This is a genomic window from Metabacillus fastidiosus NBRC 101226, assembly GCF_001591625.1.
In the GTDB taxonomy this organism is placed as follows: Bacteria; Bacillota; Bacilli; order Bacillales; family Bacillaceae; genus Metabacillus; species Metabacillus fastidiosus.
Genome location: NZ_BCVG01000002.1, coordinates 57,176 through 114,846, shown reverse-complemented (window position 1 = coordinate 114,846; position 57,671 = coordinate 57,176). Strand labels below are relative to the sequence as shown.

Genomic DNA, 57,671 nt, shown 5'->3' with positions numbered 1-57,671 from the left:
TTGTGCAGCAATAAGGAAGTTTTCCACCTATAATTTGGATTAATATAAAAATTAATTTGAATTTTCAAAGATTAAATTATATAGATATTGCTTAATTTCTGATATAAAATCATGAAAATAGATTAGTGATTTGAATATTAATTTGTATCTATATGGTTTATTAAATAAAAAATAAGAGGCATATAGCCTCTTATTTTTTTATTGTCTGTTCCAGCTGTCTAATTTTTTCTTCAATTTCATCTAATTCATTCTGTAAATTTTCTTTGTGCGGCTCAATTTCATGCTGCCATTGTTTAATTGATTTTTGTAAGTCTAAAGACACTTCTTTAATAACATCAGCACTATCCTTCGCTGTTCTTATCATTTGATCTTTTAGGGAAATGCTTTCTGATTTTAATTGTACAAGTGTATCTTCAAGTTTTTCACGATTAACTTTTATTTGTTCACGTAACTCTCTTCCAGATGTTGGAGCTGTTAGTAAAGTTGTTACCCCGCCGATCAGTCCACCGACAAGGAGACCAAGATAAAGAGACTTTTGATTCGACATATTCATCACTCCAATAAAATGATAGTTATATTAATATTTTTCGACAAAAAACAATGAAATCCTTTTTTCTTATATTAAAAAATTACCTACATAGCGAAACAGAAGAAAGCATAAATATGAACAAAGGAGGGATCGGCTTGTCAGGTGTTATATTTATCTTTTTTATTATAGCCCTATTATTTTTTATTGGTGCATTCCATTACTTAAAACTAGTTCAGCAATCAGCTTCATATCCACCAAAGAAACAATTAAAACAAAAGGTAGCGGTGCTTGCAAGTGCTGGTTTCATAGCATTGGTAATAGGGATTATTCTTCTTTCATTCAGTTAGGACTATTCTAAAAGCGTGCAAAAACCCGATCTGAAAAAGATCGGGTTATCCGTTTTTAAAAAGAAACTCAGCTATTTGCTTTTCTAAATTCATCCATAAATGAAGCAAGTGCAGTACAAGATTCTAAAGGTACAGAATTATAAGCAGATGCACGACAGCCACCAACTGAACGGTGTCCGCCAAGTCCAACGAATCCTTTTTCTTTTGCTTCTGCTAAAAATTTCTTTGTAATCTCTTCATCACGTAACGTGAATGTAATATTCATAAGTGAACGGCTGTCTTCCTGTGCATGTCCTTTATAGAAGCCGTTACTGTTATCAATCGCATCATAAATAAAATCAGCTTTTTTACGATTAGTTTCTTCAATTGCTTTTACGCCGCCTTGCTCTTTTACCCATTCTAATACTAGAGACAGCATATAAATAGCAAATGTTGGCGGTGTATTGTAAAGAGAATTATTTTTTGCATGGATATTGTATTTTAACATTGTTGGGATATTATCTGGAGTTTGTTCTAATAAATCTTTTTTGATGATAACTACAGTAATTCCAGATGGCCCTAAGTTTTTCTGTGCTCCAGCATAAATAAGAGAGAATTTCTCTACATCAATTTCTTTGCACATAATATCACTAGACATATCAGCGAATAATGGAATCGGACTATTTGGATAATCTTGCCACTGTGTGCCAAAGATCGTATTATTCGTCGTAATATGAAGATAAGCACCATCTTCAGCAGTATGATCTAATGAGTAATCTTTCGGAATATGGTTATGGTTTTGTTCTTTACTTGATGCAATTACATTTGTTTTTCCGAATAATTTTGCTTCTTTGATCGCTTTTTCTGACCATGCACCTGTTTCGATATAGTAAGCAGTTTTATCAGATTGTAAGAAGTTCATCGGTACCATTGAGAACTGAAGGCTTGCTCCGCCTTGTATAAATAAAACTTCATAAGAGTCAGGAATATTCATTAACTCTTTTAATAAATCTTTTGCACGATTATGTACATCTTCATAATCTTTACTGCGATGACTTAATTCCATAACAGACATACCAGTATTATTGAAATTCGTTAATTCTTTTTGAGCTCTTTCTAATACTGCTAATGGAAGAGCAGTTGGACCAGCATTAAAGTTATAAGCGCGTTTCATAAAAAAATCCTCCTCATTATTTCCGTATTAATAAAAAGATAATCATATCCTATCATAAAAAGGCTTAAGAAATATAGACTGATTTATAAAAATATTAAGGCAGATGTAAAAGCTATTAAAAATGAAACTTTTTATACGGTCAATCGTATTAGTAAGCAGTAATTATTTACTTTAAATAGGAGGTAAGTGATTGGAACTTTATACGAAATTAACTGTTATAGTTTTTCCTATTCTTATTGTTTCATTACTTCTTATCGGTTTATATAAACATGTAATAAAAAAGAAAAATATAACAGTCCACTATACCCCATTTGACGAAATTACAGGACATTCACCAGTTAGATTTCATGAAGAACAGGAAATAATTGTTGAAGATGAAAAATGTTGTAATGATAAGGACAAGAAAATAGCAAAAAGGAATCAAAAATAGCTCCTTTTTGCTTTTATATCTTGCCCGTTAAAATTAAATTCCCTCTTGGATTGCAGCAGCAATTTCCTGAAGCTTCTCAGGTGTATATTCACTTTCATGTGTTTTCCAAACAGCGCCGAATCCATCGCCAGTACCGTAGCGCGGAATAATATGCATATGATAATGGAAGACAGATTGTCCAGCCTGCTCGCCATTATTATTTAATAAATTCAAACCGATTGGATTAAATTGTTTTTTTATTGCATTTGTAATTTCAGGCATGACTTCAAATAGATTTTTTGCAATTTCTGGAGTCAGTTCATAAACATTTTCCTTATGTACTTTCGGAATGACGAGTGTATGGCCTTTCGTCACTTGACTAATGTCTAAAAATGCAAGAACATGCTCGTTTTCAAATACTTTTGCACAAGGGATTTCTCCATTTATAATTTTGCAGAAAATACAATTACTCATAACGGTACATCCTTTCTATATATACATAATTTTAAGGACTAGCTTACCCGCATTTTACCATAGTAATCGAGATTTTAGAAAATTAAAAGAACAGGGCAGATCCGTTTTGATCACCCTGTTCATTGAAGAAGGGACTTTGCAATTACTTGAAAGGGAAAATATCTGCGACAAACACCTCATTTATAGAAGTAATTTATCTAAGATTCATTACCATTATTCAAACGAATCATCCCCTCGTTAAGGAAATATTAGCAGATTGCAATATATACACTTAACTTACTGTGAGAAAATGTCTTTGATGAACACCTCATTTACAAAATGGTTGGATGATGAGCAATACTTATAAATAGTATCCGCCCGTAGACACCTCATTTCGTAAAATTACTTGTTCTAATAAGCAATGGTTTAACCCTTCAGGAAGTTGTCTTTAACGAACACCTCATTTGAAAGTGTTTTTATATGACATTTGCTCCCCCTCTTCAAATATTATAATGTCCATGAAAACAGAGGCTTATACATAAAAATTTATTAAATTGTCTGGAGGAAATTAATGTTGATTTCTGATAAAATTAGAAGAAGAAAATAAAGAAATGAAAGGAATATCAAATGACATTATTACAAATAGAAAACGTAACTGGTGGATACAGCAGAAACCCTGTTTTAAAAAATATATCTTTTGAAGTGAAAGAATCTGAAATTGTTGGGCTTATTGGCTTAAATGGAGCAGGAAAAAGTACGACAATTAAGCATATTATTGGACTTATGGAGGCACAGAAAGGGTCTATCTCCATTGATGGAAATACTTTTGCCCAAGATCCTGATTCTTATCGTTCTAAATTTTCTTTTATACCGGAAACGCCGATTTTATATGATGAATTAACACTATATGAGCATCTTGAGCTGACGGCTATGGCGTACGGGATCGATTCCGATACATTCAAAGCGAGACTAGACCCGCTTTTAAAGGAATTCCGGATGGAAAAAAGGCTTAAGTGGTTTCCTGCCCATTTTTCAAAAGGAATGAAACAAAAGGTTATGATTATGTGTGCATTTTTAATTGAGCCTAAGCTTTATATTATTGATGAACCTTTCGTTGGATTAGATCCGCTTGCGATTAATGCACTGCTTGATTTAATGAACAATGCAAAGAAAAAAGGTGCAGGAATATTAATGTCTACACATATTTTAGCGACAGCAGAAAGATACTGTGATTCATTTATTATTTTACATAACGGAGAAATTCGTGCAAAAGGTACTTTAGCGGAATTAAGAGAGCAATTCGGTGTAAGGACTGGGACTTTAGATGATTTATATATCCAGCTGACAAAGGAAGAGCAAGATGAATAGTATTGATAATATTTGGAGTAAAAGATTGCAGGCTCATATTCAGGAGCTGCGGACATATTCAAAATATATGCTTAATGATCATCTGCTGTTCGTACTTTTATTTTTAACAGCAGGAGGGGCGGTAGCATACCAAAATTGGCTGAATAAAATGCCGGAAAATTTCCCTGCGGTATTTATTATGACAGCGGCTTTCACTTTCCTTATTCAAAACTCATCTGTACGAACACTTCTAAAAGAAGCGGATCTTGTTTTTTTACTACCGTTAGAAAAACAGATGGAGCATTATTTTAATAAAGCTTTTCTTTACAGTGCTGTGACACAAATGCTTCCAATTATCATTTTTATTATTGCGTTCACTCCTTTATATAGGAAGGCAGAAGCAGTCTCAGGAGGAGCTATTCTTCTCTCCCTGCTTTTATTAGCAGTAGTGAAAGTTTGGAATGTGAAAATGAACTGGATTATACATTTTCTTCCTGATGAAAATGCGAAAATGTATGATTTTATCGTGAGATTAGTTGTAAATATACTAAGTATTTATTTTGTTTTTATGAATGAGTATGTATTCCTTACGATAGTCGCAGTCATTATGATTGCCTATTATGTTTATTTTGCAAAGGCGGCGGGGAAGAGAGGAGTAAAATGGGAAGTTCTTATTAAAAAAGAGGAGCAAAAAAAGCAAAACTTTTACCAGCTTGCAAATCTCTTTACAGATGTACCGAAGTTGAAGAAATCAGCGAAGAGAAGAAAATATTTAGATCCGCTTCTAGGTTTCATAAAGTACAACCAGAAAAATACATATCTTTATATGTATGTAAGGGCATTTCTTCGTTCAGGGGATTATGTTGGAATTCATTTAAGACTTACGATTATTGGCAGCGTTATATTAGTATATTTAGCCGGTAATATGTACAGCGGATTAGCTATTAGTATTTTGTTCTTATTTTTAACTGGAATTCAGTTGATGAGCTTATATAAACACTATGATTTACTGGAGATCTCTAATCTTTACCCGACAGCAGACAATTATAAATTAAAACATTTTACTTCACTCATGCGTATGGTGCTTATTATTCAGCTTCTTGTTTTTTCAATTGTCATCTTTTTAACAGCGGGAGGCGTTCTAGCAACACCGGTTTTATTAATTTCACTTGCATTTACTTTCTTGTTTGTTTATGTATACATGCCGAAGCGTTTAAAAAAACTGTGAAGGAAGAGTGATGAATGAATTACGAAAACGAAGTAATGGAAGAAGTAGTGAAGTGGAAGAAGCAGCTTCTTAGACGGTCATCTTTTTTCGAGCGGACAGCGAAAAAGGCACAAGTAAAAATAAACGGATATATACCGGAAAAGGTTCACGGTATTGTAACGGAAAGTATTAAGAAAATGGTGGAGGCGACACTTGTAGGTTCCAATCTTATCATTTTCAATAAAGATGTTGCCAATCTTACTTTCAAGGAACGAGAGCAGCTTGTAAAAGAATCCATGAAACATTTTCAGAAGATAGCTGCGGTAGAAGGAGCGGGGACAGGTGCAGGTGGAATCTTTCTTGGCATGGCAGACTTCCCGCTATTATTAAGTATCAAAATGAAATTTTTATTTGAGACAGCAAGTATTTACGGATTTGATACGAAGGAATATGAGGAAAGGCTTTTCCTGCTCCATGTATTTCAGCTAGCATTTTCAAGTGAGGGATACCGTGAAGAACTGTTGGAAACGATTGAAAACTGGGATGAGTGTAAGGATGAGCTAAAAGAGGTTGATTGGCGGGCTTTTCAGCAGGAGTACCGGGATCATATTGATCTTGTGAAAATGCTGCAGCTCATGCCTGGTATTGGAGCGGTTGTTGGTGGTGTTGCTAATTTTAAATTATTACAGCATTTAGGTGAATATGCGATGAATAGTTACCGGTTAAGAATGCTGCAAAAGGTCTGACTTCTTATGAAAGAGAAGTCAGACCTTTTTTTGATTGGAAGGAAGTAATATAATGATGTAGGAAATTTATCGTTCGGAGGTACAGTTTTGAAAAAAGTATATATTACTTTCTTTTTGCTTAGTATTTTATTTACACTTATTTTTACGGTACACACGGAAACTATTGCAGCGATGGATGAAACAGCAGGCAATATATTCGAAGCCGTGAATCAAGAAACAATCTTAACTGTTTTAAGTTTTATCGGCTTACTTGGTTCAACGAAAGGAATTATTATTTCTCTTGTTTTATCCATCATCATTTTTGCTTTTCTTTATAAAAGTTTTTGGCAGCCACTTACAATTTTCATCGCTGTCTTTTTAGCAAATGTCTCTAATAAGTTTTTGAAAGGGATAATTGAAAGAGAAAGACCGGTTATTCCGGGACATGAGGTAGATGGATTCAGTTTTCCGAGCGGTCATGCGATGATTGGGATTGTATTATACGGATTTATTGCTTATTTTATAGCTAATAAAATTCAGTCTAAAACAGGAAGAAACATTGTTTTTATTATTGCTCTTATCATTTTATTATTAATTGGAGTAAGTCGTTTAACTGAAGGGGAACATTATTTTACAGATATTATCGGTGGATTTGCAGCCGGTGGCATATTGCTTATTATTTTGCAAAGCTGTTATGATTTTATAGTGAATAAGAGAACTGGAAAATACAATTAATGAAAAGATAAGCTGTCGTATTAGTCATTTAACATAAGACTGGTACGACAGCTCCTTTTGTAACTGTATAATCAATCAGCTTTATATATTAACATTAACAATTCCTTTTCTCACTGCTTCAGCAAGTGCTTCTGAACGGGAATTGACTTTTAACTTTTTAAATAGTTTAGTTAAATTATATTCAACTGCTCTGACACTCATAAACAGCTCTTCAGCAATATCTTTGTTACTTTTTCCTTTTGAAATACCTTCTAATATTTCCAACTCTTTTTGTGAGATTGAAATATTCAGCTGTTTTTTAGAAAAAAGATTTGGGTTACTTGTCTGAACAGTCATTTCTGAGAGCCGTAACTGGCGTAATAAAGAAATGGGAATAAGGGTATATCCATTCAATACTGCTTTTATAGACATGATTAATTCTTGCTGGGAAGCAGATTTACTAATAATCCCGCTAATACCTGAATCGATTAACAAATTGAATTGGGAACTGTATTCAAATCCGGTATAAAGGATAATTTTTGCTTCTGGCTGGAAAGTTAAAATCAGCTGGGATAATTCCAGTCCAGAGCAGTTTGGCATATTCATGTCTAATAAATAAATATCAAATGGAGAAGCTTTACTTAATAAAAGTGCTTCTTCAGCATCAATCAAATATGTAACATTAAAATCAATTTCCTGTTCAATAATATTCTTCGTTCCCTCTCCAACAATTTGATGATCATCAACAATTAAAATTTTTATCAATTGTTTCACCTCGGCAATGTAATATGTACTTGCAAACCTTGCCCTTCTGCAGAAATAAATTCTACTTTTCCATGAAGACTGAGAATTCTTTCTTTTAGACCGGACAAGCCCATATGTATATGGTTGGTTTGTTTATTGAAAATCTCCAAATTAAAACCTTTTCCATTGTCACGGTAGTCAATGTGTAACCGTTGATTATCTTCCCACATATGTATTGCTACATTTGTTGCATCAGAATGTTTATCTGCATTATTAAGCAATTCCTGGAGGATACGGTAAATAGAAATAGGTGTATTAAAGTTATCAAATGTATCTTGGATTTGATCGAATTCATAATCAAGTGTATATTTCACTCTTAATTGGATATTAGAAAATAGTTCTTGGAGTGATTGGGTTAGACCGGCTTCTAATAAAAGATTTGGCCTTAATTCATTACAAGTATGGCGTATTTGATTAATGACATCTACCATTCCATTTTTAATTTTACTTAGTTCAGTCTCTGTTTCTTTGGAAAGATCTTTATTTTCTGTTATTAAGTTTTCAAGCTTTCGATACCAGATAATCTGGTCCTGCAAAGCAGAATCATGGAGATCAGAGGCGAGTTTTCTTCTCTCTTTTTCTGATAGTTGGAAAAGCAGTCTAGATAAAGAAGCTGAACTTGATTGTTCTTGGACTTGCTGTTTCTCTAAAGATTGAATAAGGCTGTTGACGGCAAATAAATTTTCATAGACTAATCGAACGTATTTAGCAGTCGTAATCATCCACGTTTTTTCGTTAATATTAAATCTAGTGTTATTTTTCTTCTGTCCAATCCAAATATATGTTTTTTGCTGTCCAATTTTATAAAGTTGTATGCCGATTAATCCTTTATACTCTAAAAGAGTTCCAGCAGAATCATTTTGAAGTATCCATTTTATTTGTTTGTATATTTTAAAATTATTACCGTATACCTCTTTTGTTCTAAGTATGGTGTTTTCTAAGTTATAATCTATTAAAATAATATTCTCAGCTTGTAAAGCTTTTATAATTTCATGAACAAAAAACGATTCCAGCTCGTCTTGCTTCATAATAGAAGACAGCTTTTGAGTGAATTGATCAATGCTTTGTGTCAAATTTGTTTTATCTTGAAAAAGTTGGTTTCGAAAGGAGAAATCAACTTTTTCTTTTAAGAAAAGAAATAAAATATTGAAAATGAGAATGAGTATAAAATTTAGTAAGAAACGGCTGAAAGAATTATTATCTTGATTAGCTATTCCAGTTACTAAAAGAGAGATTAAAAAGGTCGGTACAAGTGATAAAAAAGCATAGTAACGTCCTTTGCTGATAATGAAATCAATATCTAAAAGCTGTTTAGTCATTAATAAATAGCAATAGCCTAAAGGGATTACGAATAAAAACAGGCCTGCAATATCATCCACTAAATAGGGCCATCCTAAAATATAGGGAATCGCATGAAAAAAGATAAATGGACTAAAGGCAATCACTTTAATAACGATCATCCATTTAAGGAAAGGCTCATGAACAGAGTCTTTTTTCTTTATGTATGTATAAATTAAAAAACAGATAGAGTAAATAATAATTATAATAAAAGATACAAGAGTAACTGAGCTGACCTGATGGACAGCAGTAAAAAATAAACTGTACAGATTAATCATAATTGTTACAAAAGTAAGAAGTGTAGTTACTTTTAAGAAAGCCGGGAATCTTTCCTTAATAATTTGTTTATCGAAAAAGACAGAGTATAAAAAATATACGAAAAGCAGTACTCCAGGCTGAATTAAAAGAACTAATATAAGTTTAGCTCCGAAATCACCGCGTCCTGATGCAGCGGAAGAAGAATAACTTAGTGAAGTCGCCAGTAAAAACCCTATTAAATAGTTAGCAGTCAGACTATGTTTTTGATAAATAAAAATAGATAGTAGTAAAACTAAAATGGAAAAAATAACTGGTATATATATTTCATATAATGAACTTTTCAATTTTATGCCGGAAGCTTTGTAATAAGAGAGGAATCCGTTCTTTTCAATTGCCAGCTCTTTTGCAAATGAAAATGCTTCCCTTGTGGGAGAAGAGTCTGAATTCAGTTTTTCTCCATTCATTTCTTTTAGAGTATCCCCTGTCTGTATCCCAGTATATGAAACCCATCCAACCTTTGATATTTTTGTAATAACATAATTTCCCTTGCTATCTAAAGAGGCACTAATCCCGCTATAAGGCTTTTCCAATATCATCAATATATATCCATGCAGAAAAATAAAGCTTATTAATACTAAGCTGAAAATAATCGTTGATTTTTTGATATTCATATTTATCCCCTGTTAGTTAAATGAAAAATTTATCAATATAAGTAAATATTAACCTATTTTCCTTGTTTGAAAAAGTCTATCAAAATATAAAAGGTTTTTGTTGAGTTTACTAAATAAGGTGAAAAAAGATTGCGGTATGCCACATATGAATTACGGCTAATACTCAACTACTGCGATATATGATAAAGATGAGCTAATGAATGAGAGGAGAGAAAGAAATGAAATTTAAAAATATTGTTCTAACTATTGCTGTTGCACTAGTAACAGTTGCTATTGTTTATGTTGTAAAAAACTAAAGGGGATGGATGAAATGAGTTTTGAAATTAAGCAATTAAACAAATCATTTGGTCAGTATCAAGCTGTAAGAAACTTGAATATTAAATTAGAGGAAGGAAATATTTTAGGTTTGCTTGGAAGAAATGGTGCAGGGAAGACAACTACAATTAGAATGATTTTAGATATTATTAAGCCGGATAGCGGTTCCATTCATTGGCAGGGACAGCCTCTTTCTAAAAAGGAATTGTCAATCGGCTATCTTCCTGAAGAAAGAGGGCTTTATCCAAAAATGAATGTACTTGAACAGTTAATTTTTTTAGGGAAATTAGAGGGGCTTCCTGCAAAATTCGCGAAGAAGCATGCATTAGACTGGTTAGAAAAACTTGAAATGACAACTTTTATGAAGAAAAGAACAGAGGAGCTATCGAAAGGAAATCAGCAAAAAATTCAGCTGATTAGTACGTTGATCCATGACCCTGATTTCATTATTTTAGATGAGCCGTTCAGCGGATTAGATCCAGTTAATGCTGAGATGTTAAAAAAAGTTGTTAAAGAGTTAATTAAAAAACAAAAAACAATTATTTTTTGCAGTCATCAAATGGATAGTGTTGAGACATTTTGTGATCAGGTTTGCATTATGAAGAACGGGAAAATAGTTTTATCTGGTTTACTATCAGAAATAAAACAAAGCTATGGATACCGTTATTTAAATATTCAGGCCGAGAAAGATATTAAGGCTGTTTTAAATGAAAAGAAGCTGTCGTATGAAGAAATAAATCAAATATATACAATTAAATTACATAAAAATGAGGAGCCATTAAAATTATTGCAGGAAATTGAGCAATTTTATGGTCTTCGCAATATTTCTTTAAATGAACCTAGTTTACATCAAATATTTATTGAGAAGACGGGGGCATAAGTAATGAGAAGTTTTCTAATTATTCTTCAGCAAACGTATCTTCAATCGGTACGGACTAAATCATTTGGATGGATAACGATTTTATTAATTTTACTGGGAGCTTGTATTTTAGCTTTTCCAAGTTTGATAGAGAAATTTTCAAGTGATGAAAAGGAAGGAAACTATGTTTTCATTTCTACTATCCCTCATTTTCAAATTAAGCAGGAACAGTTACAGCAATTTAATACAGATAATATTTTTCGGCTTGGACAGCCTGCAAATATAGAAGAATATAAAGAGAAGATTTTACAAAAGAAACTGGATGGCTTATTTATTTTGAAAATGGGGGACAATTCCTCGACGATTCAATTGGATTATTACATCAATAATAATGAACCTTTACTTATTCAACAGACTAAATTTTTTATAGAAGATATTTATTTTCAGCAAGTGATAAAAGAAGAAAATATAGACTTAGATATTGCGAGTTCACTTGCAGTTCAGGTTGAACCTAATATGCAGCATCTTCGTAATACAGACTCCAATTCTTTTTTTATTATTTATCTGCTAATAGGCATTATGTATTTGGCAATAACGACATATGGAAATTCAGTGGCTACAGCAATTGCAGCAGAAAAGTCATCGAGGGTCATGGAAGTGATGATTACGAAAATATCACCGGTTCCGATGATGTGTGGAAAAGTACTCGGTATTGGATTGGCCAGCTTAACTCAATTATTTATTTTTTTCAGCAGTATCGGTCTATTTACTAAATTGGAAATTTTTAATATCCCGTCAGGTTCTATTGCTGAAACATTGATTGAGATGCTCAACATTTCTTATACAATTTACTTTTTGATTTTCTTCATCCTTGGCTATTTTATTTATGCATCATTATTTGCTGTTATTGGTTCCATGGTAAGCAGACCTGAAGAATTATCAAGCACTTCGATCCCTATTACAATTATTTTAATGGCTAGCTTGGCTGTGGAGATGGTTTTAGTGATTGATCATCCAGACAGCGTAGCGGCCGAGATTACATCTTATATTCCGTTTACTGCTCCAATCAGTCTAATGGTAAGAATTATAAATGATACTGCTGTACCGTTTGAAATAATGTTATCAATAGGAATGATGTTAGCTAGCATTGTATTATTTGCTTTATTAGCAGCAAAAATCTATCCAAAAGGTATTCTTAAAAACGATCAGAAGTTAACATTTACCGAACTGTTTGCAAAAAAGTAAAGTGAAATTTCCAACAGTGAGGGTTTTTCTCATCTTCTATTGATGGTTAGTTGAACCAATCGGACCTTTACGGAAAGTTAATCTCCCGCTTAGCTTCTCGAATTTTTAGAAATCTGAAGTAGGAGTCATACTGCGCGTTAAGGCTGAGATAAAATATTTATTTATAAGAAAGCTATGTTTATCAAAAATAGATAAATATAGCTTTTATTCATTTTACACATATTGGACCACTGTCTGTTTCATAATATGATCAGACTCATATATGAAATGATGTGATTATAAGTGAAAAAAATTTTACATATTTATCAAACAGATTGGCGGAATATTTTTAAAGTTCCAATGGCATTATTTTTAATTATTGGTTTAATGTTCTTACCTTCTCTTTATGCATGGGTTAATATAATCGGGGGATGGGACCCTTACGGCAATACGTCAAGAATTCCCATTGCAGTTACGAATGAAGATGCTGGAGCATTAATCGAACTTAGAGATATAAAGAAAGAGATTAATATTGGAACTGAAATTGTAGATAGTTTAAAGAAAAGCAATAAGCTTGGGTGGGAATTTGTAAGCAAGGAAGAAGCAGAACATGGAGTAGCACATGGTGATTATTATGCAAGCATTTTAATTCCAAACAATTTTTCAAACAAGGTTACGACTATTTTAAGTGATAGCCCGGAGAAGCCTGAAATTATTTACAGTGTAAATGAGAAAATCAATGCAATTGCTCCAAAGATAACAGCGAGTGGTGCGACAGGAATTGTAGCACAGGTGAGTAAAAATATTGTAAAAACAACTTCTGAGGCAATTTTTACAGTATTCAATAAAGTTGGAATCGAGCTAGAAAAAGAACTTCCGACTATTCGTAAAATAGAGCATAGAATATTGGAGCTTGAAAAACATTTGCCAGAGCTGGAAAATGTGGCGGATAAAGCTTTGCAATTTGAGGAAAAGCTGCCGGAAATTCATAAGAAAGCCGAGAAAATAGTGGAGTTAGAGAAGCGTTTGCCTGAAGTGGAAGCGGCGGGAGATAAAATGATTATACTTGAACAAAATCTTCCGAAGCTTAAAGCAGCTGGTGATAATATAATTGCTATTCAAGAAAGACTTCCGGAAATTCAAAAGGCAGCAAATCGAATTATTGAGATAGATAAAAATTTTTATACAATAGAAGAAACGATTAAGAAAGCATTAGAAAATGCTGAAAATGCTGGGGAAATTATTAGTGATGCACAGCAGGCATTACCCGAAATAGAGAAATTAACGAATGAAGGTGCAAGTGATACATCTGCCATATATGAATTTTTAAAACAAAATGAAAAAGCTTTTCAGAAAACAGCACCTGTTATAAAACAAAATTTACTCCTTCTTGAACAGATGGCATATGCGGAAGGAAGTAACAGAACTGCAACTGATATTATTAATAATATAATAAGTTTATTTACTGCATTGAACAGTTACTCACAGAATGGAGTAATGACAAATGATATTCAAGCTTTAAATAAAGTAAAAGCAGTCTTTAGTGGGCAGGGAGATAAAACAGAAGCTGCTGAAAAATTGAATCAGTTTCTATCTCACTATGATTCAGAAACTGTTCTAAATATAAATAAAGCTCTTAATCAAATGCAAATAGAGGCGGAAAACACAAGTGATATTCTCAATAAGGCAAGAGAGACGCTTCCGAATATAAAAACTGTTTTAAGCGATACGGGACAAGCCGCCGAATACAGTGAAGAGCAATTGACTAAATTAAGAAAAGATTTTCCGCATCTAAGTGAAAAGGTCCACAGTACGGTTCAGAAAATGGAAGGGCAGATGGATCAGCTTGTAAATGGGGTAAACAAAGCTGCCGATTTTATGCAGCACGACTTTCCAAAATTAGAGCCGAAAATTCATAAGGCAGCTGATTTTGTCCGTCATGATTTACAGGGAGTAGAAGAAGATATTCGCAAGCTTTCTACTTTCATACAAACAAAATTGCCTGAGGTTGAAAATGCTGTACATAAAATAGCTAATTTAATTCGTGAAGATCTGCCCGAATTTGAAGATTCTTTAGCAAATGCAGCAGATAAAATCCGGCAATTCAAAGCAAAGGAAGATATAGGACAATTAATTGAGCTGCTGAAAAATGATATACAGGCAGAAAGTGATTTTCTCTCTCATCCGGTTCTTTTGAAAGAAAAGAATTTATATCCGATTCCAAACTATGGCTCTGCGATGTCACCTTTCTATTCTACGCTTTCTTTATGGGTTGGAGCGCTTATTCTTGCATCATTACTTCGTTTTGATGTAGAAGATACAGATAGATATAAAAGTGTCCATATTTATTTCGGCAGACTTCTTACTTTTATAACGATAGGTATTTTTCAAGCAGTTATTGTAACGGTTGGAGATATGTATATACTTGGCACATATGTTGCTGATAAACTGCTATTCGTTCTTTTTGCGATTTTAATAAGTATCGTATTTATGACAATTATTTATACTTTTGTTTCAGTTTTTGGAAATATTGGTAAAGCTTTAGCAATAGTGCTGTTAGTATTGCAGTTATCCGGATCTGGTGCAACTTTTCCGATTCAGGTCGCACCATCGTTTTTTCAATTAATTAATCCGTTTCTGCCATTCACCTATGCGATCAGTTTATTAAGGGAAGCAGTTGGAGGAGTATTGTTGAATATCGCTATTCGAGATATTCTGTACTTGCTTATATTTCTCTTTCTAGCATTTGTTCTCGGTGTTTTACTAAAAAAGCCATTAAGTAAATTTGTACAGCGAACAGCTGAAACGGCAAAGAAAAGCAAAATCATACATTAAAGAAGAACGCTGTCATTTCCGAGGAAATATTGTCAGAAAAGAAGGAGCTGTCCAATAAGTCTCTGATAAGTTTGAAAAGCCGAAAGGCCCTGTCACCAAATCCTTGATTTTACTGAATTTTCATCACAGGGCCTTACAGCAGGGTGTCCGAAAAGAGTTGATTTTTACCCTTTTGGGACACCCTCATTAAATATTATTCGTTTCCTACAGCATAGAAAGTTGTCACATAAGAAGGCTGTGAGAAAATTGCCTGCTGTTTTACACTATCTTCAGAATCACGTTTCTTATGCGCATTTTCATATGCTTTTGACTGTTGCCAGTTTTTGAATGAAGCTTCATTGTCCCAAAGAGTTAAGATGACATAGGTATCGCTGTTAAGCGGACGTAAAACCCGGATTGCAGAGAAGCCCGGTTCATGTTCAATTTGGCGGGCACGCTGTTTGAAACGATGTTCAAAAAGCGGACGGCCTTCCGGTGTAACAGGAATATTATTCAGCACGGCGAAGCCCCCAGCTAAATTTTCCCCAGCCGAATCAATTACTTCATATTTTTTAGGCTCTTTAAAAATAGTACTTCCCTCTGTTTCATGAAAAAGGACTGCATTGTCTGTACTTGACATAAGAAGCAGTTTTTCGTTAGGATGTTCTCCAGCAATTTTGTTTAAATAATCTACAGTTCCAAAAGTAATAAAGAAATTCATGCAAGCCACCTCTTTGTTTTAAATTTTAAATAAAGCGTTGCTTAATTATACCAATTTAATATGATACTTTTCCAATTTTTAAACGAATGACACATATACATGCCTATTTTTAACAATACTAAGAAAAAAGAGGTGAAAATAATGAAGAAAAAAGTTCTTTTAACAGCTGTTCTTATTTTTATGCCTGTTCTTCTCGCATTTATTGCTTATTTATTTATTATTTTCCTCGGGGATTATGTTATTGATGAAAAAAAACTAGTGATGAATTCTACATCAAGATTAGTTGATGAACGTGGAAATGAAATCACGAAGCTTTATATTGAAAATCGTGACTTAATTAGTCTAAAAGATATTCCTGAACATGTTCAACAAGCTTTTGTAGCAGTGGAAGACAGAAGGTTTTATGAACATCATGGTTTAGATGTAAAGTCAATTAGCAGAGCTCTATTTAAGGACCTCCTGGCAGGTGAGAGTATCGAAGGCGGGAGCACGATTACACAGCAGCTTGCGAAAAATACATTTTTAACGAATGACAAAACATTGTTAAGAAAAACAAAAGAAGCAATTATCGCTATAAATCTTGAAAATCGCTATAGCAAAGAAAAAATCTTAGAGATGTATTTGAATCAAGTGTATTTTGGACATGGGGCATATGGTATTCAATCAGCAGCAAATTTTTATTTTAATAAAGATGCTTCAGAGTTAACAGTGGCAGAAGGAGCATTGCTCGCTGGGATTCCAAAAGCTCCGTCTAATTATTCTCCTGTTGCAAATATGAAGAAAAGTAAAGAGCGAAGAGATACTGTCCTTAGCCTAATGGGAAAACAAGCATACCTTTCTGCGGAGGATGTTGTTCGTGCACAAGGAAAGACAATTAATTTAAATATAAAAGAAAATGAAAAAAATCAGTGGCTGACTACTTATATTGATATGGTTTTCGATGAGGCGAAACAGAAGTATTCCCTTTCAAATGAAGAGCTCATGAGAGGCGGTTATACGATAACAGTGCCTTTAAATGAATCTGTTCAGAAGGCAGCATATGAATTATTTGAAGAGGGAGACTATTTTCCAGGCAAGGATGATAATGTCGAAGGGGCATTTATTTTATTAGACAATAAAACAGGGGGAGTTGCAGCAGCTATTGGAGGAAGGAATTATGTTCCCAAAGGTTTGAACCGTCTCTATATAGCTAGGCAGCCTGGTTCCACATTCAAACCAATTGCTGTTTATGCACCTCTTATGGAGGAAGGAAAGTATGAACCATATTCTTTATTAGAAGACATGGCGTTTGATTATAACGGTTATACTCCGAGAAATTATGATGGAAAGTATGCAGGGAAAATAACGATGTTTGATGCAATTATTCATTCGAAAAATGCTTCGGCAGTATGGGCATTAAACGAGCTTAGTATAAATAAAAGCAAAGAATATTTGAAAAAGGCCGGAATGAATATCGATGATAAAGGACTTGCCATTGCATTAGGGGGACTAGAAAAAGGAGTAACGCCTATACAGCTGGCAAATGCTTATCGTACATTTGCTGAAAATGGATTATACAGTGATCAATATGTCATTAAGAAAATTGTTGATAGAGAAAATAAAGTAATTGCTCGAATAGAGAAAGAAGAACGTCAAGTATACTCAAGGCAGACTGCATGGAATATGACAAGGATGTTAGAACATGTTGTAACAGAAGGCACCGCTAAAGCTGGCAAGTATAGTGGCGAACTGGCAGGGAAAACGGGTTCTACTTCCTATCCAAATGTGAAAGGAGCTACCAAGGACGCTTGGTTTGTCGGTTATACTTCTGAGGTTACAGGTGCTGTATGGATTGGTTATGATCGAACAGATAAGGATCATTATTTAACAAAAGGAAGCTCTTATCCGACTAAATTATTTAAGGATATATTAAGTAAAGCAGATATGGACAAAGATCTTGCTTTCAATGTTCCAAAAGGTGTAAAAGATCTTGATGAGCCAATTCGATTAAGAGATATTTCAGAGTTTGATGCTGCTTACACATTTAAGCCATTTGGTCTCTTTACGATTATGTTGAAATGGGAGACACAGCAAGATCCACGTGTCGTCTACCGTATTTATGAAAAGGATAGTGAGGAGAAAAGATTGGTTGGGACAGTAACAGGGGAAGGTGCATATGAAATTCCATATGTAAATGTATTTTCTGATGCAGCTTATCAAATCGTTCCTTTTAATGTACAAACGAAAGAAGAAGGAAAAGGAACAAAGCTCGTAAAGCCGACACTCTATTCTAAATCATAGGCTGTCTGTTTTCGTCGAAATATTGACATTTATGTGAGTCCACTATACAACTAATTTTGAAAACGTTATGATAGAATTAATATAATTTAAAAATTGTTATAAAGTGAAACTTCCATCAATGGGGGGCTTTATCCTCCGCTGATGGTTAGTTGAACCAATCGGATCTTTACGCGCAGTTGGTCTCTCACTTAGCTTCCTCGAATTCTCTGAATTTTGAAGTGGGAGTTTTATTGCGCGTTAAGGCTGGGATAAAGTAAACTAATTTTATTTATTAAAAGTTGTAAGGATTGTTTACATAGAAAGGTGGATTTTTTACATGTCTGTGTCGTTAGAAATAAATGATACTTTCTTAAGGGCTTGCCGAGGAGAAAAAACTGATTATACACCAGTATGGTATATGAGACAAGCTGGCCGTTCGCAGCCAGAATACAGAAAAATAAAAGAAAAGTATAGTTTATTTGAAATTACTCATCAGCCGGAACTTTGTGCATATGTAACAAGATTGCCAGTTGAACAATACGATGTTGATGCAGCAATTTTATATAAAGATATTATGTCACCGCTTCCAGCAATTGGCGTTGATGTAGAAATTAAGGCTGGAATTGGTCCAGTTATTGATAATCCAATTCGTTCAGTACAAGATGTGGAAAAACTCGGTGAAATTAATCCGGAACAAGATGTTCCATACGTTCTTGATACGATCAAACTTCTAACGAGAGAGCAGCTTCGCGTACCGTTAATCGGTTTTGCAGGCGCACCTTTTACATTAGCGAGCTATATGATTGAAGGAGGACCTTCAAAAAATTATAATAAAACAAAAGCATTTATGTACGCTGAACCAAAAGCTTGGTTTGCTTTAATGGATAAGCTCTCGGAAATGACAATTACATATGTAAAAGCACAGATTAATGCAGGTGCTAAAGCAGTCCAAATTTTTGATTCTTGGGTCGGTGCATTAAATGTGGCAGATTACCGTGTCTTTATTAAACCGACAATGGAGAGAATTTTCAGCGAACTTCGCAAGGAAAATGTACCTTTAATTACGTTTGGAGTCGGTGCAAGTCATCTTGCTAAAGAATGGCATGATCTTCCATTGGATGTCGTTGGTCTTGATTGGAGACTGTCGGTTAAAGAAGCTCGTGCAATGGGGCTTACAAAAACATTACAAGGAAATCTTGACCCAGCTATATTACTTTCACCTTGGGAAGTCATTGAAGAGAGAGCAAAAGAAATTTTAGACCAAGGATTAGCAGAAGGCAGTCATATTTTTAACTTGGGTCATGGGGTATTCCCTGACGTTAGTCCAGATGTATTAAAACGATTAACAACATTTATTCATGATTACTCAAGAGAAAAGAAGGCAGGAAAATAATTCAAGAGGTGAAAAAAATGTCAAAGAAAAAAATGGGATTACTCGTAATGGCTTACGGAACGCCATATAAAGAGGAAGATATTGAGCCTTATTACACACATATTCGTCATGGTCGCAAACCTGCGCCTGAAGCCCTGCAAGATTTAAAAGACCGTTATGAAGCAATCGGAGGTATTTCTCCATTAGCGAAAATTACACAGGAACAGGCAGAAAAACTTGAACAGCATTTAAATGAAATTCAAGACGAAATCGAGTTCAAAATGTACTTAGGGCTTAAACATATTGCACCATTTGTTGAGGATGCTGTGAAAGATATGCATGATGATGGAATTACGGAAGCTATAAGTATCGTACTTGCACCGCATTATTCCACATTCAGTATTAAATCATATAACGAACGTGCAAAACAGGAAGCTGAAAAACTAGGCGGCAGTTTAACGATTACTTCTGTTGAAGACTGGTATAAAGAGCCTAAATTTATTAATTACTGGTCGGACCGTTTAAAAGAAACATATGCAAGTATGCCAGTTGAAGAAAGAGAAAAAGCTGTATTAATCGTTTCTGCGCACAGTTTACCTGAAAAAATTATTGCAGCCGGTGATCCATATGCAGATCAATTGCAAGAAACAGCTGACTTAATTGCAGAAGCTGCTGGAATTAAAGAATATGTAATTGGTTGGCAAAGTGCTGGACAAACTCCAGAACCATGGTTAGGGCCAGATGTTCAAGACTTAACGAGAGATCTTTTTGAAGAAAAAGGATACCGTGCATTCGTTTATGTGCCAGTAGGATTTATCGCTGACCATCTTGAGGTTCTGTATGACAACGATTATGAATGTAAAGTAGTAACAGAGGAACTTGGTGTATCATACTACCGTCCGGAAATGCCAAATGCTCAAGCAGAATTTATTGACTGTTTAGCAACTGTCGTATTAAAACGTCTTAATTAATAAAGTAAACTTCTAACCTAGAATGGGTACTCCATTCTAGGTTTTGCAGCATATAAATCTCATGAAGACAGTGTATATCTTCCGCTGTCTTCTTAACAGAAAAGAAGGCGATGAAATGACGAAGCAGAAAGTTGTCATTATTGGCGGAGGGATTACAGGGCTGTCCGCTGCTTTTTATTTACAAAAGGAAATGCTTGAGAAGAATCTGCCTATTGAAATTAAATTAGTGGAAGCGAATGAAAAATTAGGCGGAAAAATTCAAACGATTAGACATGAAGATTTCGTTATTGAAAGAGGCCCTGATTCTTTTTTAGAACGCAAAACAAGTGCGGCACAGTTAGTGAAGGATGTTGGTTTAGGAGACCAGCTTGTGAATAATGCGGTCGGCCGCTCATTTATTTTAGTAAATGATGAACTAAATCCAATTCCAGCTGGGGCGGTAATGGGAATCCCTACAAAAATATCTCCGTTCATATCTTCAAAACTATTCTCATTACAAGGAAAAGCAAGGGCTGCTGCTGATTTCATTATACCTGCAGGCAAGCCGCAAGATGATCAATCTTTAGGTCATTTTTTTCGCAGAAGGCTCGGAAATGAAGTTGTGGAAAATTTAATTGAACCTCTTTTATCAGGAATTTATGCTGGTGATATCGATAAGCTAAGTCTTATGTCGACTTTCCCGCAGTTTTACAAAGTAGAACAAGAGAATCGAAGCTTAATTTTAGGAATGAAAAAAAGTACACCTGTAAACAGCCAAAAGCATAAGCCAAATAAGGGAATCTTTTTAACACTTAAGGGCGGACTTGAGTCTTTGGTAGCTGGAGTTGAAAAAAAATTAACTCATACGGCTGTATTAAAAAACTGCAAAGTTGCCTCTATTAAAAAGATCGGTGAGCAATATGAATTAAAATTCGAAGATAATACGATAGAGATGGCGGATACGATTGTTATGACATCACCTCATTACACAGTGCCTCAGATGATAAGTAATGAGCCGATTTTTGAATATTTAAAGGAAATTCCAGCAACGACTGTCGGAAATATTGCGATGGCTTTCCCAGAAGGTACAGTGAAGCTGGATAAAGAAGGAACGGGGTTCGTTATTTCAAGAAATGCTGATTTCACAATTACTGCCTGTACATGGGTTCATAAAAAATGGAAGCATTCCACACCTGGAAATAAATTGCTTTTACGGGCATTTTTCGGAAAACCGGGTGATTCAGAAATTGTTCATAAATCAGATGAAGAAATCCTTAAAATTGTACTGAAAGATTTGAATAAAGTAACGGAAATAACAGCAGAACCTGAATTTTATTATGTTTCCCGCTGGAAACAGGCAATGCCGCAATATAATGTCGGACATATTGAGAAAGTCAGAAAGCTGAAAAGCGAACTTGGAGGAAAATATCCAGGTTTATATTTAGCAGGTGCTCCGTATGAAGGTGTCGGATTACCGGATTGTATTGATCAGGGAAAAGCGGCTGTGGATGACGTATTGCAATATTTAAGTAATAAAATGAAAATGGAAGCAGTGGAGTATTAAATATGTCCACTGCTTTTTTTATGAAAATATGTACAAATTTAGTAGAATGAACGTATAATTTAAGGAAGATGAACTAATGACTTCTCTGGACTATAAGGGCTTGGCTCAGGCTTTTCTATGTTCGGTTCAAGAATTGCTATTAGATTAAACAATTGTAATATTATAGTGATTTGGATGAATTCACAAAAAGATTTATGTAAAGAGGTAAGACTATCTAATTGATGATATTCTTATCTCTTTTTCTACATTTGTTTCATTGAATATATACTATTTGTTAATAGAAAGGAATTTATTATTTATGGAGAAAATTAAAGTCATTATTGCTGATGATAATTCCTTTATCCGTGAGGGAATGAAAATTATTTTAAGTACATATGAAGAATTTGAAGTTTTAGGCACATGTAATGACGGCAGAGAAGCTGTTCAATATTGCCAAACAGAAGAAGTAGATGTGGCATTATTAGATGTAAGAATGCCAATTATGAACGGGGTAGAGGCAACGAAACTTATAAGTGAACAAACGAAAACAAAGCCGCTTATTTTAACGACGTTTGATGACGATGAGTATATTATTGAAGCGGTAAAAAACGGGGCAAAGGGCTATCTTTTAAAAAACAATGAACCAGATAGAATTAAAGCCGCAATCATTAGTGTCCATAACGGAAATACAGTAATGCAAGATATTGTCCTTGATAAAATAAAGATGAGTCTTGGTGAGAAAAAGGATGAAGTGAAAATTGATACGAGTCTTTTTACAGAAAAAGAGATTAGTATAATGGCGCTTATTGCAAAAGGTTTATCAAATAAGGAAATTGCGAAACAGCTATTTATGTCTGAGGGGACTATAGCGAACTACATAAGTACTATTTTATCAAAAGGAAATTTAGGACATCGGACGAAAATTGCAATTTATTATTTGACGGGGAAAATAGATTAATGGAGAAATGGCTTATTTGCAGTAAACTGGCAATTCTCATTTATATCGGATTGATTTATACATATGGAGATATTTCTAATATCGCCTTGTTTGTTATTTCATTTTTTACCTACATTAGTTTAAACATTGCAATTTATATTATTAAAAAGGGAATTCTTCCATACGTTATTATTTTTTTATCATCCATTCTTACTATTATTGTTCATTTTTATGTTGAACCGTTATTTATCCTATTGTTTGCGATGAATTTTTATGAATTTACAACAGTTTTTTTAAAGAGAAAATTTATATTATACTTGTTTTCATTTCTTCCTTTTACTTTTATAGAAGAGAATGAGCTCCGTTTATTTTACGGGTTAGTTGCGGCACTGAGCTTTATTATTTGTTTTATAATAGAAAAGTTTATAAATAAATCTATTGCTTTAGAAGCAGAACAAGATCAAATGAGGAAGAATATTCAAAGGCTGACGAGAAATCTCCATGAAAATCAGGAGTATATAAAACAGTCAGATTATATGGCTAAATTAGAAGAGAGAAACCGGCTCTCACAGGAAATTCATGATCAGATTGGTCATTCAATGACAGGTGCGCTTATTCAGATGGAGGCCGCGAAACGAATGATTGAGATCGATAAGGAGAAAGCAGGTGAATTGCTGCAAAACGCTATTCATATTTCAAGTGAAGGAATCGAGCATATCCGTTTAACTTTAAAAAACATGAAACCGCCAGTAGAAAAAATCGGTATTAATAAAATGAGATTATTCATTGATGAATTTACTGTGAAAAATGAAGTTAAAACAGTTTTTCTACATAAGGGAAATATTGATATTATTTCGCCGATTCAGTGGAAGGTTATGTACGAGAATATTATAGAAGCTTTAACGAACTGTTTAAAATATTCCGGTGCTACCTTTATTTCTATTGAAATTCATGTTTTAAATAAATTTATTAAGGCAGAAGTAAGAGATAATGGAAAAGGTATTGATAAGTTAAAAAAGGGACTTGGAATTGTTGGAATGGAGGAACGAACTGCTTCATTAAATGGAAAGATGATTATTGACGGTTCGAATGGTTTTTCTGTAACAACATTACTACCGGTTGATAAAAAATGAATATTCTCATCTGAAAGTGATGAACTTCTGCACTATAGAAGTTCATTTTTTTATTTTATTATGAAGAAGAAAGGGAGGATGAGAGGAATGAATGTTTTACAGCTAACAAACTTAACGAAGAAATTTGGGAGTTTTATCGCGGTAGATAATCTTTCATTAACGATAAAAGAAGGAGAAATTTTCGGTTTTCTTGGTTCGAATGGTGCTGGCAAAAGTACGACAATTAATATGATAGCGAGCCTGCTTAAAATGACAGAAGGCGATATTACTGTTCTTGGAAAAGATATAAATAAGGATAGAAAATACGCGAAATTAAATATTGGGCTTGTGCCACAGGATATTGCAATTTATGAAGATTTAACAGCATATGAGAACGTGAGGTTTTTTGCAGGACTATATGGCCTAAGAGGTTCTGAGTTAAATGAAAGAGTACGGGAAGCATTAAAGTTTGTCGGCTTGACGGATAGACAGAAAAGCTATCCGAAAGATTTTTCCGGAGGGATGAAACGAAGATTGAACATTGCTTGTGCGATCGCACATCGACCGAAGCTTATTATTATGGATGAACCGACGGTAGGGATTGATCCGCAGTCAAGGAATCATATTTTAGAGTCGGTGAAAGAGCTGAACAGAATGGGCTGTACGATCATTTATACGAGCCATTATATGGAGGAAGTGGAGGAAGTATGTACAAAAATTGCAATTATGGATCACGGAAAAATAATTGCGGAAGGAACGAAGGAACAATTAAAATCTATTATTACTGATACGAAAGATATGATGATCGAACTGCGTTCATTAGAAAATATTGATTTAGAACAATTAAAAGATATTACAGGAATAAGAGCTATCCAAGCGGATGAAGACACAAGTACGATAAAGATCAATTCAGAATTGGAAGTAAATAATTTTAATAACATTATTCAATATTTTATTTCTAATGATATTGAGATTAGATCATTAGAAGAAAAAGCCCCTAGTTTAGAAACTGTATTTCTAACATTAACAGGGCGAAATTTACGTGATTAATAAAAATAGAAAGGAGGATGAAAGGTGATGAATATTTTCATCATTGCGATGAATGAATTAAGGCGTAATATTCGCGAGGTACAAACATTTTTATTTTATCTCGCTTTCCCGATTGTTTTGATGCTTATCCTTGGAACAGCATTAGCAAATACATTTGATAATGGAATTTCTGTAGACGATATTCATGTTTTATATAATGATAAAGCAACTAATGAAGTATCTCATTCATTTCATATTTTTAAAGAGGAAATGAAGAAATCAGATATTTATTTTCATAAAGCGTCAGCAGGCATAAATGAGAAGGATGCAGTGAAGCAGGGTGATTATGATGTGTATATGGAACTTGATAATAATGGGCTTAATCTGTACGGCAATGAATTAAATACGATTAAAACAAGTATTGTACAAGGTGTGATGCAAGCCTATGTTGATAAATATAATCTCGTTTCTGAAGTGACAAAAATAAATCCGGCCAAAGCAAATGAGGCTCTTAAAGTAAGTACATCTAATGAGTATATAAAAGAAAAGGCAATAAATTCAAAAGAACAGCCAAGTTCAATGGATTATTATGCAATTGTGATGACATCTATGATTGCTTTATTTAGTCTTTATCATTGCTATGATTTATTTCGGAGTGAGAAAACATTCAATATTGATACCAGGTTAATGGCTGCTCCAATTAGAAAGGCTGATATTTTCATAGGTAAGTTAATTGGCTGTTTTATTATAAATGCTGTCAGTATATTAACGGTTTTAACATTTAGTAAATTTGTTTTTAAAGCAAACTGGGGCAACCATCCTTTACTCGTTATTGCTATTTTATTTTCACTTATTTTATTTGGAATCAGTTTGGGAATGGGAATTAGCCATCTTTTAAAAACTCCTGAGGCGGTAACAGTTACTTCTGTTATTATTGTACAACTTGCTTGTTTCTTCGGAGGTGCTTACTTTCCAATGAATGCTTCAGAAGGAGGCACATTAAATATGATAGCTACTCTTTCTCCATTAACATGGACGAATGAAGCAATAAAAAAGATTATTTTTACAGATGATCTAACAGCGGCAGTCCTTCCAATCTCCTTAAATCTTCTGTTAGCTATTATATTATTATCTAGTACAATATTATCGATAAACAGAAAGGAGGGAATATAAGATGAAAGAGCTTTTTTGGCTCATTGCCAATATTTTTAAAATAACATTTAAAGATAAAAAGAATTATATTGTCTATATTGTCCTTCCACTTGTTGGCATTATTATTGCACTCGTTGCATATGGAGGAGAGAAAGAAGAAAAAATCCGGATTGGGATTATTGATGAGGAAAGAACAGAGATCACAGAGGATACTATTTCCTTTTTAGGAAGGCTGGAAACTACCCATATTATTTCTATTAAAAAATCAGAGATGGAAGATACAATTGTATCGGGGTCAGTGGATGCTGTCCTTCTATTTGAAAAAGGATTTTCCAGCAGTATGAAGGAAGGAAATCCGAATCATATTCAAATTAGCTCTATTAGAGGAACAGAGATTACAGGCTTTATAAAAATCTATTTATACAATTATCTTGATAACATTGCTGCAATCGCAAAAGCAGCAAAAAATGAAGCAGAATATAAAGCTATTTATGATAATTATAAGAAATCAAGTTTTAAATTAGTAACAAATGGGCTTCAAGATACATCAAAAAATAAAAAGATGACATATCAATCGATCGGCTTTTTAATTATGATTATGTTATTTGGTGCATGTAATTTATCAGAAATTATTTTGAAAGAAAAGGAAAGAAGAACATATTTTAGACTCTTAGCATCACCGCTTAGCTCTAAACAATATGTATCAGCTAATATTATCGTTAATTTCATTATATTAGCTGCACAGATTATATTGACATTACTCGTAATGACAAAAATATTTGGAATTGATCTTAATATTCCTTTTATAGAAATGCTCGTTATTATGTTATTATTTGCATTAGTTACTGTAGGCTTATCAATCTTAATTGTTGCATTTTCAAAGTCTTCCGCCGCTGCTGGTGCATTGCAGAAATTAGTTATTCTTCCAACATGCCTATTGTCAGGCTGTTTCTGGCCAATGGAATTGATGCCAGAGGCTATACAAAAGGTTTCTGATTTTTTGCCGCAAAAGTGGGTTTTGGCAACGATTATGGAGCATCAGCGAGGAGAACAATTTGGAGATTTATATCTTAATTATTTGATTCTGTTTTCTTTTGCTCTTACATTTTTCCTAATTGCTATTTATAAATTTGGAAGAAATAATAATGTAAGAAATTTTGTGTAAGAGAAGATAATAAAAAGGATAGATAAAAGCAGAAATTGCCGGCTTTATCTATCCTTTTATTATCCGATTTTCTCAGCATCTTTGCGGTGTTCTTTTTAGAATGATAAGCAATTACTGCGTTTTTATTTAATATGTAATCTTTATTTTCTTGTTGTTTTAAAGAAAATGTGATACATTACTAAATAGAGAAAATGACCATAATACTAATTTAGTCAATTTGACTTGAGGTGATAGGATTGAGTGTTGACCGTCAACAATTAATTATCGAAGCGGCGACAAGATCATTTACACAGTTTGGATATAAGGCAACGACGATGGATCAGGTTGCACGTCTTGCAAATGTAGGAAAAGGGACAATTTATACTTTTTATAAAAACAAGGAAGAACTCTTTGATGAGATCATTGTAAGTTTATTAAAGGAGATGCGTACTGAAGCGGAGGAGGCTATTGATCCAAATTTGCCGTTTTTTGAAAATGTCCATCTCGCTTTATACCGTCTGCTGCAATTTAGAAAAAAGCATCAGCTGATGATCAAAATTTTTCAGGAAAGCAGTGAAATGGGAACACCTGCTGTGAAAGAAGTTGTTCAGAAAGTAGAAGAAATGATCTTAGCATATATGAAGCAAAAAGTGATTGAAGCAATGGATAAAGGGGAAATAAAGCAATGTGATCCGGAAATTACCGCATTCATTATGTTTAAACTTTATATCTCACTGATTTTTGACTGGGAAAAACATCATCCGCCATTAGAAAAAGAGAAAATTGCGGAACTGTTTGAATTATATTTTTTGAAAGGATTATTAAAATAATAGTCCTATATTTTTACTATAAAATGACCAAATGGCTAAAATGGTCATTCAGTTATTTGGAGGAATGTCTATGTCATTATTAAAAACAGAATGGAAGAACATATTTAAAAATAAGAAACTATTAATTGCTATTATTGGTGTTATGTTTATTCCATTGCTATATAGTGGTGTTTACTTATACGCCTTTTGGGATCCATACGGGAATTTAGACAGGTTGCCGGTAGCTGTTGTTAATGAAGATACAGGAACACAGTTTGAAGGAAAAAATCTGCAAGTTGGTTCTGATCTGATTGAAAATTTAAAAGAGGAAAAGAAGTTTAATTGGCAGTTTGTTAATAAAGCAGAAGCAGAAAAAGGATTAGAAAATGAAGAATACTATATGATTATTGAAATACCGAAAGAATTCTCAAAAAATGCAGCATCATTGACAGAGGATAACCCTAAGAAATTAGAAATAAAGTATATTCCAAATGAAGGAATGAACTTTTTATCCTCACAAATTGGGGAAAACGCTGTCGTTAGAATAAAAGATGAAGTTTCAAAAACATTAACGAAAACATATGCGGAAAGTATTTTTGAAAATATAGAAAAATTAGCAGATGGAATCGGTAAGGCGAGTGATGGTTCATCTGAAATAAATAATGGGGCAATCGATTTAAAAGAAGGTTCTGGAAAACTGAAAGATAATTTAGAAAAATTGGCTGAAAGTTCGATTACATTTGAAGATGGATTAAAAACGGCATCAAGCGGTTCGGAAAAGTTGACGAAAGGATTGAAAGCATTAGATGAAGGCCTTGGTAAAATGCAGGAAGGACAGAAACAGTTAGCTAATGGTGCAGAAAAGGCGGAAAATGGAGCCGGGCAATTGAAGGAAGGATTATCGACATCATTAGCAGGTATGAAAGAAATGCAAAACAAAGTTCCACAATTAACGGATGGAACGAGTACACTTGTTAAAAAAGCTCCTGAAATCGTGACAGGAACAAAAAAACTGGCTGAAGGAAATCATAATGCTTCTGAAGGTGCAAAACAATTATCAGCCGGGCTTGATCAAGTTTCAACTAAATTAAATGCAAGCATAGAGGAATTAAAAGCATTACCGCTTCCTGAAGAGAAAAAACAAGAACTGATTGCTCTTGCAGCCGGAATTGATCAAATAAAGGAGAGCAGTAAAAATTTATCAGCCGGGTTAGATGAACTAGATAAAGGAGCAAGTACATTAAATAAAGGTGTGGAAAAGCTTCCTGAACAAGCAACCGCTTTAAACAATGGAGCAAATGCTCTTGCAAAAGGTGTTAATGAATTAACAGCTGGGCAGGAAAAACTTTATAAAGGGGCTGGCGATCTGCAATCAGGGCAGAAGCAGCTAACAGAAGGATTAACTACCTTTGGCGAAAAAATTACAGAGGCAAAGGCAGGATCCGCGCAGCTCGTGAACGGTGGAAATGACTTAACAAGTGGTGTGAAACAGCTGGTGGACGGTTCAGCCACTTTAAAAGATGGCTCAACAAAACTCGCAGATGGTTCAAAAGAGCTTGATGATGGTGTAAGTAAGCTTTCAGAAGGAACAGAGGAATTATCAACAAAATTACAGGATGCAAGGGAAGAGAGCAAGGATGCAAAAGGTTCTGATAAGCTTTATGATATGGTAGCAGAACCAGTGAAAGTAAAAGATGAAAAAGTAAATGAAGTACCGAACTATGGAACTGGCTTTGCACCATACTTCATTTCGATTTCTTTATTCGTTGGTGCATTAACTTTATCTATTATTTTCCCGATGAGAGATTCATTTGGAACACCGAAATCCGGTTTCTCATGGTTCTTAAGTAAATTTGGTGTCTTATTTATAGTTGGTATCGTCCAGGCAGTACTGGTTGATAGTATTTTATTATTCATACTGAAAATTGATGTTCAAAACATTCCATTGTTTTATTTATTAAGTATTATTACGAGCTTCACATTCCTTTCGATTGTTCAGTTTTTAGTAACGACAATGGACAATCCGGGAAGATTTATCGGGATCATCATTCTGATCCTCCAATTAACGACGAGTGCAGGTTCATTCCCGCTTGAGTTAATTCCGACTGCATTGCAGCCAATCCATAACTTACTGCCAATGTCTTACTCCGTATCCGGTTTTAAAGCGGTTATTACGAGTGGAGACTACGGACATATGTGGAATCAGGCATTTATTTTAATCGGATATATGGTTGTTATGATGATTGGTACAATTGCTTATTTTGCAATGAAGGTAAGAAAGAATAGAGTTCAAGAAATAGAAGCTTAGAACATGTATTGGATAAATTGCCGATATATTGATAATAGAAAAGAGGCAGGGTTTCCTTTCCCAGCCTCTTTTCTATTACCCTATAAATCTTTAATATTCAAACAATCACAGCATCTGTTCCCATAACATTCATGCTGTTCTTCAATTTCATGTCCACAGTCCATACATTTTTTACGCGGTAAGTTTTTGAAAAATTCAGTTATTTTAATTAACATTTTATTTCCCCCTGCTCATTTAGTAATGTAATTGTATTATAACAGAATATATTAAGTCAATGTTTGTTTTATAACAATAGATGGAAATAATGCAATTTTTTTTAGAATTCGATATAGTGAAATGAGAAAATAAGAAAGGTGATGTGATTGATGAGGCTTACTGTTATAGGTTTTTGGGGTGGTTATCCAGGTGCAAATGAGGCGACTTCAGGTTATTTGCTTGAATCAGGAGATTTTCGTTTATTAATTGATTGTGGCAGTGGTGTACTAGCACAGCTACAAAATAAAATTTCTGTGGATGAATTAGATTCAGTTATTTTATCCCATTATCATGCAGATCATATAGCTGATGTTGGTTCGCTTCAATATGCGAAGCTTATATCTTCCTTTATAAATAATAATCAAAAGATTTTACCGGTTTATGGGCATACATATGACAAGGAAGAATTTGCAAAGCTTACACATAAAAATAGTACAAATGGGATTGGCTATTCACCGGATCAAAAGCAAAAAATTGGTCCATTTACAATTGAATTCTTAAAAACTACACATCCAGTTGACTGCTTTGCAATGCGGATTACGGATGGACAAGCTACGATTGTTTATACAGCTGATTCAAGCTACCAGCAGTCATTTGTTGAGTTTTCTAAAGATGCGGACTTGCTTATTAGCGAATGTAACTTTTATGCGCATCAGGACGGAACAAATGCCGGTCATATGAACAGTTTAGAAGTGGGAGAACTTGCGAAAAATGCAAATGTAAAACAAGTGCTGCTTACACATTTACCGCATTTCGGAAACCATGAAGATTTAGTAAAAGAAGCAGGAACAGTTTATAAAGGAAAAATTGAGCTAGCACATACTTTCTATGAATGGAGCTTGTAAGGAGGATAAGATATGCTATTTATTGATAATGAAGGAATAACAGATCCCCGGATTAATTTAGCAATTGAAGAATATTGTTTAAAAAATTTAGATCCAAATGAAACGTATCTGCTTTTTTATATAAATGAGCCGTCGATTATCATTGGGAAAAATCAAAATACGATCGAAGAAATTAATACTGATTATGTGGAAAAAGAAGGTATACATGTCGTCAGAAGATTATCAGGCGGCGGTGCTGTTTATCATGATCTTGGTAATTTAAACTTCAGTTTCATTACAAAAGATGATGGAGACAGTTTTCATAATTTCAGAAAGTTCACTGAACCTGTCGTTAAAGCATTACAGAAGCTCGGTGTAAATGCGGAATTAAGCGGGAGAAATGATTTAGTAGCAGAAGGAAGAAAAATTTCTGGCAATGCCCAGTTTGCAACCCGAGGAAGAATGTTCAGTCATGGAACATTATTATTTGATTCTGAAATTGACCATGTTGTTTCTGCCTTAAAAGTAAGAAAAGATAAAATTGAGTCAAAAGGGATTAAGTCGATTCGGAGCCGTGTTGCAAATATTAGTGAGTTTTTAAAAGAGGAAATAACGATTGAACAGTTCCGTGAATTGCTTCTCCATTCTATTTTTGAAGAGTCAGAAGAGATTCCTAAGTATACTTTGACAGAAGAAGACTGGAAGAAAATTAATGAGCTTTCAAATGAACGTTATAAAAATTGGGATTGGAATTACGGGAAATCACCTAAATTTAATTTACAGCGGTCCCACCGTTTTCCAGTCGGACAGATCGATGTCCGCCTTGAAGTGAACAAAGGGCTTATTGAACAATGCAAAATTTACGGGGATTTTTTTGGTGTAGAAGATGTTCATGAAATTGAGAAGAAGCTGACAGGTATCAAATATGAAAAGAGTGCAATTGAGGAAGCAATGAAAGAATTAGATGTGAAAAAATACTTTGGAAACATTGAGATGTCTGATTTTGTGAATTTACTTTACTAATTAAAGTGGAATACAGGGACTTTTTCCTTTTATTGAAAACACTTTCATTGGTAATTATTAGTATGTAGATATAATAATTAAATATTACTGTAGAAAAAATAAATCCTTTAAGACTGTGCTTATTTAACGTAGTACAGTCTTTTAAAATTGGAAAAAATAAAAAGTAATAAAATTCTGAAAAAATATTGAACTAAATTTCACTTCATGTATAATTTAATCAATAAAAGCATAAAAGCGAGACAGAATAAAAGCGCTAAATTTAGAGGGGGATATATTGTGAAAAAGGGAATGAAATTAGGTTTAACGACTGCGTTAGCTAGTTTTCTACTTTTAGCTGGCTGTGGTACGAGTGAAAGTGGCGGTTCTGGTTCATCTGAAGATGGCAAGAAAACGTATAAAGTCGGTATTACGCAAATTGTTGAGCATCCATCACTTGATGCAGCAACGAAAGGATTTAAGAAAGCACTTGAGGATAAAGGCTTAAATGTTGAATTTGATGAGCAAAATGCACAAAATGATCAAAATAACAGTCAATCAATTGCGAATAATTTTGTTGGAGACAATGTAGATCTTATTTTTGCTAACTCTACACCTAGTGCGTTAAGTTCATTAAACGCGACAAAAGATATTCCGATCGTCTTCACTTCTGTAACAGATCCAGTTGCTGGAGGACTTGTGAAAAGTATGGAAGAGCCTGGCGGAAATATTACAGGTACGACAGATACACATCCTGATGCAATTCCGAATACAGTAAAATTCATTGCTGATAATTTTGAAGGCAAACGTATTGGAATGATTTACAATTCCGGTGAGCAGAATTCTGTTGCACAAGTGGAACTAGTTGAAAAAGCAACAAAAGGAACAGATTTAAAAGTTGTGAAATCATCTGTTTCAACATCTGCTGAAGTAAAACAGGCGGCTGAATCTTTAGTCGGTAAAGTGGACTTCTTCTACATTATTACAGATAACACAGTAGTATCTGCTTTAGAATCAGTTATCGGTGTTGCAAGTGATAAAGATATTCCATTGTTCGTTGGTGAATTAGATTCTGTTAAACGCGGAGGCTTTGCTGCATACGGCTTTGACTATAATGATATCGGTTATGAAGCTGGTGAAATGGCAGCGAAAATTTTAACTGGTGAGGCGAAAGTAAATGAGCTGCCAGTACAATATCCACAAAACTTAAAGCTTGAAATTAATAAAAAAGCTGCTGAAGAAATGGGTATTGAAATTAAAGAAGAATGGAAAAAGGATGCAGAAATTATTGAATAAAGGTGAGAAAAAATGTTTACAGCTCTTTTTGGTTCTTTTGAATCAGGTTTAATATATGCCATTATGGCACTTGGTGTTTATTTATCGTTTCGAATATTAGATTTTCCTGATTTGACCGTTGATGGGAGCTTCGTAACAGGTGCTGCAGTAAGCGCGATATTAATTGTTAATGGTGTGAATCCATTTATTGCGACAGCTGCGGCACTGGCAGCCGGTTTTATTGCTGGCTGTATTACTGGTATTCTTCATACTAAAGGTAAGATTAATCCGCTTCTTTCAGGGATTTTAATGATGATTGCCTTATACTCTATCAATCTAAGAATTATGGGGAAAGCAAATGTTCCATTGCTTCAAGAAGATACTGTATTTACAATGATCTCCTCTTGGTGGGAAAAGCTTGGTATTGATCAAGGGATGCAGCAATTGTTTGAATCAATCGGCTTAGGTGCATTTGTTCCAAAAACATGGTCAATCGTTATTATTATGCTTATTTTAATTATTATTATTAAAATTGTTCTTGATTATTTCTTAAAAACAGAAGTTGGTCTTGCAATCCGTGCTGTCGGTGATAATGAGCAAATGATTACGAGTTTTTCTGCAAATACAGATACTTTGAAAATTGTTGGATTAGGTATTTCAAATGCTTTAGTTGCATTTTCGGGTGCATTTATTGCCCAGTACAATTCATTCAGTGATGCTGGAATGGGTATAGGAATGATCGTTATCGGTCTTGCATCTGTTATCATTGGAGAAGCATTAGTCGGTACAAAAACGATTATCCGTGCAACATTAGCAGTTATTATCGGTGCGGTTGTTTATCGTCTAATCGTTGCGATGGCACTTCGATGGAATTTCTTTGACACAGGTGATATGAAGCTTATTACAGCATGTATCGTTATCGCTGCACTCGTCATCCCACAAGTAATGGATAAGCAAAAAGAAAAACGAAGAAAAAGCTTACGAAGAAGAGAGGTGTAGATTTTGTTACAGTTAAAGCAAATTTATAAAGTGTTTAATGAAGGTTCTGTCGATGAGAAAATTGCTTTAAACAAACTATCACTCTCTTTAGATCCAGGCGATTTTGTAACAGTAATCGGCAGTAATGGTGCTGGTAAGTCGACATTGTTAAATATTGTTGCTGGAAGAATTATTCCGGATGATGGCGATGTTTTAATAAGAGATAAGAAAATGACAGATGTGAAGGAATTTAAGCGTTCAAGGTATATTGGCCGTGTATTCCAAGACCCTATGGCAGGAACAGCACCGACATTAACAATTGAAGAGAACCTTGCGATTGCTTATTCAAGAATTCATAAGAGAACGTTAAAATCAGGAGTATCAAGTAAAAGAAGAGAATTTTTTAAAGGTCATCTTGAATCACTTGGCTTAGGACTTGAAAATCGTCTTCAAGCAAAAGTCGGGCTTTTATCCGGCGGGGAGCGACAGGCATTGTCTCTTTTAATGGCGACATTTACAAAACCGGATATTTTACTTCTGGATGAACATACAGCAGCACTTGATCCTTCCAGAGCGGAGTTAATTACTAATTTAACGAAGAAGCTTGTGGAGAACGGAAATTTAACGACAATTATGATTACACATAATATGCAGCAGGCAGTGGATCTTGGAAATCGTTTAATTATGATGGATAGAGGACAGATCATCTTCTCATCACAGGGGGAAGAAAAGAAGAAGCTGACGGTGAATTCATTATTAAACGAGTTTTCTAAAATCAAAGGCAATGGTGCCTTATCTGATAGAGCATTATTAGGTTGAGTACAGTTTATACTGTGCTCTTTTTTTATTGTTTTAAAAATAATTTTTATTTTTCTATAGTTAACTAGTTCAATATAATATACAATAGTTCAATATATTGAACTAGTTAACTAAAGGAGAATGAGATGAAATCTTTACAAGTTCAAATTGGAATAAATCTGAAGAAAATACGAAAGCTCAGGGGCTATAGTTTAGATCAGCTTTCAGGCTTAAGCAGTGTCAGTAAAGGGATGCTTGCCCAAATTGAAAAGGGAGAATCGAGTCCTACAGTAAATACATTATGGAAAATTGCCAATGGTCTTCAAGTTTCTTTTTCTTCGCTAATAGAGGAAAAACAATCAAATGTATCTGTTGTTCGTTTAGAAGATAAAAAACCGCTAACAGAGGATGGAGAATTATATCAGGTGTATCCGTTTTTTCCGTTCGATTCTTCCAAGAAATTTGAAATCTATTTTGTTGAATTACAGCCAGGCTGCAGACATTGTTCAGAACGCCATCATGACAGTGTGGAAGAATATATTTTAGTTTGTGATGGAGAAGTTACCATTCGTATTGGAGAACAGTCCTATAAATTGAAAAAAGCTGAATCTATCCATTTTCAGGCTAATGATGACCATACATATGAAAATGAAACCAATCAAATAACGAGTTTTTACAATGTGATTTTTTACCCGTAAAGGAGAATTGATAATTAATGGCATCAGTGACATCAGCATCATTAGAAAAAAAGCAATCAAACTTTGTTCATGGGCTTCAAGCAGGAATCAGTATTGCGATTGGCTATATGCCAGCAGCCCTTACATTTGGACTTTTAGCAAAATCAACAGGACTGACATTATATGAAACGGTACTTACGAGTCTTATTGTTTTTGCAGGTGCAGCACAGTATATCTTTTTAAGCTTGCTTGCAGTTGGAACAGGAGCAATTGAAATAATTTTTACTACTTTCATTGTTAATATCCGTCACTTTCTTATGTCAGCATCTTTGAGCGAGAAGATAGAAAGTGATCATTTATGGAAAAAAGCATTGTATTCATTTGGTTTAACGGATGAAACATTTTCGGTTGCTTCACTCAAAAGCGGAAAAGTAACAACGGGATATATGTTCGGTCTCATTTTTATTTCCTACTCAAGCTGGGTTATTAATTCGGGACTTGGGCATGTTATTGGCGCAAGCCTTCCGAAAATTATTCAAGAAAGCATGTCTATTGCTTTATATGCGATGTTTATCGGCTTATTAATTCCAACGTTGAAAAAGCAAAGAAAAGTATTATTTTTAGCAGTGACAGCAGCAGTATTTAATTCAATCTGTGTGGCAACCGGCTACATTTCAACAGGCTGGGGAATTGTTATTTCGACGATTGCGGCAGCGGTGCTTATTGAATTTATTTATTTGAAGGGAGTACGGAATCATGTTGAATAGTTCTATTATTCTTATTATTATAGGTATGGGAATTGTTACATATATTCCGAGAATGATCCCACTTGTCTTTTTAAGTGAAATAAAGCTGCCCGATTTTTTACAAAATGTATTAAAAAACGTACCGTATGCAGCACTTGGCACTTTAATTATTCCAGGTGTCTTTTTCATGAACGATGATATTTGGTTTGGAATAATAGGGGCATTAACTGCCGTTATTGCTGCCTATTTCGGTGCAAATGTCATTATCGTTGTAATGAGTGCAATTGGTGTATTAGCCATATATGGATTTCTATTTTAAATGCATGTTCTAATCATAACGAGTAATAACTAAACTAATAAAAAAGCTTGTTTACAGATGGAGGAATGATATGCGTAAACTGCTGACGATGTCTGTACTCGTTTATTTTTTATATGGTTTGTTCATATATTTGTATCTATTTCATTTTACAAGTTCTGGCGTCCCTCCTCAGTATGCCGGTTCGCTGGCGGATCCTGAGACATTTATGGATGGAAGAGAATTATTATTGTCTGAAGAATATTCCAAAATTAAAAACTTTCTTTTTTTTGTTACAACACCTTTTGAATGGTTTCTGTTTTTAATTATTTTAGTAACAGGCCTGTCGAGGAAGATGAGCGGCTGGGCAAAGGGAATATCAAAGTTCTCTATCGTTCAGACAGCTGTTTATTTATTTTGGCTGACGCTATTCGTAACAATCTTATCTTTCCCTATTGAATGGGGAGGCTATAAGATTTCAACTGCATATCAAATTACAACACAAGTATTTTCTTCCTGGATGAAAGACCAGCTCATTGATTTTTGGGTGAATTATTTGTTAATGATTATCATTGTGACAGTGTTATATTTTTTCATTCGAAAGTCTGCAAAAAGATGGTGGCTGTATACCTGGCTTTTATCAATCCCTTTTTCATTTTTTCTAATGTTCGTTCAGCCGGTATTAATTGATCCTCTTTATAATGATTTTTATCCATTAAAAGATAAGGAATTGGAAGCGAAAATTTTAGCATTGGTGGATAAGGCAGACATACCTGCTAAACATGTGTATGAAGTAAATATGTCAGAGAAGACGAATGCACTCAATGCTTATGTAACAGGGGTCGGATCGAATTCCCGAATTGTTTTGTGGGATACGACGTTGGAGCGGCTCAATGATGATGAGATTTTATTTATTATGGCGCATGAGATGGGCCATTACGTGATGAAGCATATTTATGTCGGGATTGCAGGTTATTTAATACTTAGTCTTGGAGCTTTATTTCTTATTGATAAACTAATGACAGTTATCATTGAAAAATGGGGAACGAGGCTTAATATAAAGGGTAAACAGGAGATTAGTTCTTTACCATTGTTTTTGATGCTTCTGGGAATATTAGTATTTGCCGCAAGTCCCTTGTCAAATGCAGTATCAAGATATCAGGAAAAATCAGCTGATATGTATGCGCTGGAACTGACAAAAGATAATGAAGCAGGAATTTATACGTTTCAGAAATTATCAAAGGCGAGTCTAAGTCAAGTGAACCCGCCACAATTAGTGAAGATTTTCCGTTACGGACATCCAACGATCTTTGAGAGGATTCAGTATTTAGAAAAGTATGAGGAATGATCAAATACTAGAGAGAATTGAAAAGAAAAGAACCGTCCTGTAAAAGGGACGGTTCTTAAACAATTTTTCTCAGTTTTTTATATTCTTCTGATAAACGTAAAAACGCTTCACGGTCATAACGGTCAAGTGCATCATTTATTTTGGCTTCTAACAACATCTTGCGGCGCAGTAATATAGCTTCATCTAAAACCATTTGGATATACATATCCAATACTGCATTTTCTGCCTGATCTTTGTTGTTCATACGGGAATTCATGATATCGGTGGACGATTTCTTATTTTTCATGAAATATCACCCCTGATGCCTTTTTTATATTATATGGAGGTGGTAAGGAAAAATCAACCAATGTTTTTATAATTTTATGAAAATTTTTTATGAATAAAAACACCAATTTGGACATACTAGAAAAAAGGAGTGAGTATCTTAAAATGTATAATTATGATGAATTAGAAGCAGAATTGCCATCAACACCGCTTAATCCACAAATGAATGTAGCCTCAAGTCGGATATTTTCTTTAAATGCCTATGTTAATGGTATAAAGGAGATAACTTCGGCGATAAATAAAGTGCCGACTCAGCAAATAAAAGAATGACTTCTTTACAGCAATGTTAAGGAAGTCATTCTTTTATTTATTTTATGTAAATATATAGAAAACGATGGCGGAATATGTTAGATTAAGGTTGGTACTAATTACCTAGCGATGAGGTGAGTAATATGATAGATGATTACAAAGTTAATCGGATGACCATGGCAATTTTACCACAGATTGAGGGAACAAAGCTTTTTTCGACTGTTTTTGAAGCAGAACAGGAATTTACAGTAAAGAAGAAACCAATTCATTTAATTGAAGGAAGTTGTGCCTACTTTGGAAGCAGCTACGAAGGCAGGAAGGATGGCACTAGAGAACTGATGGGTGTTACACATAAATCCCCTATTGTTATTGACCCGACAAGCTCGATTTACTTCTTCCCAACCACTTCCCCAACCAGACCCCAATGTGCTTGGCTCTCCCATGCGTATGTCCTTGAATATAAGCAAACAGGATATGATGATACACAAGTGACTTTTATAGGTGGGAAGACGGTTATTATTCCTATCTCGTTAACTTCCTTTGAAAATCAACTCTTTCGTACTGCTCAATTAAGAACAATTATGTCATCAAGAATTGAAAAGGAGCAACATAAAATGAATATGATGCTTTTTTCAAAAGAAAGTGAAATTCATAAAATTTATAAGCAGATTATAAGGGAATTACATAAGCCTGATTAGTAGAAGATTAGCTTCTCCTTATTTTACTATGATAGATTATTCTGTACATTTAAAGGGAATAAAGGACAATAGGACATTCACTTTAAAGTTTAATCTTGCATCATTTTTAAATTAAACTGAAAATGTGTAAAATAAAAGAAATGATGTTGAGGAGATATTAGTAATTTGGAGATGCTGCTGCAGTTTTTTACAGAAGAAAATTTAATCAGGCTTTTTAAGGAGTTCCGTTCTTTTGGCCCCTTATTTGCGATTGGTCTACCGATGATTGAAGCATTTTTACCGTTTCTGCCATTGATTGTTTTCATCGTTGTAAACGTGAATTCATTTGGCTTATGGCTCGGTTTTCTTTTAACATGGTTCGGTTCTTCTTTAGGTTCTATTTTAGTCTTTTTCATAATAAGAAGGTTAGGACAGCAAAGGTTTTTCCATTTTTTAAATAGACATAAGACGGTTAAAAAACTGATGACTTGGATGGAGAAAAAAGGATTTAGTCCATTATTTTTACTTTTATGTTTCCCATTCACACCATCGGCAGCCGTTAATGTCGTTGCAGGTTTATCAAAGATCAGTATTTGGCAATATAGCCTGGCTGTTATTTCTGGAAAATTTGTTATGGTTTTTATCGTTAGTTTTATCGGCTACGATCTTCACGCTTTAATAACACAGCCGATAAGATTATTTATCGCAGGATTAGTTATTTTCTTGCTGTGGTTTGTCGGTAAAAAGGTGGAAAAGAGACTGAATATTTCAATCATTGACCAAGATGATGATAGTATTTAATGTAAGGGGATGTCCCATGAAAAAGAAAATTATTGCTATTTCATTTATACTGTTAATATGTATTATTCTCTTTGTGAAGAATATGATTTTTCTTGAATATAAGGTTGAGGGAGTATCGATGGAGCCTACTTATGAGGAAGGTAATCTTCTCTCGATTAATACAATGAGTCATCATATATTGCCGATAGAGAGATTTGATGTTGTTGTTTTTCATGGACCGAATAAAAATGATGACTATATTAAAAGAGTAATCGGTTTGCCTGGGGATGAAATCAGCTATAATGATGATCAGCTATATATTAACGAGAAGCCGATAAATGAACCATACTTAACGAAAGAACATGTCGGAATGCTGACTGGGGACTTTACACTGGAAGAAAAAATAGGTAAGAAAAAAATTCCGGAAGGTTATCTTTTTGTTATTGGTGATAATCGAATTAAAAGCTATGACAGCAGACATTTTGGTTTAATAAAAATAGAAGATGTTGTTGGAAAGGTAACAGAAAATTAGAGATAGAGAGTGGAGAGGGAAAATGATTAGCCTAAAGAGTGAAAGAGAAATAAACTTGATGCATGAAGCCGGAAAATTATTGGCGGAATGTCATAGGCAAATTGCCAAATTGATTAAGCCGGGTATAACGACAATAGAAATTGATCAGTTCGTTGAGAAATTTTTAGCTCGTCATGGAGCAACTCCCGAACAAAAGGGATATAAAGGGTATGAATATGCAACATGTGCTTCGATAAATGATGAAATTTGTCACGGTTTTCCAAGAAAAGAACCATTAAAAAACGGTGATATTGTCACGATTGATATGGTTGTTAATTTAAACGGGGGCTTGGCGGATTCTGCGTGGACACATCCTGTCGGCAATATTTCTGATGAAGCAAAACGTTTAATAGATGTAACAGAAAAGGCTTTATATAAAGGAATTGAACAGGCAGTAGTCGGGAACCGTATCGGGGATATCGGTCATGCGATCCAAACATATGCAGAAGGAGAAAATTTCTCAGTCGTGCGCGAATTCACAGGCCATGGAATCGGAAAAACGATTCATGAAGCTCCTGCCATCGCTCATTACGGATTGCCGAACAAAGGATTGCGTTTAAAAGAGGGAATGGTTATTACAATTGAACCGATGATAAATATCGGAGCATGGCAATCAAAGATGGATGAGAACAACTGGACAGCAAGAACGGTTGATGGTAAGCTGTCCGCACAATATGAACATACAATTGCGATTACGAAAGACGGTCCGTTTATATTAACGGAGCAGAAGATGTAAGAAGGAACTTCAAGGTAGGCTCGTTTATGGGCTACTTTGGAGTTTTTTTGTGATATAGCATGTTCTTTTAGTCACAATAGCTTTTAATTAATTTAAATATGCAGTAAATTCATTGGAAGAGATAGTCAATGATATTAAGGAAATTTTAAGAAATGGCAGAATGTGCAGAAGTGAAGTAAAATAGAGTAGTGAAACAAATGATCGTATTTTAAATATCTTCCATAAAAGCGGGGGAATGTTATGAGTATAAAATTTATTTTAGGACGTTCAGGGAGCGGGAAAACAGATTGGCTTTTGAATGATATTCGTTCTAAGCTTTTTGCTGAACCGTTAGGAAAACCGATTATATATTTAGTGCCGGACCAAATGACATTCGGAGCAGAGTATGAGCTTATAAAGACACCGGATTTAGCCGGAATGATCCGAGCGCAGGTGTTTAGTTTCAGTCGTCTAGCTTGGCGTGTGCTGCAGGAGACAGGCGGAATGGCAAGACACTATTTATCAAGCTCTGCTATTCAAATGATGCTTAGGAAATTAGTAGAAGAGCATAAGCAGGATTTAAAAGTTTTTATGAAGGCTAGCGATAAAAGCGGATTTATTTCCCAGCTTGAAGCGATGCTGACAGAGTTTAAGCGTTATTGTTTATCTCCTGCTGAGCTTGAGCAATACTTAAGCAATGCTCGTACTGAGGTTGATCAAAAAGCATTGACAGATAAGCTGCATGATCTGGCAGTTTTATATATGGAACTGGAAAAATCATTAAGTGAAAAGTATGTTGACAGCGAAGATTATTTACGCCTGCTGGCTGAAAAAGCAGAAGCTTCTTCCTATTTGGAATCGGCTGAGCTTTATATTGACGGATTTCATAGTTTTACACCACAGGAATACGAAGTGATTGAAGCATTAATGAAAAAAGCAGGAAGCGTAACGATCGCTTTAACAGCAGATAATGCTTATTCTGCCCAGCTTCCACAGGAACTTGATTTATTTAGAATGACAGGAGCAACTTATTATAAACTTTTGCAATTAGCTGAAAATGCCGGTAAAGAGATTAATGAGCCTATTATTTTAAAAGAAACGCCGCGATTTAAGGCAAGTGAATCAATTTCCCATTTAGAACAAAATTATGATGGGCGACCGACGGTAGAGTTTTCGGATTCACCGGATATTACTTTATTGCAGGCATCAAACCGCCGTGCTGAAATAGAAGGAATTGCAAGGGAAATTCAAGCGATGATGAAGAAGAATAAGTATCGTTATCGTGATATTGCTCTACTAGTTCGAAATACGAATCAATATGAGGATTTAATTGAACAAGTTTTTAAAGATTATGAAATCCCGTTTTTTATTGATCAGAAACGTTCGATGCTGAATCATCCATTGATTGAATTAATTCGTTCAAGTTTGGAAGTTATTAATGGTAATTGGCAGTATGAGTCAGTATTCCGCTGTATTAAAACTGAGCTTCTTTTCTCAATGGATGCAAATAAGAAAGTACTGCGGGAAGAAATGGATCAGTTTGAAAATTACGTTTTATCTTATGGGATCAAGGGACAGCGCTGGACGAAAGATGAGCGTTTCCGCTACCGTCGCTTTTATTCTTTGGAAGATGAATATGTTGTTACAGATGAAGAACGGGAGATGGAAGAGAAGATAAATAGATTGCGTGAATTAGTCGTTACGCCGCTTCAACTATTGCAAAAACGGCTAAAGCGAAGCAAAACAGGCCGGGAATTAGCAGAAAGCTTGTATCTTTATTTAGAGGAACTTCATATTCCAGAAAAATTAGAGCAGCTGCGGTCAGAAAGGGAATCGGCAGGGCAGCTGCTGGAAGCAAGAGAGCATGATCAAGTTTGGCAGGCTGTTATTACTTTGCTTGATGAATTTGTTGAAATGCTGGCCGATCAGAAATTATCTATGAAGCTATTTTCCGAAATGCTTGAGACAGGCTTTGAAGCTATGAAATTTTCTCTCGTTCCGCCCGCAATTGACCAAGTATTAATTGCAGATATTGAGAGATCCCGCTTTTTCCATATAAAATGCACATTCATTATCGGAGTAAACGATGGCATTATTCCAGCAAGACCGAAGGAAGAAGGAATTTTATCAGAAGATGACCGTGAACTTCTGCATCATCAAGGTATTCAGCTTGCACCGACTGCAAAGCAGCAATTGCTTGATGAAAACTTTATTATTTATCTTGCATTAGCAAGTCCTTCCGAGAAGTTATTTCTTTCCTACCCGATTGCCGATGAGGAGGGAAAATCACTGCTGCCCTCTATCATTATAAAAAGAATAGAAGATATGTTTCCAAAGATCGCTATAGAAAAATTAATAAACGAACCGGAAGAGTTGGACGAAGAAGAACAGCTTTCATTTTTAGTAAATGAAGATGTGGCTCTTTCTTATTTAACAGCACAGCTTCAGGCATGGAAGCGAGGTTACCCAGTACATCCGATTTGGTGGGATACGTATAATTATTTTATTTCTTCAGATGAAAAAGAAAAAACTTCCCGTGTATTAAGCAGCTTATATTTTGAAAATAAAGAGCAGCATTTAGTGAAGGAGACGAGCCATAAGCTATATGGAAAACATATTCAAGGCAGTGTTTCACGGATGGAGCAGTTTAACAGCTGTGCATTTGCTCATTTTGCTTCACATGGATTGAAGTTAAAAGAAAGACAGGTATTTAAACTTGAAGCTCCGGATATTGGAGACATGTTCCATGCGGCTTTAAAGCATATTTCTGATCGTTTACATCAATTAAAGCTTGATTGGAAGACACTTACGAAAGATCAATGTGAAAAGCTTTCCATTGATGCAGTAGAAAAGCTTGCTCCGAAATTACAAAGAGAGATTTTATTAAGCTCTAACCGCCATCATTATATTAAGCGGAAACTGCAAAAAATTGTTGCACGTGCATCAACTGTTTTAAGTGAGCATGCAAAGGCAAGCGGATTTGCCCCGATTGGTTTAGAGCTTGGTTTCGGAAAAGGGGGAGAACTTCCGCCGATGCACTTCACTCTTCCAAACGGCTGTACGATGGAAGTTATCGGAAGAATTGACCGAGTTGATAAGGCAGACAGTTCAAGAGGAACACTGCTTCGAATCGTTGATTATAAATCGAGTGATAAATCATTGCAGCTGACAGAAGTGTACTACGGGCTGGCTTTGCAAATGTTAACGTATTTAGATATTGTCATTTCAAATTCAAAGCTTTGGCTTGGAATGGAAACGACGCCTGCTGGTGTACTTTATTTTCATGTCCATGACCCGATTGTTAGTGCGAATTCTCTTTTAGATGAAGAAGATTTAGATGATGAAATATTTAAGAAATTTAAGATGAAAGGTTTACTGCTCGGTGATGAAGAAGCAATTCAGCTTATGGATCAGCAGCTGCAGCCTGGAGGAACATCGAAAATTGTTAGTGCGAGACTGTTGAAAAAAGGCGGTCTAGGTACATCATCATCTATTACAAGTGAAGAAGAGTTTCATATTTTAAGAAACTTTGTGAGAAATGAGTTCCAAAAAATCGGGACACATATTACAGACGGCATTATTGATATTGCACCATATAAATTAAAAGATAAAACACCTTGTACGTATTGTGCTTATAAATCGGTTTGTCAGTTTGATGAGTCATTAGAGGAAAATAATTACCGTGCATTAAAAAATGAGAAAAAAGAGGACGTACTTGAAAAGATGAGAGAGGAGGTCAATCGAGTATGAATGAATTAATGGCAAAGCCGGCAAACAGTCAATGGACAGATGATCAGTGGAAGGCGATCGTTGCAAATGGACAAGATATATTAGTAGCGGCGGCGGCAGGATCGGGAAAAACAGCTGTTCTCGTTGAGAGAATTATCCATAAAATCTTATCAAAGGAAAATCCAATTGATGTTGATAGATTACTAGTAGCAACTTTCACGAATGCATCAGCAGCTGAAATGAGAGGAAGAATCGGGGAAGCACTTGAAAAGGCATTAAAAGAAGATCCATCTTCTCTTCATTTAAGAAGACAGTTAACGATTTTAAACAGGGCGTCTATTTCTACTCTTCATTCGTTTTGTTTAAACGTTGTCCGAAAATATTATTATTTAATTAATATTGATCCGAGTTTTCGAATCGCGGATGAAACAGAAGGTCAGCTTCTTATTGACGAAGTATTAGATGATTTATTTGAAGAGCAGTACAGTGATGAGAATAATGAAGCGTTTTTTGACTTAGTAGACAGGTATACTTCAGACCGGAATGACCATGAGCTTCAATCCCTTATTCGTGAACTTTACACATTTTCTCGTTCCCATCCAGAGCCGAATAGCTGGTTAAGTGGATTAATGGATACGTATACTAGTGATAAAAATGTGGAAGACATGCCTTTTATTACGTTTTTAAAAGAAGATATTCATATTTTGTTAGAGGGATGCCAGGCACAATTGAAGGAAGCGTTAGAGCTGACAAAAAGACCTGGAGGACCGGCGCCTCGAGCAGAAAATTTACTGGACGATTTAGAGCAGGTTTCCGGCTTAATAGCTGTAAAAGAATCATGGCAGGAGCTTGGAGAGAGAATCTCTAAATTCAGCTTATCTCGTGCGAAGCCTTGTCGCGGGGATGAATATGATCAAAGGCTGATCGATCAAACAGCTGATATCCGCACAGCTGTGAAAAAGAAAATTGAGAAATTAAAAGAAGAAGTTTTTTCCCGCTCATTTGAAAACTATACGAAGGATTTACGAGAGTTAAAGCCTGTTATGGAAAAACTTATTTATTTAGTAAAAATATTTGCAGAACGCTACGAAAATAAGAAGCAGGAAAAAGGAATTGTTGATTTCGCAGACTTGGAGCATTATTGTCTGCAAATTTTAAAACAGGAAGATGGAACTCCAAGTGAAGCAGCATTATTTTATCAAAATCAGTTTGCAGAAGTTTTAGTCGATGAGTATCAAGATTGTAATTTTGTTCAGGAATCGATTATTAAACTCGTTACGAAAGAAGGAGAAGCGACTGGTAATTTATTTATGGTTGGTGATGTGAAACAATCAATCTACCGCTTTCGTTTAGCAGAGCCGTTTCTTTTCTTAAGTAAATATAAACGTTTCACACCCTTTGCTGAAAATACGGGAATGAGGATTGATTTATCAAAGAATTTCCGCAGCCGTGCAGAGGTACTTGATGGGACAAACTATATTTTTAAACAGGTTATGGGAGAAAATGTCGGTGAGATTGAATATGATCATGATGCAGAATTAAAGCTTGGAGCAGCATATCCTGAAAGTGAAAAAATGAATGCAGAGCTCTTATTAGTAGAGAAAACAGGTGCGGGTGAAGAAGAGGATGCTGATGATTTATTTGCTGAGGAAGAATTAGAGACAGCTCAGCTTGAAGCTAGATTAATGGCAAAACAAATTCGCAGATTGATTGAAGGAAAGTTCCAGATTTACGATCGTAAACTTGATACGACCCGTTCGATTAATTATCGTGATATCGTTATTTTACTTCGTTCTATGCCATGGGCGCCGCAGATTATGGAAGAGTTTAAGCAGTACGGTATTCCAGTGTATGCTAATCTTTCAAATGGATATTTTGAAGCGACAGAAGTAACGATTATGATGTCTCTTTTAAAAATAATTGATAATCCGTATCAGGATATTCCTTTAGCAGCAGTACTCCGTTCACCAATCGTCGGTTTAAATGCAGATGAATTAGCGACTATTAAAACGTATGAACCGAAGGGAACATATTACGAGGCAGTGAAATTATTTTTAGAACAAGCGTCAAGTGAGCATCATGAATTAGCTTTAAAAGTGAAAGCTTTTATGGAAATATTTGAAGGCTGGCGTAATTTTGCACGTTCTGATTCTGTTTCTAATTTAATTTGGCAATTATACCGTGATACTCATTTCTTTGATTTTGTCGGTGGTATGCTAGGTGGAAAACAGCGTCAAGCAAATCTTAATGCCCTTTATGATCGTGCACGTCAATATGAATCAACATCTTTCCGCGGCCTGTTTCGTTTCCTTCGTTTTATTGAAAGAATGCAAGAGCGTGGGGATGACCTCGGGGCAGCAAGGGCGCTGGGAGAACAGGAAGATGTCGTACGCTTAATGACCATTCACAGCAGTAAAGGGCTTGAGTTTCCAGTAGTTTTTACAGCAGGGCTTGCAAGACAATTTAATATGATGGATTTAAATAAAAAATATTTGCTTGATAAAGAGCTCGGTTTTGGTACAAAGCTTATCAATCCTAAGTTAAGAATAAGTTATCCGACTCTTCCATATATCGCTTTTAAGAAGAAAATGCGAATGGAAATGCTTGCGGAAGAAATGCGTGTATTATATGTTGCTCTTACAAGGGCAAAGGAAAAGCTCTATTTAGTCGGAACGCTGAAAAACACAGAAAAAACATTAGCCAGCTGGCAAAGTGTTTTATCACACGATGACTGGCTTTTACATGATTTTGAACGAGCACAAGCAAAAAACTATCTCGACTGGATAGGGCCTGCGCTTATTCGTCACAAAGATTGTGGGCTGTTAAGGGGAGATGAAACAAATAATCGTCTTCCAGAAGAAATTACCGAGCATCCGACAAAATGGTCGATTAAACTTATTCAGGCGTCCGAACTTCATAAAATAGAGGAGCTCGATCAGTCGACGAATGAGCAACTGCTTGAAACAATAAAAAAGGGTGAGCAGGTTCATATTGAAAGTACCTTCAAAGAGGAAGTGAACAGGCAGTTTAATTGGAAATATGCGCATGAACATGCAACAAAAAGCCGGTCTAAGCAGTCTGTCACAGAGATTAAGAGGCAGCGGGAAATTTACGATGATTACAGTGATCAGGGAATAATAAAATCAGTCAATGCACCGTCAAAATTATTTAATCGTCCAAGCTTTATGCAGGAAAAGAAATTGACAGCTGCCGAACGAGGGACAGCAATGCATACAGTTATGCAAAATATAAAACTTGATGGTCATATAACGGAGGAAATTATTGCTCAGACAGTGGAGAATTTAGTTGTAAATGAAACATTAACGAAAGAACAAGCGGCGGCAGTTAATTTTGATAAAATTGTAAATTTCTTTAAAACAGGAATCGGGATACGCCTTCTTCAAGCAGAAAAGGTGCATAGAGAAATTCCATTCAGCTATGCACTCCCAACTGAGGAAATATATGAAGATGTAAAAGAGGAATCTGTTTTAATCCAAGGTGTTATCGACTGTTTATTTGAAGATGGCAAGGGACTTGTTTTAGTTGACTATAAAACAGACGCCATTACAGCGGATATTTCACATGAAAAACTTAAAAAGAGATATGAAGTTCAGCTCGGACTGTATACGAAAGCTGTAGAAAATATTTTGAAACGGCCATTAACGGAGAAATATTTATATTTCTTTGACGGTGATTTATTAATCGGGGTCTGATCTTTAAAACAGATCCCGATATGAAAGGGGGAGCGGGTTGTATGCGTATTTTACATACAGCAGATTGGCATTTAGGCAGGACGCTTGAAGGACGCAGCAGACTGGAGGAGCAGGCACAGTTTATTGATGAACTCGTTGAGATTGTAAATGACGAGAAAGTGGATGCGATTTTAATGGCTGGTGATGCATTTGATACGGTTAATCCGCCAGCCGCAGCGGAGCAGTTATTTTATGAGGGGCTTTCGAGATTATCAGATAAAGGGAAGCGGCCAATTGTGGTTATAGCTGGGAATCATGACAATCCTGACCGTTTATCTGCGGCATCGCCGTTAGCGGGAAATCATAACATTCATTTAATCGGCTATCCAACGAGAGAAACAGTACAGGTAAATATCGATTCAACGAAGGAGAGTATGATTGTTGCGGCACTTGCATATCCTTCTGAGGCAAGGCTTGCACAAGTTTTATCACAATCAGATGATGAAATAGAATTAAGAAATAAATATGATGAGAGAATAAGAAATTTATTTTCACATCTATGTAAACAGTTCCGTCCTGATACTGTAAATATGGCGATGAGCCATATTTATGTAGCAGGAGGAAATACGACAGATTCAGAACGGCCAATTGAAGTTGGAGGGGCATATACCGTTGCGGCAACGAGTCTGCCAGAAGAGGCTCAATATGTTGCACTCGGTCATTTACACCGTCCGCAAAATATTAAAAGGGCAAATACATTAGCAAGATATTCAGGATCCCCGCTTGCATACAGTTTTTCAGAAATAGGCTATGCAAAGTCTGTTACAATTCTTGATGCATTACCGCAAAAAGAAGTGGATCTGAAAGAAATCCCATTATCATGCGGAAAACCGCTCGTAAAATGGAAAGCGACAGAAGGTATTGCACAAGTCCATTCGTGGTTAGATGAAGGAAGGGATGCAAATGCGTGGATTGATCTTGAGATCCATCTAACGACAAATTTATCATTAGAGGAAATTCATAGACTGAGGAAAGAGCATTCGGGCTTTATTCATATCCGTCCAGTTTATCAAACAGATGATACGGAATTACAATTGACAAGAGAGACGAATATTCCAATTGATGAAATGTTTCGTCGTTTTTATGTGAAGCAAACAGGCGGTGCAGAGCCGGAACAGCAATTAGTCCAGCTTTTCTTAGAGCTCATTTCTGATGAGGAAGAAGGTGAAGATCGTTGAAACCGATAGAATTAACTGTTTCAGGGCTTCATAGTTTCAGAGAAAAGCAAGTAATTGATTTTAATGCTTTATGTGACGGAGGTATTTTCGGTATTTTTGGTCCTACTGGGAGCGGGAAATCTTCTATTTTAGATGCAATGACGCTTGCTTTATATGGGAAAGTAGAGAGGGCAGCAAATAATACACATGGAATATTAAATCATGCAGAAGACCAGCTTTCTGTTTCTTTTACATTTGCACTTGAAAATGCTGCGAGTAAAAAGCAGTACAAGGTAGAACGGGTATTTAAACGTGCAGATGAATTACGTGTAAAAACATCTATTTGCAGACTAATGGAATTAGGGGAAGAAACTATTGTTCTTGCTGATAAAGCAGGGGAAGTGAACGAAAAAATATATTCTTTGCTTGGGCTGACAATCGATGATTTTACTCGAGCTGTCGTTCTCCCTCAAGGGAAATTTGCTGAATTTCTATCATTAAAAGGTGCTGATCGCCGTCAAATGCTTCAAAGGCTCTTTCATCTGGAAAAGTACGGTGATGAGCTTATCCGCAAGCTTAAAAAACGTCATATAGATACAAAAACGAAAGTGGAAAAACTCACTGCAGAACAAACAGGGCTCGGTGATGCTTCAGATGAGGCATTAAAAGCTGCTGAGCAGGAGCTGTTTGAGATTGAGACTTTATTAGGAAAGCGGAAAGTAGAGCTTGATGCAGTAGCAAATGAATATGAAATAAAAAAACAAATATGGCAACTGCAGCTGGAACAGAAAGCTCTTCAAATAGAGAAAAAGTCATTAGATGATAAAAAATCTTCTATAAATGAATTAGAGCAGAGATTAGAACGCGCAGAAAAGGCAGAGAATTTAAGACCGTATGCAGAAGCAGTTAATACAGCGGTACATGAGGAAGAAGAGGCAGAAAAGAAGTTTTTAATAGCGAAACAGCAATATTCCGAAGTGAAAGGGAAGTACGAACAAATAAGTAAGCAATATGAAGAAGTACGTGCCGGAAAATCAGCAGAGGAACCAAGGCTCGTTGCATATAGAGAAAAGCTGCTTCATTTACAAGAAGTAGAAGTACAATTAATAAAGGAGAAGCAATTTAAACAACAGCTAGAACAGCAAATAAATGAACTTAGTACAGAAAAAGAGAAAAAGCAGGAAGAGTTATTAAAAGCTAAGGGAATGCTTGAAAAAGCGGTCGCAAAGCAATCGGCATTAAGGGAACAACACAGAATAAATATCATTCCATTTAAAGAGCGGGAACAAGCTCGGGCAGCAGCGGAAGCGAAAACAAAAATCAGTCATAATGAGCAGCAGCTTGTCGAAACAAAAGCAAAAGCAGAACAAAAAGCAGGTGCTGTAACAAACGGCAAGTTAAAATATGAAACTTTGGCAGAAGAGCTTGTGAAGAAAAAAGAATTACTCACAGGTCAATTTTTCCAAATAGAACAGCTTTATTTTATCCTTTGTGAAAGGGAACGTGAGCATGAACAGTTCATTAACAGAATAAAGCAACAGCTTAAAAAATGGGAAGATGAGGAGCAAAAGAGAAAAGAACATTTGCTTGCCAAACAGCTTGTCCATCAATTAAAAGAAGGAAGCGCATGTCCGGTCTGCGGCTCAACAGAGCACCCCAATCCAGCTGCTGCTTGGGAAGATGAGACAGATGGAACTGCCAAGATAGTGAAAATAAAAGAGGTTTTAGAAGAAGCAACTGCTATGAACCAGCAGGCTTATACGGTTAAATTAAATCTCGAGAATCTTACAGCACAAATAGTGAATGAATATGAATTTTTAAAAGATGTTGGCAAAATAAGTGAGATAAATGAAATTGAGCCATTATCTTTATCTGATTTTGAAACAGGATGTAATTTATTATTAACTGAGTATAAAGCTATTTCACAAGATTTTCTCGAGGTTAAAGAGAAAATAGCAGAAATAACAGCGGAAATGAATAATTTTAATCAGCAATTAAATAAATTAACACATGAAATTTCCTCTGCATCTGAAGAGGAGAAAGAGTGGAAAAAATCATTCACTGTATTACAAACGGAACAAGAACATTTGCGGGAAATATATGATGAACAATTTCCGGATATTTTATTTGAAAATGTGGAACAGCTTGGCGAAGAAATAGCAGAAAAAGATAGACTAGCTGAAGATCTTTCTGCTAGAATCGAGAAAAGTGTGACATTTATTGATGAGCATGAAAAGCTTGTTAAAGACCATGAACAAGCTATAATGAAATATAATGAACAACGAATTGAATTGGATTCAGCACTTTCAAATCGTAATATGTCCATTGATGAAAAGAAAGAAAAATTGAAAGAAATTGATCAAAACCAAGGTCCAATTGAAATACAAATTCATAATGTTGAACAAAAGCTGCATGAGATTATAAATAAGGAAAAAGAGATTTATGAAGCATGGCAGCATATTTCTTCTGATCTTCAAAAACAGCAGAGTATTCTTGCTGCAAATGAAAAGACGTTAGAAAATGCAAAATTCAGAGCACTTCAAGCAAGGAACAAATGGGAGGAAATCCGTGTAGATGCTCCTTTTCTTTCTATTGAGGAAACGATTGAGGCGTGTTTAAATGCTGATGTCAGACTGCAAATGAGAAAAGCGATGGAAGAGTTTTCTGACAAGGTGAAGCAGCTTCAGACGGATTTAGCTCGTATTGAAGAAAAGCTTGGTAATCAAAATTTAACAGAGCAGCAATGGTATTCTATTCAAAATATTGTAATTGAAACGAAGAAGCAGTTAGATGAAGCAAGGGAAGCCAGAGGTGCTGCACAAAAAGTGTGTGAAGCTATTAAAGAAAAACATACCAGGTTTATGGAGATTGAAAAACAGAAAACGGATCTCGATGTATCTCTGCAGCATTTAGATAAGCTTCAGGCTGTTTTTAAAGGAAACAGTTTTGTTGAATATATTGCGGAAGAACAGTTAGAGCAGGTTAGTCGCAATGCTTCAGAACGCCTGGGACTTTTAACGAGACAAAGGTATGCGATTGAAGTAGATTCACAAGGCGGCTTTATTATGAGGGATGATGCAAATGGAGGCATTAGAAGACCGGTCACAACATTATCAGGCGGTGAAACATTTTTAACATCGCTCGCTCTTGCACTTTCTCTATCAACGGAGATCCAATTGCGGGGAGAATATCCGTTACAGTTTTTCTTCCTTGATGAAGGATTCGGAACACTTGACTCAGAACTGCTTGATACAGTTGTTACGGCACTTGAAAAACTGCAGTCTCATAATCTATCTGTCGGTGTCATAAGCCATGTCCAGGAATTAAGAGAAAGACTGCCGATTAAGCTGATTGTCCAGCCATCAGAGCCGTCTGGAAAAGGTTCAACAGTTCAATTGGAATTATTGTAATCAATTATAGGAGACAGATTTCAAAAGCGCTTTTTTGAGGTCTGTCTCCGCTTGTTGTAACTAAAGCTTATCTTATTACGTCAATATTAACGGTGATTAAATTGTCCAATAACAAAAATTATTTCGATACAGGATTAGCATTCTTTACATTTTTAATTATGATTTGCAGTGTTGTGACGATTTCAAGCGCGCAAAAATATGCGCAGTATCAGGAAAACTTCGCAATGCAGCAACTTGTCTGGTTTATTTTAGGTTCTATCATTGTAGCGGTAATATGCTTCTTTGACTTTGAGCAAATAAGTAAAATAACACCGTATGTATATGGCTTTGGAATTATATTATTAATTGGTATACTCATAGCGCCGAGCTCGATAGCACCGACGAGAAATGGAGCTAAGTCGTGGTTTGTTATTCCAGGAGTAGGTTCGATCCAGCCTTCAGAATATATGAAAATATTTCTCATTATGATGATTGCTTATGTTGTTCAAAAGCATTATGAAAAGATAACTATAACGAGCTTTCAAAATGATGTATTGCTTATTTTGAAAATCGCTGTTATTTCGATGATACCAATTTTATTAGTTTTACTGCAAAATGATTTCGGTTCATCTCTCGTAATGGTCGTTATTACGATGGGAATGATCTTTTTATCAGGGGTTGATTGGCGGATTATTCTCACCTTTGCGAGTATAACCATTACCGTAATAGCCGGACTGGTTATTACTTTTATCGTCGATTCTGAGTTGCTTTTACATCTGTTTGGACAATACCAGCTTGAGCGGATCTATTCTTGGCTTGATCCTTTTGGTCATGGTAAAGATATTGGTTTTCAGCTTAAGCAGTCTATTCTTGCAATGGGTTCCGGAATGATTGAAGGGAAAGGATTTAACGGCAGTGCCGTTTATATTCCTGAGGCACATTCTGACTTTATATTTTCCATTGTAGGGGAGGAGTATGGATTCCTCGGCGCATGTTTTGTTTTATCTTTATATTTCCTAATGATTTACCGTTTCGTGGGAATAGCAATGTTTTCAAAAAATGATATGTATGAATTTTATATTTGTATCGGAATGGCTTCTTTATTCACATTCCATGTGTTTCAAAATGCCGGAATGGTATCTGGACTGCTTCCGATTACAGGTATTCCGCTCCTTCTAATGAGTTATGGAGGAAGCTCCGTTCTGGCCAGTATGATCGGAATCGGCTTAGTACTGAATATTTCATTGAAAAAGAAAAGCTCCATGTTTTCACAAGAATAGCATTATGATAAAAAGGGTTACCAATTAGGTACCCTTTTATTTTTTTATAAATAGTTGGTTTTGGCTCAAGCTTACATAGCTGTTTGACAACAATAAAGTTGTTTGAAAAATAATAATTATGAGTTACACAATTTTTGATTTCAGAGTCGATATCTATTTTGAATTTTTTCGAAATAGATATCGACTTTTTCTATAAAATGGTTTATAGTTCTATTTAGAAATATTTCTAAATAGAACTATAAAGAGGTGTTATGGTGGGATTTCCGGAAACATTTAAAGCACTCTCCGATCCTGTGCGACGAGAAATTTTAGTAATGCTGAAAGATGGAGAAATGTCAGCAGGGGAAATCGGAAAACGATTTGATATGACAGGTGCTACAATTTCTTACCATTTGTCACAATTAAAAAAAGCAGGATTAATTACTGAGAACAAGTATAAGAACTTTATATATTACGAAATTAACATTTCAGTATTTGAAGAAGTAATGCTCTGGTTCTCTCAGTTTGGAGGAAAAGAAAAATGAAAAGAAAAGTGGATATGACGCTGGTTACTACAACTTTGATTTGTCTGCTACCTATTGTACTTGCGTTAGTGCTATATAATAAGCTACCAAATCAAATAGCTATTCATTGGGATTCTGCTGGAAATCCTGATAACTTCGCTCCAAAAGTAACTGCGATTTGGGGATTACCTGTATTAATGGCTGGAATTCATATATTTACATATTTTATGATACAAAATGATCCTAAAAAAGCTAACGTTTCTTCTGTATTAAAGCAGTTAGGAAAATGGATCATACCTATAATGTCAGTGATTTTAGTTCCAGTAACATTGGTCAAAGCTATTGGATATAACATTCCAATTCAAATTTTAGCCCCTGTAATGGTAGGTGTTATTCTCATTGTATGTGGAAATTATTTACCTAAATGCAAACAAAATTATACGGTCGGTATTAAATTATCTTGGACACTTAATAGTAAGGAAAATTGGAACAAGACGCATCATATGGCAGGTTATTTGTGGGTAGTTGGCGGAATATGTATTATTATTGGAAGTTTTTTGAATATGAGTTGGATACCTATACTTCTTATAGTGATAGCAGTTATTGCTGGAGTACCGCTTATGTATTCCTATTCACTTTACAAAAAAGGTATGTAAGTAAAAACAGACTTGTAAACGATTGGTATGAAAAATACGGATGCATCTAAAATGGATGAATAAAGAATTAAGAAGAAAAATCATTTATGATTATTTTGTTACTTGTTAATTAATTTTCTAAATTAAGAAGGTCCCAATTTGTGAATAAATACACTTTAATTAGAAAGGCTTATTCTATCGCTGGTTCATTGGTGAGGGAGATTTAAATAATAGATTCAGGGGGGATTATTAACATGGGTAAACCTGTAAGAAAAAAACTTGTTCCTATTGTTTTGAGTATGATCGTATTGGTTTCTACTTTTTTTTCCTGGCCCGTAACTTCATTAGCTGTGGAGGAAACGTCATCTAAGGCGATACTAGCCTCTGAATTGGGAAAAACAACCCCTTCAGGTATTCCGATCTCGGAACTGGAAGGTTTTGTTGATAATTATGTGAAAGACTATATTGGAAAAACAACGTCAGGTGCCGCAATTGTTGTTTTAAAAGATAATCAAATCGTTTTATCTAAAGGTTACGGAGATACCAATATTGAAAAAGATATACCTGTTGATCCTAGGAAAACCGTGTTTGAATGGGGATCAATTACTAAACTGTTTGTCTGGACATCTGTTATGCAGCTGGTGGAACAGGGGAAAATCGACTTAAATGAAGATATTCGTACATATTTACCAGAGGGATTTTTGACAAAGTTAAAATATGATTCACCTATTACAATGTTAGACTTGATGCATCATACTGCTGGATTTGAAGATTATATCTTTGATTTAGGCTATTCATCACCGGATAAGGTCAAGTCCTTGGAGGAAGGATTAAAATTAGCCGAGCCGGTACAAGTGTATAAACCTGGTGAAGTTGTAGCGTATTCTAACTTCAGTACCTCTCTTGCTGCATATATAGTTGAGCTTCTCACTGGACAGGAGTTTTATCAATATACTTCGGAACATATTTTTTCGAAAATAGACAGCAAAAATGCCTCAATACATCCAAAACTTAGTGACAACAAAAAACTCCTGGAGAACAAGGCTACAGGGTATAAACTGAATGGGCCATCACAATTTATTGAATCCAATGATTTCTATGTATCAATGTACCCGAGTGGTGCAATAAATGGAACTGCGGAAGATTTAGCTAAATTTGCATCAGCGTTAATGCTGAAGGAAGAGGATTCCTCACCGCTTTTTCAAAAAAAGG

General features: G+C 35.0%; 50 protein-coding genes (1 of these 50 cut by a window edge). 42 read left to right on the top strand and 8 right to left on the bottom strand.

The window, feature by feature from the left end; translation table 11 throughout:
• Window positions 1-190: 190 nt before the first annotated feature.
• Window positions 191-547 (bottom strand): YtxH domain-containing protein, encoded by a 357-nt coding sequence (locus BFA01S_RS01090; RefSeq protein WP_066224806.1) that lies wholly within the window; start codon window positions 545-547, stop codon window positions 191-193.
• 116 nt (window positions 548-663) lie between these two features.
• On the opposite strand from BFA01S_RS01090, the gene yhzF reads away from it, so the two are divergent.
• Window positions 664-876, top strand: a complete 213-nt coding sequence (yhzF, locus tag BFA01S_RS01085) for a membrane protein YhzF (RefSeq protein WP_156483498.1) — start codon at window positions 664-666, stop codon at window positions 874-876.
• A gap of 67 nt (window positions 877-943) precedes the next feature.
• Here yhzF and serC read toward each other — a convergent pair whose 3' ends face one another.
• Window positions 944-2,029, bottom strand: a complete 1,086-nt coding sequence (gene serC / locus BFA01S_RS01080; RefSeq protein ID WP_066224799.1) for a 3-phosphoserine/phosphohydroxythreonine transaminase — start codon at window positions 2,027-2,029, stop codon at window positions 944-946.
• Window positions 2,030-2,219: 190 nt separating this feature from the next.
• On the opposite strand from serC, the gene BFA01S_RS01075 reads away from it, so the two are divergent.
• A complete protein-coding gene (locus BFA01S_RS01075) occupies window positions 2,220-2,459 on the top strand; it encodes a DUF3951 domain-containing protein (protein WP_174521572.1) in 240 nt (79 codons plus the stop codon).
• A gap of 33 nt (window positions 2,460-2,492) precedes the next feature.
• On the opposite strand, the gene BFA01S_RS01070 is transcribed toward BFA01S_RS01075, so the two are convergent.
• Complete coding sequence (locus tag BFA01S_RS01070) at window positions 2,493-2,912, bottom strand: HIT family protein (RefSeq protein WP_066224796.1); 420 nt, start codon at window positions 2,910-2,912, stop codon at window positions 2,493-2,495.
• 606 nt (window positions 2,913-3,518) lie between these two features.
• Between BFA01S_RS01070 and BFA01S_RS01065 the strand changes: the two genes are divergently transcribed.
• The 4 genes from BFA01S_RS01065 (at window position 3,519) to BFA01S_RS01050 (ending at window position 6,905) form a co-directional block, all read left to right on the top strand.
• Window positions 3,519-4,259 (top strand): ABC transporter ATP-binding protein, encoded by a 741-nt coding sequence (locus tag BFA01S_RS01065; protein ID WP_066224793.1) that lies wholly within the window; start codon window positions 3,519-3,521, stop codon window positions 4,257-4,259.
• Window positions 4,252-5,466, top strand: a complete 1,215-nt coding sequence (locus BFA01S_RS01060) for an ABC transporter permease (protein ID WP_066224790.1) — start codon at window positions 4,252-4,254, stop codon at window positions 5,464-5,466. Before BFA01S_RS01065 ends, BFA01S_RS01060 begins: the two co-directional genes overlap by 8 nt.
• Before the next feature lie 14 nt (window positions 5,467-5,480).
• Window positions 5,481-6,191, top strand: a complete 711-nt coding sequence (locus BFA01S_RS01055; protein WP_066224787.1) for an EcsC family protein — start codon at window positions 5,481-5,483, stop codon at window positions 6,189-6,191.
• Between the two features lie 87 nt (window positions 6,192-6,278).
• On the top strand, window positions 6,279-6,905 hold the full coding sequence (locus BFA01S_RS01050) for a phosphatase PAP2 family protein (RefSeq protein ID WP_066224784.1): 627 nt from the start codon (window positions 6,279-6,281) through the stop codon (window positions 6,903-6,905).
• 81 nt (window positions 6,906-6,986) lie between these two features.
• On the opposite strand, the gene BFA01S_RS01045 is transcribed toward BFA01S_RS01050, so the two are convergent.
• Window positions 6,987-7,649, bottom strand: coding sequence for a response regulator (locus BFA01S_RS01045; protein WP_066224781.1), 663 nt, complete (start codon window positions 7,647-7,649; stop codon window positions 6,987-6,989).
• Window positions 7,650-7,654: 5 nt separating this feature from the next.
• Window positions 7,655-9,955 carry a sensor histidine kinase gene (locus tag BFA01S_RS01040; protein WP_066224778.1) on the bottom strand — a complete coding sequence of 767 codons (2,301 nt, stop codon included), beginning with the start codon at window positions 9,953-9,955 and terminating at the stop codon, window positions 7,655-7,657.
• A gap of 310 nt (window positions 9,956-10,265) precedes the next feature.
• Here BFA01S_RS01040 and BFA01S_RS01035 point away from each other — a divergent pair, with 310 nt between their 5' ends.
• From BFA01S_RS01035 to BFA01S_RS01025, 3 genes are all read left to right on the top strand, one after another.
• Window positions 10,266-11,150 carry an ABC transporter ATP-binding protein gene (locus tag BFA01S_RS01035; protein WP_066224775.1) on the top strand — a complete coding sequence of 295 codons (885 nt, stop codon included), beginning with the start codon at window positions 10,266-10,268 and terminating at the stop codon, window positions 11,148-11,150.
• A 3-nt stretch (window positions 11,151-11,153) separates the two neighbouring features.
• Entirely contained in the window at window positions 11,154-12,374 is a 1,221-nt protein-coding gene (locus BFA01S_RS01030) for an ABC transporter permease (RefSeq protein WP_066224772.1), read from the top strand.
• 282 nt (window positions 12,375-12,656) lie between these two features.
• Complete coding sequence (locus BFA01S_RS01025; protein WP_066224769.1) at window positions 12,657-15,188, top strand: YhgE/Pip domain-containing protein; 2,532 nt, start codon at window positions 12,657-12,659, stop codon at window positions 15,186-15,188.
• 193 nt (window positions 15,189-15,381) lie between these two features.
• Here BFA01S_RS01025 and BFA01S_RS01020 read toward each other — a convergent pair whose 3' ends face one another.
• On the bottom strand, window positions 15,382-15,888 hold the full coding sequence (locus BFA01S_RS01020) for an antibiotic biosynthesis monooxygenase family protein (protein WP_066224766.1): 507 nt from the start codon (window positions 15,886-15,888) through the stop codon (window positions 15,382-15,384).
• A gap of 141 nt (window positions 15,889-16,029) precedes the next feature.
• Between BFA01S_RS01020 and BFA01S_RS01015 the strand changes: the two genes are divergently transcribed.
• The 11 genes from BFA01S_RS01015 (at window position 16,030) to BFA01S_RS00965 (ending at window position 30,503) form a co-directional block, all read left to right on the top strand.
• Window positions 16,030-18,168 carry a transglycosylase domain-containing protein gene (locus BFA01S_RS01015; protein ID WP_066224763.1) on the top strand — a complete coding sequence of 713 codons (2,139 nt, stop codon included), beginning with the start codon at window positions 16,030-16,032 and terminating at the stop codon, window positions 18,166-18,168.
• A 316-nt stretch (window positions 18,169-18,484) separates the two neighbouring features.
• A complete protein-coding gene (gene hemE / locus BFA01S_RS01010) occupies window positions 18,485-19,540 on the top strand; it encodes a uroporphyrinogen decarboxylase (RefSeq protein WP_066224759.1) in 1,056 nt (351 codons plus the stop codon).
• 17 nt (window positions 19,541-19,557) lie between these two features.
• A complete protein-coding gene (gene hemH, locus BFA01S_RS01005; protein WP_066224756.1) occupies window positions 19,558-20,490 on the top strand; it encodes a ferrochelatase in 933 nt (310 codons plus the stop codon).
• A gap of 115 nt (window positions 20,491-20,605) precedes the next feature.
• Window positions 20,606-22,033: a protoporphyrinogen oxidase gene (gene hemY, locus BFA01S_RS01000; RefSeq protein ID WP_066224750.1), complete on the top strand. Its 1,428-nt coding sequence runs from the start codon at window positions 20,606-20,608 to the stop codon at window positions 22,031-22,033.
• Between the two features lie 298 nt (window positions 22,034-22,331).
• Entirely contained in the window at window positions 22,332-22,970 is a 639-nt protein-coding gene (locus tag BFA01S_RS00995; protein ID WP_082799796.1) for a response regulator transcription factor, read from the top strand.
• Window positions 22,970-24,082 (top strand): sensor histidine kinase, encoded by a 1,113-nt coding sequence (locus BFA01S_RS00990; RefSeq protein ID WP_066224744.1) that lies wholly within the window; start codon window positions 22,970-22,972, stop codon window positions 24,080-24,082. The genes BFA01S_RS00995 and BFA01S_RS00990 overlap by 1 nt, the downstream gene beginning before the upstream one ends.
• 87 nt (window positions 24,083-24,169) lie before the next feature.
• A complete protein-coding gene (locus BFA01S_RS00985) occupies window positions 24,170-25,111 on the top strand; it encodes an ABC transporter ATP-binding protein (protein ID WP_066224740.1) in 942 nt (313 codons plus the stop codon).
• A gap of 27 nt (window positions 25,112-25,138) precedes the next feature.
• A complete protein-coding gene (locus tag BFA01S_RS00980; RefSeq protein WP_066224737.1) occupies window positions 25,139-26,263 on the top strand; it encodes an ABC transporter permease in 1,125 nt (374 codons plus the stop codon).
• 1 nt (window position 26,264) lies between these two features.
• Window positions 26,265-27,407: an ABC transporter permease gene (locus BFA01S_RS00975; protein WP_066224734.1), complete on the top strand. Its 1,143-nt coding sequence runs from the start codon at window positions 26,265-26,267 to the stop codon at window positions 27,405-27,407.
• A 236-nt stretch (window positions 27,408-27,643) separates the two neighbouring features.
• A complete protein-coding gene (locus BFA01S_RS00970; protein ID WP_066224731.1) occupies window positions 27,644-28,216 on the top strand; it encodes a TetR/AcrR family transcriptional regulator in 573 nt (190 codons plus the stop codon).
• A gap of 70 nt (window positions 28,217-28,286) precedes the next feature.
• Window positions 28,287-30,503, top strand: a complete 2,217-nt coding sequence (locus BFA01S_RS00965; RefSeq protein WP_066224729.1) for a YhgE/Pip domain-containing protein — start codon at window positions 28,287-28,289, stop codon at window positions 30,501-30,503.
• A gap of 80 nt (window positions 30,504-30,583) precedes the next feature.
• Here BFA01S_RS00965 and yhfH read toward each other — a convergent pair whose 3' ends face one another.
• Window positions 30,584-30,718: a protein YhfH gene (gene yhfH / locus BFA01S_RS21650; RefSeq protein WP_082799794.1), complete on the bottom strand. Its 135-nt coding sequence runs from the start codon at window positions 30,716-30,718 to the stop codon at window positions 30,584-30,586.
• A 150-nt stretch (window positions 30,719-30,868) separates the two neighbouring features.
• On the opposite strand from yhfH, the gene BFA01S_RS00960 reads away from it, so the two are divergent.
• From BFA01S_RS00960 to BFA01S_RS00920, 9 genes are all read left to right on the top strand, one after another.
• Window positions 30,869-31,603, top strand: a complete 735-nt coding sequence (locus BFA01S_RS00960) for an MBL fold metallo-hydrolase (protein WP_066224726.1) — start codon at window positions 30,869-30,871, stop codon at window positions 31,601-31,603.
• A 12-nt stretch (window positions 31,604-31,615) separates the two neighbouring features.
• Window positions 31,616-32,605 carry a lipoate--protein ligase gene (lplA, locus tag BFA01S_RS00955; RefSeq protein WP_066224721.1) on the top strand — a complete coding sequence of 330 codons (990 nt, stop codon included), beginning with the start codon at window positions 31,616-31,618 and terminating at the stop codon, window positions 32,603-32,605.
• 288 nt (window positions 32,606-32,893) lie between these two features.
• Window positions 32,894-33,877 (top strand): ABC transporter substrate-binding protein, encoded by a 984-nt coding sequence (locus BFA01S_RS00950; protein ID WP_066224848.1) that lies wholly within the window; start codon window positions 32,894-32,896, stop codon window positions 33,875-33,877.
• A 12-nt stretch (window positions 33,878-33,889) separates the two neighbouring features.
• Window positions 33,890-34,855 (top strand): ABC transporter permease, encoded by a 966-nt coding sequence (locus BFA01S_RS22205; RefSeq protein WP_066224718.1) that lies wholly within the window; start codon window positions 33,890-33,892, stop codon window positions 34,853-34,855.
• A 3-nt stretch (window positions 34,856-34,858) separates the two neighbouring features.
• A complete protein-coding gene (locus BFA01S_RS22200) occupies window positions 34,859-35,653 on the top strand; it encodes an ABC transporter ATP-binding protein (RefSeq protein ID WP_066224715.1) in 795 nt (264 codons plus the stop codon).
• Between the two features lie 125 nt (window positions 35,654-35,778).
• The gene (locus BFA01S_RS00935; protein ID WP_066224712.1) at window positions 35,779-36,330 is read left to right on the top strand and encodes a helix-turn-helix domain-containing protein; all 552 of its coding nucleotides are present in this window, start codon (window positions 35,779-35,781) and stop codon (window positions 36,328-36,330) included.
• Window positions 36,331-36,347: 17 nt separating this feature from the next.
• The gene (locus tag BFA01S_RS00930) at window positions 36,348-37,076 is read left to right on the top strand and encodes an AzlC family ABC transporter permease (protein ID WP_066224709.1); all 729 of its coding nucleotides are present in this window, start codon (window positions 36,348-36,350) and stop codon (window positions 37,074-37,076) included.
• Complete coding sequence (locus BFA01S_RS00925; protein ID WP_066224846.1) at window positions 37,069-37,374, top strand: AzlD domain-containing protein; 306 nt, start codon at window positions 37,069-37,071, stop codon at window positions 37,372-37,374. Before BFA01S_RS00930 ends, BFA01S_RS00925 begins: the two co-directional genes overlap by 8 nt.
• A 70-nt stretch (window positions 37,375-37,444) precedes the next feature.
• Window positions 37,445-38,698 carry a M48 family metallopeptidase gene (locus BFA01S_RS00920; protein ID WP_066224707.1) on the top strand — a complete coding sequence of 418 codons (1,254 nt, stop codon included), beginning with the start codon at window positions 37,445-37,447 and terminating at the stop codon, window positions 38,696-38,698.
• 55 nt (window positions 38,699-38,753) lie between these two features.
• Here BFA01S_RS00920 and BFA01S_RS00915 read toward each other — a convergent pair whose 3' ends face one another.
• A complete protein-coding gene (locus BFA01S_RS00915; RefSeq protein WP_066224704.1) occupies window positions 38,754-38,984 on the bottom strand; it encodes an IDEAL domain-containing protein in 231 nt (76 codons plus the stop codon).
• A gap of 143 nt (window positions 38,985-39,127) precedes the next feature.
• Between BFA01S_RS00915 and BFA01S_RS22195 the strand changes: the two genes are divergently transcribed.
• The 13 genes from BFA01S_RS22195 to BFA01S_RS00855 form a co-directional block, all read left to right on the top strand.
• Window positions 39,128-39,292, top strand: coding sequence for a hypothetical protein (locus BFA01S_RS22195; protein ID WP_156483496.1), 165 nt, complete (start codon window positions 39,128-39,130; stop codon window positions 39,290-39,292).
• 122 nt (window positions 39,293-39,414) lie between these two features.
• On the top strand, window positions 39,415-39,969 hold the full coding sequence (locus BFA01S_RS00910; protein WP_066224701.1) for a competence protein ComK: 555 nt from the start codon (window positions 39,415-39,417) through the stop codon (window positions 39,967-39,969).
• 171 nt (window positions 39,970-40,140) lie between these two features.
• Entirely contained in the window at window positions 40,141-40,749 is a 609-nt protein-coding gene (locus BFA01S_RS00905; RefSeq protein ID WP_066224845.1) for a TVP38/TMEM64 family protein, read from the top strand.
• Between the two features lie 16 nt (window positions 40,750-40,765).
• Window positions 40,766-41,260 (top strand): signal peptidase I, encoded by a 495-nt coding sequence (gene lepB / locus BFA01S_RS00900; RefSeq protein ID WP_066224698.1) that lies wholly within the window; start codon window positions 40,766-40,768, stop codon window positions 41,258-41,260.
• A 22-nt stretch (window positions 41,261-41,282) separates the two neighbouring features.
• Window positions 41,283-42,035, top strand: a complete 753-nt coding sequence (gene map, locus BFA01S_RS00895) for a type I methionyl aminopeptidase (RefSeq protein WP_066224695.1) — start codon at window positions 41,283-41,285, stop codon at window positions 42,033-42,035.
• Window positions 42,036-42,275: 240 nt separating this feature from the next.
• Window positions 42,276-45,764 carry a helicase-exonuclease AddAB subunit AddB gene (gene addB, locus BFA01S_RS00890; RefSeq protein ID WP_066224692.1) on the top strand — a complete coding sequence of 1,163 codons (3,489 nt, stop codon included), beginning with the start codon at window positions 42,276-42,278 and terminating at the stop codon, window positions 45,762-45,764.
• Complete coding sequence (gene addA, locus BFA01S_RS00885; RefSeq protein ID WP_066224690.1) at window positions 45,761-49,456, top strand: helicase-exonuclease AddAB subunit AddA; 3,696 nt, start codon at window positions 45,761-45,763, stop codon at window positions 49,454-49,456. The genes addB and addA overlap by 4 nt, the downstream gene beginning before the upstream one ends.
• A gap of 41 nt (window positions 49,457-49,497) precedes the next feature.
• Window positions 49,498-50,673 (top strand): exonuclease subunit SbcD, encoded by a 1,176-nt coding sequence (sbcD, locus tag BFA01S_RS00880; protein WP_066224684.1) that lies wholly within the window; start codon window positions 49,498-49,500, stop codon window positions 50,671-50,673.
• Entirely contained in the window at window positions 50,670-54,062 is a 3,393-nt protein-coding gene (locus BFA01S_RS00875) for an AAA family ATPase (RefSeq protein ID WP_066224679.1), read from the top strand. The genes sbcD and BFA01S_RS00875 overlap by 4 nt, the downstream gene beginning before the upstream one ends.
• Before the next feature lie 101 nt (window positions 54,063-54,163).
• Window positions 54,164-55,321 (top strand): FtsW/RodA/SpoVE family cell cycle protein, encoded by a 1,158-nt coding sequence (locus BFA01S_RS00870; protein ID WP_066224677.1) that lies wholly within the window; start codon window positions 54,164-54,166, stop codon window positions 55,319-55,321.
• Window positions 55,322-55,575: 254 nt separating this feature from the next.
• Window positions 55,576-55,845, top strand: coding sequence for an autorepressor SdpR family transcription factor (locus tag BFA01S_RS00865; protein WP_066224674.1), 270 nt, complete (start codon window positions 55,576-55,578; stop codon window positions 55,843-55,845).
• Window positions 55,842-56,480, top strand: coding sequence for an SdpI family protein (locus BFA01S_RS00860; RefSeq protein ID WP_066224671.1), 639 nt, complete (start codon window positions 55,842-55,844; stop codon window positions 56,478-56,480). The genes BFA01S_RS00865 and BFA01S_RS00860 overlap by 4 nt, the downstream gene beginning before the upstream one ends.
• Window positions 56,481-56,713: 233 nt before the next feature.
• Window positions 56,714-57,671 carry the beginning of a serine hydrolase domain-containing protein gene (locus BFA01S_RS00855; protein ID WP_066224668.1) on the top strand. The gene runs 992 nt beyond the window's last position, so the window shows 958 of its 1,950 coding nt (coding positions 1-958); it begins with the start codon at window positions 56,714-56,716; its stop codon lies off the right edge, out of view.

Coding starts and splice junctions, on each gene's coding strand:
- hemY (WP_066224750.1), top strand. CDS start 20,606: ATGACGAAGCAGAAAGTTGTCATTATTGGCGGAGGGATTACAGGGCTG.
- BFA01S_RS01065 (WP_066224793.1), top strand. CDS start 3,519: ATGACATTATTACAAATAGAAAACGTAACTGGTGGATACAGCAGAAAC.
- BFA01S_RS22195 (WP_156483496.1), top strand. CDS start 39,128: ATGTATAATTATGATGAATTAGAAGCAGAATTGCCATCAACACCGCTT.
- BFA01S_RS01035 (WP_066224775.1), top strand. CDS start 10,266: ATGAGTTTTGAAATTAAGCAATTAAACAAATCATTTGGTCAGTATCAA.
- hemE (WP_066224759.1), top strand. CDS start 18,485: ATGTCTGTGTCGTTAGAAATAAATGATACTTTCTTAAGGGCTTGCCGA.
- BFA01S_RS00990 (WP_066224744.1), top strand. CDS start 22,970: ATGGAGAAATGGCTTATTTGCAGTAAACTGGCAATTCTCATTTATATC.
- BFA01S_RS00920 (WP_066224707.1), top strand. CDS start 37,445: ATGCGTAAACTGCTGACGATGTCTGTACTCGTTTATTTTTTATATGGT.
- yhzF (WP_156483498.1), top strand. CDS start 664: ATGAACAAAGGAGGGATCGGCTTGTCAGGTGTTATATTTATCTTTTTT.
- map (WP_066224695.1), top strand. CDS start 41,283: ATGATTAGCCTAAAGAGTGAAAGAGAAATAAACTTGATGCATGAAGCC.
- lplA (WP_066224721.1), top strand. CDS start 31,616: ATGCTATTTATTGATAATGAAGGAATAACAGATCCCCGGATTAATTTA.
- BFA01S_RS00860 (WP_066224671.1), top strand. CDS start 55,842: ATGAAAAGAAAAGTGGATATGACGCTGGTTACTACAACTTTGATTTGT.
- BFA01S_RS01055 (WP_066224787.1), top strand. CDS start 5,481: ATGAATTACGAAAACGAAGTAATGGAAGAAGTAGTGAAGTGGAAGAAG.
- BFA01S_RS22205 (WP_066224718.1), top strand. CDS start 33,890: ATGTTTACAGCTCTTTTTGGTTCTTTTGAATCAGGTTTAATATATGCC.
- BFA01S_RS00910 (WP_066224701.1), top strand. CDS start 39,415: ATGATAGATGATTACAAAGTTAATCGGATGACCATGGCAATTTTACCA.
- BFA01S_RS00915 (WP_066224704.1), bottom strand. CDS start 38,984: ATGAAAAATAAGAAATCGTCCACCGATATCATGAATTCCCGTATGAAC.
- lepB (WP_066224698.1), top strand. CDS start 40,766: ATGAAAAAGAAAATTATTGCTATTTCATTTATACTGTTAATATGTATT.
- BFA01S_RS00995 (WP_082799796.1), top strand. CDS start 22,332: ATGGAGAAAATTAAAGTCATTATTGCTGATGATAATTCCTTTATCCGT.
- BFA01S_RS00980 (WP_066224737.1), top strand. CDS start 25,139: ATGAATATTTTCATCATTGCGATGAATGAATTAAGGCGTAATATTCGC.
- BFA01S_RS00965 (WP_066224729.1), top strand. CDS start 28,287: ATGTCATTATTAAAAACAGAATGGAAGAACATATTTAAAAATAAGAAA.
- sbcD (WP_066224684.1), top strand. CDS start 49,498: ATGCGTATTTTACATACAGCAGATTGGCATTTAGGCAGGACGCTTGAA.
- BFA01S_RS00950 (WP_066224848.1), top strand. CDS start 32,894: ATGAAATTAGGTTTAACGACTGCGTTAGCTAGTTTTCTACTTTTAGCT.
- addA (WP_066224690.1), top strand. CDS start 45,761: ATGAATGAATTAATGGCAAAGCCGGCAAACAGTCAATGGACAGATGAT.
- BFA01S_RS00930 (WP_066224709.1), top strand. CDS start 36,348: ATGGCATCAGTGACATCAGCATCATTAGAAAAAAAGCAATCAAACTTT.
- BFA01S_RS01070 (WP_066224796.1), bottom strand. CDS start 2,912: ATGAGTAATTGTATTTTCTGCAAAATTATAAATGGAGAAATCCCTTGT.
- BFA01S_RS01060 (WP_066224790.1), top strand. CDS start 4,252: ATGAATAGTATTGATAATATTTGGAGTAAAAGATTGCAGGCTCATATT.
- yhfH (WP_082799794.1), bottom strand. CDS start 30,718: ATGTTAATTAAAATAACTGAATTTTTCAAAAACTTACCGCGTAAAAAA.
- addB (WP_066224692.1), top strand. CDS start 42,276: ATGAGTATAAAATTTATTTTAGGACGTTCAGGGAGCGGGAAAACAGAT.
- BFA01S_RS01040 (WP_066224778.1), bottom strand. CDS start 9,955: ATGAATATCAAAAAATCAACGATTATTTTCAGCTTAGTATTAATAAGC.
- BFA01S_RS00985 (WP_066224740.1), top strand. CDS start 24,170: ATGAATGTTTTACAGCTAACAAACTTAACGAAGAAATTTGGGAGTTTT.
- BFA01S_RS01015 (WP_066224763.1), top strand. CDS start 16,030: ATGAAGAAAAAAGTTCTTTTAACAGCTGTTCTTATTTTTATGCCTGTT.
- BFA01S_RS00905 (WP_066224845.1), top strand. CDS start 40,141: ATGCTGCTGCAGTTTTTTACAGAAGAAAATTTAATCAGGCTTTTTAAG.
- BFA01S_RS01090 (WP_066224806.1), bottom strand. CDS start 547: ATGTCGAATCAAAAGTCTCTTTATCTTGGTCTCCTTGTCGGTGGACTG.
- BFA01S_RS00960 (WP_066224726.1), top strand. CDS start 30,869: ATGAGGCTTACTGTTATAGGTTTTTGGGGTGGTTATCCAGGTGCAAAT.
- hemH (WP_066224756.1), top strand. CDS start 19,558: ATGTCAAAGAAAAAAATGGGATTACTCGTAATGGCTTACGGAACGCCA.
- BFA01S_RS00975 (WP_066224734.1), top strand. CDS start 26,265: ATGAAAGAGCTTTTTTGGCTCATTGCCAATATTTTTAAAATAACATTT.
- BFA01S_RS00935 (WP_066224712.1), top strand. CDS start 35,779: ATGAAATCTTTACAAGTTCAAATTGGAATAAATCTGAAGAAAATACGA.
- BFA01S_RS01030 (WP_066224772.1), top strand. CDS start 11,154: ATGAGAAGTTTTCTAATTATTCTTCAGCAAACGTATCTTCAATCGGTA.
- serC (WP_066224799.1), bottom strand. CDS start 2,029: ATGAAACGCGCTTATAACTTTAATGCTGGTCCAACTGCTCTTCCATTA.
- BFA01S_RS01020 (WP_066224766.1), bottom strand. CDS start 15,888: ATGAATTTCTTTATTACTTTTGGAACTGTAGATTATTTAAACAAAATT.